This window comes from Morganella morganii H1r (assembly GCF_000633515.1).
In the GTDB taxonomy this organism is placed as follows: domain Bacteria; phylum Pseudomonadota; class Gammaproteobacteria; order Enterobacterales; family Enterobacteriaceae; genus Morganella; species Morganella morganii_B.
This window is the reverse complement of record NZ_AYMP01000006.1, coordinates 1-57,671: the sequence shown is the minus strand read 5'-3', so window position 1 is coordinate 57,671 and position 57,671 is coordinate 1. Positions and strand designations below refer to the sequence as shown.

Sequence of the window (57,671 nt, the reverse complement as noted above, 5' to 3'; positions counted from 1 at the left end):
GGCAATGTCATACTTTCATAAATTATGCCATCCTGATCCTGCCACAACCCAAGCTGAAACAAAGGCACTCTTCAGAAAATTAACTTTGTTAGCGCATCCCGGCTTTACAGGTTCTTTTTTAACTACTGAATATAATGGAATACTTAATTTACGCATTACGAATGCGGAAGGTGGCAACTTGCTGAAAATACGTATCTTAAATGACTATTATGTCCAGTGGAACGATAGTGTGGATCATTTTTATCCACTCGGTCAGTCAGACTGAATTTAATTATGGTTTCCATAGCGGACCGGCTTAAAACATGCCCGGTTTCGTATCATGTTCAGGATGCCGTACAATCGCTATCGCGTTACGCGCTACCGTCAGGAGATTCACATAAATACATCTGCTATTACACTGACAGACACGATGATCGGGGAATACCCTTTTATTTACATACGTTATTCTTTGTCAGCACGAGCGGGGGTAAAAATGACAAATCATGACAATAAATCAGTTTTCTTTCATTGAGTTAACGTCTTTATCCGGTAGAATCAGTCAATGAAAACACATTATGATTTATCACCTCTTCCGGAGAATATTTATCGGACCAGATTAAAGTTACGTTAAGGAGAATATATGTTTTTACTGACACTCGGATTTATTATCTTATCCTGTCTGTTTGCCACCGTCATGAGCCCGAAATGGGATGATTAAATGAACGCAGCATTATCTCTCTGAACGCCTTTCAGTATTATACCAACACTGAAAGGCGTTTTATTTACGATGTTGTACAATACCGTATTCTCCCTTACCTTCACGGCAAAACACACTTTTTGACCAATCATCTTTTGACTAATTCATATAACTTAACTATCTTAGACGTGTTACCAAGCTGAAAGTAACACCTGACGCCTCTGAACCGGTTTCGTTTGTTCAGAGGCTTTTTTATTTCCTGCGGGAAATTCTGACCGATACCCTGACAGTATATTGTATTTACTGAATAAATTACGCCATGACACATACACCCGGCCTGATACAAACCACTACGTGCAAATACTGAAAATAACTGCGGATACATTTTTATACTGTACATCTTCCATACAGTGATTATATTGATAAGTGGTTTTAATTAATTGATATTCACATTACTGACCTGCTCCTGACTGTGCAGGTACTCTTTCTGACATGATTTACCCGCATACTGACCTGTGCGGGTATTTTTTTATTCCCCTGATTTTGATGTGACGTCGTATAAAATAACATCTGCCCGCCGGCTTTCCGGTTACGGCCTTATGTTGTCCTTTTGTTTAGATTACTCCCTTTATTATACACATATGAACTTTCCATTCTGTTCATACCTATATCGTTTCCGCCCGGCCACGTTTTGTGTCTGGGCTTTTTTTTGTTCTTTTCTCTTGCCTCCGGGCACAAAAAAGGCCACCGAAGTGGCCTTAACTATTTTCCTTGTATCAGCGGGGAATTTTGATGATCCCGCCGATAAAGACACCGATGATAAACGGGAATACCCCAAAGCCGAGGCCGATTCCCCCGCCGATAATCAGCTTACCTCCGGATTTTTCCGGTGTTACCGGAGAGGAAACATTGCCGGTTCCCGGCCGGAGGAAATCAGCGATTCCGCTGCCGCTGACGGCTTCACATTCACGGACAGATAATTCTTTCATATGGATATCCTTATCAATAAAAAGTCACATGCGACATACCGGTTTGCAGGTAATGCGGTGATATGTGCATTTGTATACTCTATACCCTTTAAGTCTGAATCAGGAAATCCTTTTTTAATAACATAAAAAAACTGAAGACTGTCAGTATATCCCTGTATTCATGTTAATTAGTCTGCCGTCTTTTTTCTTAATTCCCGCTGACACCGTCTTTCTTATCTCGTTATAATATTTTGATACAGCCTGTCTGATTTTTATTATTGTTATATTAGATTTTATTAACAATGAGGGTTTTCACTATTTTAGCCTGTCTTTATTATCTTATATTCATAGAATCAGAACAATAAACTAAAATACCAAATGAACGGTTTTTGACTAAAATCAATAAAAAAATACCGAACACTATGAATACTAACACTTATTTACTATTTCACCAATATACTACTTATTTATTATACTTCAGCCATTTATATTGTACCCACATTACGACTATTGCATTAACAATTACCGTGCGTAGAATATACATCGTCGTCACACAGACAGATTAGTTATATTAGTCAGGCATGATACATTAATTAAATTACTTTTATTATCATTATTCCAGGATACCATTTTTATCTGCATATAAGGCTCTTATTTATGCCCGTTAATAACAAACGAAATTCCGCTGTCATTAATCAGGCAGCTGGTGCTGTTATTCGTTCATTACGGAAAGAAAAAAATTTATCAGGCTATGATTTAGGTTGTTTAACCGGATTAAGTCAGCAGCAGATCTCCCGCTATGAGCGTGGCAGCAACCATCTGACACTCAACCTGCTCATTACGATATTACTTGCTCTGGATACGACACCGGAGGATTTTTTATACCAGATGAACATTCATTGCGGCTTTACTGACAGTAAAAATATGCTGTCAGTATTCAGAAAGGATCGTTCATCATTTAATGATGATGAAACTGTATTCTACAGCTGATATTTACCACTTAGTACCGGAAATATTATATTTATTGTGTTAATCTTCAATATAATTAAACAAAAAACGGTGACAATAAACTATCTTATTCATTAAGAATAACTGATAACTATTCAGTCACAAATACACTTTTATTTTTTATTACTATTCGCAGGAATTCAATAACCGCTCAGTGGGTAACTCCGTGGCGCCGAAACAGAACACCCGCAGTGTCCCGTTCGGTACCATTGCCACCCTGCCCGGCAATAATGCCGGTGAGACGATCACCGGCATTATGACATCGTGTATTATTCACGCAGATGAAGGTGTGTGTTTCAATACATCCCTTTATTTTTTTGCTGAAGAACAAAAATAAATTCCGGATATAATTAATACACCGCTCAAAAAATGATAACTGTGTAATTTTTCACTGAGGAAAAGAACCCCGAAGAAACCGCCACTCAGCGGGATCAGATGAGAGAAAATCTCCCCTCTTGTTGCACCGATAGTCAGTATGCCTTTATTCCACAGCAGATATGAGAGCCATGACGGAAAAATAACCAGATAGGCAAGCCCGGAGATAAACAGCGGTGAGGCATAATTGCCTGTATTGCTGATCTGAACATCATGTAAAAACAGATAAATAATCAGTACCGGTAACATCATCAGACTGCCGGTTACCGAGCTGATAGCCACAAAGGCATTACCGTTTACCTTACGGGGTTTCAGTCTCAGAAAAGCACAATACAATGCCCAGCTGATAGCGGATCCCAGTGCCCACAAATCCCCTTGATTTAAATGACTGATGACTTTTGTAAAATTAAGGTCACCTTTAAATATCAGATAAATCACACCTAACGTACTCAGTAATACGCCGATATAATTTCTTTTTTGAATTTTTTCTTTAAATATCATCGCATTAATCAGCAAAACAATGGAGGGTGTTGCTGACATATAAATAGCGGCATTAAGCGCCGTGGTATATTGCAAACCGATATACAGCGTAACCGGGAATAAAACCTGTCCGCATAATGACAGAAACAGGATTATCCCTTTTGCCTTTTTCATAAACGCCCACTGCTGTTTAACCTGACTGAAATACAGTGTCATCAGCAAAACAGCCGTCACCAGCCAGCGCAGCTGCGATAAAATCACCGGGTCAGCTTCAGATACCAAAAGATGCCCGACAACATAGTTCCCGCCCCAGAAACACGCCGCCAGCGTTAAGAATAAATAAGGCATATCCCGCCCCCGCCTGGTCAATATTTATCCGACCGTAACATGATGCCCCCGGAGCAGGTTTGTTATTTATCAAAATAGTTATGGATTTTAAAATAATTTTTAAGATGTATAACTCAGAGTGCCGGGCTGGTTATCACTGCTGCTGTTACAGACATAATGCAGAGTCCGATCAGCCGGGGTAAAGCATCCATCTGCATCTCTCGGAATAATCCACTTGCGCATGAATTTTTGAAAAGGCAGGATGTTAATCCTAAACTAAATTGATAACGAATATCGATTCAGACTAAAAATTCATCAATAGCAGATCAGGCATTTAACAAAAAACCAGTCAAGAAGAAAAAATATCAGTAAAACAAGGCATTGCCGCTATTCTGCGTCACGATCCAAAAAATTAAAAAAGGTAACAGGATACTACCACCACTATCTGATTGATATTTATCAAAAAAATAACACCACCAGAGAAAACAATATATATAAAACGATAATATTCCGGTTTTATCGCAATGTTATTTTCTAATATCCGAAATATAATATCGCTTATCGCCCGATAACTTCATCCTCTTCTTCTTTACCCGCCAATACTGCCCTATTCTGTTTGCAGAATTTGTCTGAAAATCGTTTTTCATCATGAAAAATGTTTCCATTTATTAGTAAACCGAATTTACGCAATATACATAAGCACATGCCAAAATTTCTGCGGTTTTTTTTATAAATTAAAAAATACACATATAACTACTTATGATTTCATTAACAAATGTAAAATAATATTTCACTGTTTAAATAGATACTTTCGCTCACAGAGCTGGTTAAGTTTTACTCAGTGTGATTATCATACAGTTACTGCATTGATTATTTAATATGCTTCAATTGCCTTCTCTATATTTTTCTTTATTTTCAATCACCCCCTGACTGACTACTATTCACATGCGTAATCAATAAGACATTTCACTAATTAAAAACACAATTAATTTAACATTTTTATATCACCTGACTAACACACCCGGTTTATTAGTAAAATAATTTTATTGATTGACAGGGGCGTACCGCAGGCGATAACTTCTGCGCTAACGTATTTCACGACCCGAACTTAATCCAAATATTTTAATTAACACAAAATACAACTAATTACATAGATTACGTGTATTCATCCGGTGACACAGCCCGGTAACAGCAATCACTTATCTTATGTATCTGTACGGGACAGTTAATTCCCTCTCAAAAATTCATAAGGACAGTCAATGAGTAAAAATGACCTTGGCAGCGTTGCGCCGAAAGAACGTATTAATATTAAATACACACCTCATGACGGCGGAAGCCAGGCAGAAATTGAATTACCTCATCATTTGCTGGTCATTGGTGACTTCAAAAACAAAGAAGAAGATACACCGATTGAAGAACGTAAAACCGTTTCTGTCGATCAGAATAACTTTAATTCAGTGATGGAGAATTCAGGTATTAACCTGACATTTGCTGTTAAAAATCACCTTGAAGAAGAAAGTGATTCAGAAATTCCTGTCAATCTTGATATTAAATCTCTGCGTGATTTTTCCCCTGACAATATTGCGAAAAATGTTCCGGAATTAAATAAGTTACTTGAATTACGGGAAGCATTAGTTGCGCTGAAAGGGCCGATGGGAAATATCCCTGCATTCCGTAAACAGCTTCAGGCTCTGCTGGATAATGAATCCACCCGTGAGCAACTGTTAAAAGAACTGGATATCGTCAGTAATAAATAATTGATGGGAATTGTGTTATGTCTACAGCAACAGAAAGTGTAAAACAGGAAGCAGGCCAAATCCCTGCCGGGACATCCCTGCTTGATGAAATTATGTCGCAGTCGCGGATGACCCCGGAAACCGAAGCCTACGATATTGCAAAACAGGGTGTGGCCGCCTTTATCAGTAATATTCTGGCCAGTGATTCAAAAGAAGAGCCGGTCAATAAGTTACTGATTGATAAGATGCTGGTCGAACTGGACAAAAAACTCAGCACCCAGATGGATGAAATTCTGCATAACCCGCAGTTTCAGGAAGTGGAGTCCTCCTGGCGTTCCCTGAAGTTACTCGTGGATCGCACTGATTTCCGTGAAAATATTAAAATTAATATTATTCATGCCACCAAATCCGAACTGCTGGAAGATTTCGAATTTTCACCGGAAATCGTCCAGTCCGGTTTCTATAAGCATGTCTATTCCGCCGGTTATGGTCAGTTTGGTGGTGAGCCGGTTGCCGCGATCGTCGGGAACTATGCTTTCAGCAATACCACACCGGATATGAAACTGCTTCAGTACGTCAGTGCTGTCGGTGCCATGGCTCATGCCCCGTTCCTGTCATCCGTTTCACCTGAGTTTTTCGGTGTGAGCAGCTATACCGAATTACCGGCGATTAAAGATCTGAAATCTGTTTTTGAAGGTCCGGCACACACCAAATGGCGTTCTCTGCGTGAAGCGGAAGATTCCCGTTATCTCGGTCTGACCGCGCCGCGTTTCCTGCTGCGTCTTCCTTACGACATGGTTGAAAACCCGATTAAAAACTTCAACTACCGTGAAAGTGTCAAGCAAGACCACGACCACTATCTGTGGGGTAACACCGCATTTCTGCTGGCAGCCGGGATCAACAACAGTTTCGCCAAATACCGCTGGTGTCCGAACATCATCGGGCCGCAGAGCGGGGGTGCCGTCAGCGATCTGCCGGTTCACTGCTTTGAGGCGCTGGGCGAACTGCAGACCAAAATCCCGACAGAAGTGCTTATCACTGACCGCCGTGAATTCGAACTGGCAGAAGAAGGCTTCATTACCCTGACTATGCGTAAGGGCAGTGATAACGCCGCATTCTTCTCCGCCAACTCGGTACAGAAACCAAAACATTACCCGAACACCCGTGAAGGTAAGATGGCAGAAACCAACTACAAACTGGGTACCCAGCTGCCATACATGTTCATTATCAACCGCCTGGCACACTATATCAAAGTGTTACAGCGCGAGCAGATCGGTGCATGGAAAGAGCGCCAGGATCTGGAGCGTGAGCTGAATATCTGGCTGAAGCAGTATATTGCCGATCAGGAAAACCCGCCGTCAGATGTCCGCAGTAAGCGCCCTCTGCGTTCCGCACAGATTCAGGTACTGGATGTCGAAGGGGATCCGGGCTGGTATCAGGTGGCTATCCAGGTGCGTCCGCACTTCAAATACATGGGTGCCAGTTTCGAACTGTCACTGGTTGGCCGTCTCGATAAGGAATAACCGTCATGGGGGCGTATTATCATCGTCAGTCTTCACAACCGGTACGCCTTTTTGAACGGATAAGAGGGAAGCACGCCGGTGCTTCCCGTCAGTCCCGTGCTGCCGCTCTGATTAATTCGGTCAAATCGCACCTGACACTGGTGCTGAATACCCGGCCGGACACCTGTCAGAGCAGCAGTGAACTGGGTGTGACGGATCTCAATGATGCCACCGCAACAGCGGTGGACTTCCGTGCCAGTCTGGAAACGTCCATCAGAGACTGCATTCTGCGCTATGAGCCGCGGATCAGTGATGTCGCGGTGGAAGGTGTCATTGATGAACATAACCCGCTGCTTCTGGAGTTCCGGATCACCGCACTGGTGTTACTGGAAAATCAGTCTCAGCTGATTGAATTTAATATGCAGATGGACAGTCACCGGCATTACAGACTGAAGCAGGCCTGACAAAATGCCACGTAATCCCCGTTTTTCTGATGAACTTGAATATCTGCAACTGCTGGAAGATACCGTTGCGCGCCACAAGCCGCATCTGGTTAATTTTCTGGCGGAGAAGAGCACTGACCCGGATGTGCTGCGCCTGCTGGAAGGATTCGCTTATCTGTCCGCCTCTCTGCGCAGTCAGATTGAACGCCAGTTTCCGGAATTATCAAACAGCCTGGTCACCATGCTGTGGCCCAGTTATGCCCGGCCGTTTCCGTCAATGACAGTGATGCAGTTCGTGCCGTCCTCTTCCCTGAGCCGGCCTGTTTCGGTACCGGCGGGAACACGGTTTGAGAGTCAGCCCGTCACACTGGATGAAAGTGATGCGGAGGAAGATATTCTGCATCAGATGACCTGCCATTTCACACAGAGCCGTGATCTGCGGGTGATGCCGTTTACCGTCTCCTCTGTCACCGCTGACAGACAGTCAGTCACGGTTTCGTTTTCACTGCCGCAACCAATCCGGTTAGCGGATGCCGGTCTGGCGGAGTTACAGATTTATCTCGGCGGGGATGATTACACCTCGCAGGAACTCTATTTTTTGCTGAATCACGCGGTATCCGGCGCAACACTGGCCACCGGAAAGCATACGTATCAGCCGGAAAACATGACCGTATCACCGGTCGGGTTCAGCCGTGAGGATGCACTGCTGCCCTACCCCAAAAATAGTTATGAAGGGCATCGCCTGCTGCAGGAATACTTCAGTTTCCCGCGTGCTTTTCTGTTTCTGAATATTGAGGGGCTTAATGATATTCCGGCGGTGATGTCCGGTGATCATTTTTCCCTGACCATTCACTTTTCCCGTCCGCTGCCGCCGGCTGCGGATATTAACAATGACAGTATCCGGATTAACTGTGTACCGGCGGCTAACCTGTTCCCGATGGAAAGTGAAGCCATTGAGCTGGACGGCAGACAAAGTGAGTACCCGCTCAGTCCGGGCTTTGCTCATCCCGGCAGCTACGATATTTTTTCTGTCACCCGGGTGGACGGACTGCGCCGCTGTGCCGGACAACCGGCAAAAATGACACATTACACGCAGTTTGAAAGTTTCCACCATCAGGAGCCGGTCAATAAAGGTGATGACGAGCTGTATTACCGCCTGCACACGCTGCCGTCACCGGATGACGGCGGGTTCCGCCACCGGATGTCTTTTGTCCGCAGTAATGAACCGGCACTGGTCGGTTGTGATGAAACCATTTCCGTTTCCCTGCTCTGCACCAACCGGGATGTGGCCGGTTACCTGCGGGCCGGTTCCGTTACCCGCAGCACGGCACCACTGCCGGATATTGCCGCAGTCAGCAATATCATGAAACCGACACAAACATTGCGGCCGTTGCTCGACCACTCGCTGCACTGGTCTGTGCTGACGAATATGTCGCTGAATTATCAGTCACTGCTGAGTCTGGATGCATTACGGCAACTGTTACAGCTTTATGATCTGACCTCTGTTTTCCACCAGCAGACGGCCCGTCAGACACAGAAATGCCTTGATGCCCTGGTGAGCATGACCACGCAGCCCGCTGAATACCTGTACCGGGGATTGCCGGTGCGCGGGCTGAAATCCACCTTATCTGTTCATCAGAGTGCGTTCTCATCCGAGGGCGGGCTCTATTTGTTTTGTTCCGTTATTGCTCATTTTTTCGGGCTCTATACCAGCGTGAATACCTTTCATGAGCTGGAAGTGATCAATATGGATAACCGGGAAGTGTATGTATGGCCGGCGAAAGTCAATCACACCGTTCTGCGCTGACATCCTCCGCCGGCGATGGTACTGCCGCCATGACGGAGTATGACTTTTATCAGCTGGCAGAGTTACTGATTAAATCCGTGACAGCGGCCGGAAAGTCCGCACAGGAGAGTATCCGTTTCTCGGCAAGTGCCGGCATCGCCTTTCCGACACGGGATGTAACCGATGTCACCCGCCGTGAGGACGGCAGCTATGATGTCAAAGTGGCGTTTCTGGGCCTGCACGGCAGCCAGTCTCCGCTGCCGGGCTATTACCTCGACAGCCTGGCGTGGGAAGAAGCCCAGCAGACCGAAAGCGTCACAGATTTTCTCAATCTGTTTAATCACCGCTTTGTCACACTGCTGCACCGGATCTGGCGGAAATACCGCTATTACATTTCGTTTGAGCCGGACGGACGTGATCCGTTTTCCCGCTACATGTTCACGCTGCTCGGGCTGGGCAGCGAAAGTAACCGCAGCCGGATCCGGATCAATCACAACAAAATGCTGGCCTATGCCGGATTACTGGCAAGCCCCGGGCGCTCAGCGGATGTGATATGCAGCCTGATTTCCCACTGTTTTGATCTGGACCATGTGGAGCTGTCAGGCTGGGAAAGCCGCCGGGTGCCGATTGCGGACGATCAGCAGAACCGGCTGGGTGAAATTCTGTACAGCGCAAGCCGGACCGCGCAGCCGCGTTCCCTGCTGGGTGAAAATTTCAGTCTCGGCTCCCGTATTGAAGACTGTAACGGAAAATGCACTATTGAAATCAGTGAATTACCACTGAGCCGTTACATGCGTTTCTTACCGAACGGCCCGGATTATCTGCCGCTGGTCGCCTTTGTGTCTTACATCATGCACGAGCAGCTGGCCTGGGATCTGCGGCTGCGGATGGCGGAAAAACAGGTCGGCGGGATGGTTCTCGGCGAAAACGATAACAATCAACTGGGCTGGCGGAGTTTTATCGGGCAACCGGAACTGAAGCCTTGTGTGACGATTTCAGTATTGGAATAACATCATGGATAAACCACAACTTAATTTTCATTTGGTGAACAGTAACCGGCTGGAAAGCGGCCGGGCTGCAACTGCGCAGTTTTCCTCTCAGGGCGGCACTATCGGCAGCAACGCCGACTGTACCTGGTCACTCCAGGACAGCCTCGGCAAAGTCGCCGGGGTTCAGTGCCGCATTGTCTGGCAGGATCAGACATTCTGCCTGAAAACCCTGACCGAGCAGGTCCGCCTCAATCAGACGGCGATCCCCCGCCACGCGGGTGCTGTCCGTCTGTCACAGGGCGATATCGTTGAGATCGGCGAACTGCAGTTTAAAACCCATCTTGCCATGACCGATGAACCTTACCGCGACCCGATGGCTGTGGCGCCCCAGGATATCGTGTCCGCCGGCAGTAATCCGCTGGATAACCTGATGGATACCCGCACCACACAGGATAACATCCTGCATCTGGGCGATGATACCGCGCCGGTTGTTTTGGGTTCACGCACCCGTGACCCGTTACAGGCACTGGAAAATGAAAGCCTGACCGGCGGCGGTGCGCAGATAAAAAACGACATCTCCGGTCTGCTGGCCGATAACTATCCGGCCTCATCCGCCGCTATGCCGCTCTCCGATAACAGAGGGAACACCATTGTGCAGGAATATATGGATCTGCCGACACTGTCCGCCACCGATCGCACTGATGATCTGCTGCCGCTCACCGATGCAGATCATATTGCGGTAAATCCGCTGATGCGCGGGCTGGAAGCGCATTTACCGATGCACAATTCCCGTCAGGCCAATGATTTTCTGACCGAGATCGGCCGGACACTCAAAGCCGCTATTGAAGGGCTTCTCGCACTGCAGAAAACCCAGGATAACCTGCGCGACAAACAATTGCGCCCGATCGAGGATAACCCGCTGCGTCTGAATGTGGATTACCGGGAAGCTCTGCACCTGCTGTTCGGTGATGAACGCAGCCCGGTACACCTGTCCCCGACAGCCGCCGTCAGCGAGAGCCTGGCCAATATGCAGCTTCATTATCAGGCCAATCTCGAAGCGATTTCCGTGGCACTGGATACCATGCTCGATGCCTTCTCACCGGAGCGGCTGCTGGCGCGTTTTTCCCGGTATCAGCGGGCGGGCGAAGAGAGCAGCGCAGATCCGGCATGGGCATGGCAGATGTATGTCAGCTACTACCGTGAGCTGAAATCCTGCCGCCAGCAGGGGTTTGAAAAACTCTTTTATGAAGTTTACACCCATGCCTATGACCGGGCATTACGTAAAAGTTTATAAGGGACATCCATCATGAGTGTGAAACTGCGATACGGATTGTTGCTGCTGATCCTGATATTAAGCGGATGCAGCAAATCCTGGGAAGCGACCAAAAAAGTCGGCAAGGTGCTGTGGGATCCGGATACGCCTGTGGGCAAAGCGAGCCAGCAACCTTCTGAAATTGCTATCACACTTCTGGCGGAACCCGATATCAACCCGAATCCGGATGGTGAGCCGTCTCCGGTGGAGATGCAGCTTGTCTATCTCAGCGAGGACTCCCGCTTTGAATCGATGGATTTCGATCAGCTGGATGAAAAACCGCTGCCGGATGTGCTCGGTAAAAACTATATCGATCACCAGGATTACACACTGACACCGGATCAGTACAAACCGCTGGCATTACTGCGGACCACCGGTGAAAACCGCTATCTGGGTGTGATCGTCCGTTACTCGGATCCCAATGTTACCGAATGGAAAAAAATCATCAAATTAAACGGAATCGGACGGCAGTATTACCTGCTGGTTCATGTCAGGGCAAATGAAGTGGAATTGCGCAAAGAGGAAGAAGAATAATATGTCGATGAAAAACCGGGTTATCTGGCGCGAAGGTCTGTTTATCAAGCCCCAGCATTTCCAGCAGCAGCAGCGCCACCAGGATTATGTGACAGAGAGCCTGCTTTCTGCATTCTTCGGTCATCATGCCGGGTTTACCTCGCTGGTAATCAACGAAGATATTCTGCGGCTGGGCCGGATCGGCATTTCAGAGGCAACCGGTGTGATGCCGGACGGCACCCTGTTCTCCATGCCATCGCAGGATGAACTGCCGCCGCCGATTGATATCGCACCGATCAATGATACCGGCAACAACATTATCTATCTTGCCCTGCCGCTGCACAGTGCCACTGTCAATGAAATTGCGGCCGGGCATAACAACCACCTGACGGCGCGCTATAAAGAGTTCAGCCTGGATGTCCGTGATCTGCACACCGAAAGCGGTGATGTCAGTATGCTGAATGTGGCAAAACTCAGCCCGGTCCTGAAACAGGGTGCAACAGAGCTGAATGCCTATGTGTCTGTGCCTGTCTGCCGTATCAGTGAACAGACAGCAGACGGCGGGCTGATCCTCGACGATACCTTTATTCCGTCCTGCCTGAATATTCGTTTATCGCCATCACTGACAGGATTTCTCGATGAACTGAGCGGCACACTGGCCGAGCGCGCCCGGCAACTGGCCGGACGGATCGGTTCACCGGGGCAGCAGGGTATCGCCGATGTGGCGGAATTTATGATGTTACAGCTTCTCAACCGTGCATCCCCGCGTTTTGCGCACTTTGCTGCCCAGGATGTGCTGCATCCGGAGCCGTTATTCTGCGAACTGCGCTCATTGTGCGGTGAACTGCATACCTTTACCGATCAGTCACGGCTGGCAGGGCAACTGCCGAAATATAACCATCAGGCTCTGGCGGAGTGCTATCCGCCGCTGATGCGGGCACTGCGCCTGGCACTGAGTGTGGTACTGACACCACGTGCTATTGCGATTCACCTTCAGGAACAGGAACACGGCATCCGTGTGGCGACAATCCAGGATCCGCAACTGTTGCAGCAGGCCGAGTTTATCGTGGCGATCCGCGCTCAGATGCCGCAGGAACAGCTGCGCCGCCAGTTCACCCAGCAGACCAAAGTCACCTCCATCAACCGCATCCGCGATCTGGTCAGTGTCCAGCTGCCGGGGGTATCACTGATTTCCCTGTCTGCCGCTCCGCGCCAGCTGCCGTATCATGCGGGTTACACCTATTTCCGGCTGGATCGCCAGGGTACTGCCTGGCAGGAAATTCAGCAGAGCGGCTCTGTCGCCTTCCACGTTGCCGGTAATTTCCCGGAGCTGGATATTCAGTTCTGGGCCATCCGTAACGGGGGCGATTTATGACCGATGATTTACTGACCGGCAGCCTGTATGAGGATACCTCTGAGGATGCACAGTATCTGCGCCAGCGGAGGCATAAGCAGTACCGGATCCCGCTGCGCGGTGAAAATATTAACCCGATGATTGATGCGGCCACCCCGCTGCTCGGTATGGTTATGCGGATGCATACGATGTCCGGTTCGCCGCTGCCGGACAAGCTTTATCAGCAGGTGGTGACAGATATTCAGGCTATCGAGCAGCAGCTGCAGTCTCAGGGCTATGAACCGGGCGCGATTGTCTCGTTTCGCTACGTGCTTTGCACCTTTATTGATGAAACCGCGCTGGGCCTCGGCTGGAATGCGGATAACGGCTGGGTGAAAAAATCCCTGCTGGTGCATTTCCACAATGAATCCTGGGGCGGCGAAAAAGTGTTCATTCTGATCGAGCGCCTGCTCGGTGAGCCGAAACGCTATCTGGATCTGATTGAATTTATCTGGCTGTGTCTGTGCCTCGGTTACCGGGGCCGTTATAAAGTCACCCAGGGCCATAACGATGAATTCAACCGTCTGCTGCGCCGCCTGCAAAAACAGATCCGCCAGCTGCGTCCCGAACAGGGCGCTGTTGTGCTGTATGAAAATACCACCGCGGATCCCCACCGCTACCGGCTGGGAAAACGTCTGCGGCTCAAATATATCTTTATCGCCGGCGTACTGGTGGCCGCCGGTATTTACGGCCTGTATCTGTCACAGCTCAATAATCAGACACACCATATTTTGGAACAACTTACTCCGTTACTGAGTCAGGGTATACACTGATGATAAATATCGATCTTTCTACACTCGTTAACCGCCTCGATCCTGTGGCAAAACATGCACTGGAAAATGCTGCCGCCCGCAGCGTCAGTGAACAGCAGCCGGAAATCACTGCCGCGCTGTTTTTAGGCTGCCTGCTGGAAACTCCGTTAACCGATGTGCGGGTAATCTGCCAGCGCGCCGGTATTGATCACAGCGAGCTGGCGGACATGACCGCAGCGCTGATCCCGCCGCATCAGGCACTGACCCAGGGGTATCCGGGGTTTTCCCCGCTGCTGACTGAGCTGCTGAAAGACAGCTGGCTGGTCGCTTCCGCCGAATATCAGCATACCACGCTGCGCTCCGGTATTATCCTGCTGGTGCTGCTGCAGATGCCGCAGCGTTACCTGCCGCAGCAGGCCTGCACACTGCTCAGTAACATAAACCGTGAACAATTAAAGCAGCAGTTTGATGAGTGGACAGCGGGTTCGGCAGAAAGCCAGTCCGGTGATTTCAGCACTCAGCCTGCGGGCAGTAATACCCCGGCGGCTGACAGCCTGCTCGCCCGTTTCACTCAGAATATGTCAGAGCTGGCACGGCAGAATAAGCTGGATCCGGTTCTGTGCCGTGATAACGAAATCGACCTGATGATCGATATCCTCTGCCGCCGCCGCAAAAATAACCCGGTGGTTGTCGGTGGGCCCGGTGTCGGGAAAAGCGCACTGATTGAAGGCCTGGCACTGCGTATTGAGGCTGGTGAGGTACCGGAAAAACTGCGCCGCTGTCAGCTGCATGTGCTGGATCTGGGCGCTATCCAGGCCGGTGCCGCCGTCAAAGGGGAATTTGAAAAACGGTTCAAAGGGCTGATTCAGGAAGTCACCGGTTCCGCCACCCCGATCATTCTGTTTATTGATGAGGCGCATACCCTGATCGGTGCCGGTAACCAGCAGGGCGGCACCGATGTCGCCAACCTCCTCAAGCCGGCGCTGGCACGGGGGGAGCTCTGCACTATCGCGGCAACCACCTGGAGTGAATACAAAAAGTATTTTGAGAAAGATGCGGCACTGGCGCGGCGCTTCCAGTTAGTTCAGGTCAAAGAACCGACGGCGGCGGAAGCGGTGATTATCATGCGCGGCCTGCGCACAGCCTATGAGTCCGCCCATCAGGTCTTTATTGATGATGATGCGCTGCGTGCCTCAGCTGAGCTGAGTGACCGCTATCTGTCCGGTCGTCAGTTACCGGATAAAGCCATTGATGTGCTGGATACGGCCTGTGCGCGGACCGCGATTAATCTGACGTCTCCGCCGAAACAGATTTCCGCCCTGAAAACACAGTTACACCAGATCAGTACGGAGCGGGATGTGCTGGCGCGCGAAGCCCTGCTCGGACTGGTGGATCACACTGACCGTCTGGCCGCGCTGCAACAGCAGTCTGAACAATTACAGCAGTCACTGGATCAGTTACAGACTGACTGGCAGGCACAGCAGGCATTAGTCCGCGATATCATCCGCCTGCGGGCGAAACTGCTTGGCAGCGCAGAACAACACGCAGAGACAAATGATACAGCGGCAGAGACCGGTGAAACCGCTGAACCGGAAACCACAGAAAGCATCCGCGAACAGTTACAGACACTGAATGCAGAACTGGAAACCCGCCAGAAGCTCTCCTCCCTGGTGTCCCCGCATGTCGGCAAAAAACAGATTGCTGAAGTGATCGCCGAATGGACCGGTGTTCCGCTCAACCGTCTGTCACAGGATGCCCTTGCCGTGGTCACCGGATTACCGGCTTATCTTGGGGAATCCATCAAAGGTCAGGATCTGGCGATTGCACATCTGCATAAACACCTGCTGACCGCCCGTGCCGACCTGCGGCGTCCCGGCCGTCCGCTGGGGGCTTTCCTGCTGGCCGGGCCGAGCGGTGTGGGAAAAACCGAAACGGTATTGCAGATAGCGCAGCTGATGTTCGGCGGCACACAATATCTCACTACCATCAACATGTCCGAGTTCCAGGAAAAACACACAATTTCCCGCCTGATCGGTTCCCCGCCGGGGTATGTCGGTTACGGCGAAGGCGGTGTGCTGACGGAAGCCATCCGCCGCAAGCCTTACTCCGTTGTGTTGCTGGATGAAGTGGAAAAAGCCCATCCGGATGTGCTGAATCTCTTTTATCAGGCTTTTGACAAAGGGGAAGTGGCTGACGGCGAAGGCCGGGTGATTGACTGCAAAAATATCGCCTTTTTCCTGACCTCAAACCTGGGTGACAGCACGATTGTCGCTTATGAAAACCGCCCTGATGAACTGCTGGATGCGCTGTATCCGGAACTGACCACGTTCTTCAGACCGGCACTGCTTGCCAGGATGGAAGTGATCCCGTATCTGCCGCTCAATGACGAAACGCTGACACGGATCATCCGCTCCAAACTCAGCCAGCTGGAAGCGCGTCTGGTACAGCGTTTCGGCGCACAGGTCACTATCAGTGATGCCGTTTATAACGCCATTATTCAGCGCGCAAACCGGGCTGAAAACGGTGCCCGTATTCTGGAATCTGTCATCGACGGTCACTTACTGCCACCGCTTTCCCTGCTGCTGCTCAAACACACGGCAGCCGGAAAAACCATCCGCCATATCACGCTGTCAGCCACTGATGACAAATTCACCGCTGAGGTGGATGCGGAATAATGAAGAACCGACTGAAAAATGCGCTGTCACTGATGGACTGCCCGACAACCGAATCACTGATAACGCAGTTTCTGCCGCACTGTTTTTTCCGCAGCTCCCTGAGCGCACTGGCTGTGGTGGTACTCAGCCCGCGGGATAACCGGCTGCTCAGTTACTCGGTCGATTATTCACAACCACAGGTCACCGCCGGTCTGCTGGACACCGATGCGTCTGATATCAGTCAGCCGCTGGTACAGGTAACCTTTAACCGGACACCGCTCTGCTGGACAAACCTGTCACAGGGCAGCCATCTCGAGGAAAGCAGTCTGAAAACGTTTATCCGAGGATTACCGGCAAACAGCGGTATCCACGGATTTCCGTTCTGCGATCACGAAGGCAAACCCGCCGGGGCTATCTGCCGTCTCGGTACCGGTCTGACCCGCAAAGAACACGAACGGGGCATGACGGCGATCTACTACCGGATTTTTTGTCATCACTTCAGCTCGCTGACCCGCCGGATGCAGATCCGGACACAGAATCAGCAACTGCGCGGGCTGCTTCAGCTGGCTCAGGAGAAGGAGCGCAGGCTGGAAACGATGATGACACAAACCATGGTGACCCCCGCACTGCCACCGTCATCCGATCCGGATATGTCCGGTATCAGAGACCTTACCTCCGCTCTCGACCGGTATGAATCCGGCATTCTGAACTACCGGATGCAGGCGGATAACCACGACCTGAATGAAACCGCAGTGAACCTGAATATCTCCAAACGTGCCCTGGTGTACAAATTAAAAAAATACGGATACATGTCATGACCAAAAGGATGCTTCAGAGCGTGACCGCCCTGCTGATACTGACACCGCTGTGGAGCCCGGCACAACCGGTTCCCGTACTTTCCGGTGATATATCAGCACGGCTGGACACCTGCCGTAAAGAGTCGTCACCGCTGGTACGGCTGGACTGCTATGACAACATCGGCAGGGACAACGCCGTGCCGCAGACGGCCCCGGCGGCGAAAGGCGAGATCCGGCGCCGGGCGGCAGACAATGAAGAGAAACGGACAGAACATACCGTGACCTTCATCACCACCCAGCCCCGTGAAGGTACCTGGCCTGTGGTCATGACCGCACCGGCGATCGGCACACAACCGCCCCGCCCGATCCTGATGCTCAGCTGCATCGATAACATTACACGGATGCAGCTGGTCATGAACGCCCCGGTGACAGTACATGCTGTCCGTTTATCCACCCCGGAAACCTCATTCAGCAGTGACTGGTTTATCCGCGAGAGCGGTTATGTGCTGGAATCCAGCCGGGGTCTGGCCGGGATCGGTGAAATCAAACGCATTATGACCGGCGGCTCACTGACCATCACGCCGGAAAACGGGGAACCGGTGACTTTTGATCTGTCTCAGCTGACAGAAAGTATCAAACCTTTACGCGCGGCCTGCCGCTGGTGAATAGCATGATAGCAACACGTTTTAACTGGTCTGAACAACTGCTCGCCCCGCTTGATCCCGGGCAGATAAGCAGTATGGTCAGTGACAGCAACCCGGACTGGGAATATATCGACGGTGAAATGATTAAATTCGGCTCCCTGACGCATGCCTCTCTGGATATTGAGGCCATTCAGTCACGGATCCTCACTCTGCTGTCTGCCACCACAAAAGATCTCCGCCTGGTGGTACACCTGCTGCGCACCCTGCAGCATGCCGGAAATGCAGAGGAAATCACGCTGGGCGCGCAACTGTTTTCCCTGTTCTGCCGTCAGTTCTGGCACGACTGTTATCCTGACAATATCAGACTGAAAGTCCGTCTGACACAACAGGTTTTACAGCGTTTTGAGCTGGCACAGGATAATTTTACCCGTCAGGCCACCGCTGCACAGCGGGATAATGTCCTCGGGGATTTTGCCGGGCTGGCGCAGTTCTGGAGTGAAAGCCACCAGGTCCTGTCACAAAAACTGGATGATCTGAGCCGGGGTTACCGCCGCATTGAGAACAGCGCACCGGAAACTGTCACGCCCTCCGTCCGTCCGGCGGCAGACACCGCCGCAACCACAGCGCCTGCAGATCCTGCACCGCGTAGTCTGCCTGCCGCCGAAACCGGAACGGATGCCGGTTTTCCGGTCGCTGACCTTGACAGCGGAAATGACCGTACCCGCAAATCGGCTCTGCTGAATGCCGCAGATGCCCTTTGCCGCAGCGCCCCGGAAAATGCCATCGGCTATCAGCTGCGCCGTTATGCTGTCTGGCACACTATTCAGTCAGTACCGTCCGCCGATGCCACCGGAAAAACCCCGCTGGCAGCCGTTGCTGCCGATCGGGTTACCGCCTACCGCAAACAGCTGACACAGGCTGATCCGGTATTACTGGCTGATATTGAACAAAGTCTCAGCCTCGCGCCTTACTGGCTGGACGGTCATTATCTGGCCGCACAGGCCGCGCAGCAGCTGGGACTGGATACCGTTGCACAAGCCATTCGCCGCTGTGTATCGGAGTTTGTCGCCCGTCTGCCGCAGCTGACCACCCTGAGTTTCTCCGATAAAACCCCGTACGCCGGTGCAGACACACTGGCCTGGCTGACCGCAGCGGATTCCGCCGGGACAACCGGGGCCAGCAGCGCCGGGGCAGACACGGATGAGATCACCCGCTGCTATCAGGAAAACGGTCTGGATGCGGCGCTGCAAAAGATTGACGCCGCCATAAACCGAGCTGAACAGCTGCGTGACCGCGTCTGCCTGCAACTTCTGGCAGCATCACTGTTTGAGCAGTCAGGCATGACAGGACTTGCTCAGGCTCAGTATCAGCAACTGCATGACATCGTATCACGCAGCACAGTAACGCAGTGGGAGCCCGCTTTACTGCAACAGCTTACCGGAAAACTTCCGGAGTCCGATTTCAGAAGGAATAACGTTTAATGAAAAAACCATCCTTATCATCCGCGGATGCACAGGGTCTGATCAGAAAATGGTTTAAAGCCGATAAACCCAGACTTAAATCGGCATGGGCTGTTTTTCTGGCCATCATTCCGGCGCTGATCCTTATCTGGATTTGGATCTGGGGAGCGGATTTCAGCTTCCGTGATGACTATCCGCTGCGCCCGGTCAGCGCCCGCTGGCTGGCAACATTCGGGCTGTTCCTGATTGTTATCGGCTGGGTGGGATACACCGCCCGGCGGCGTGTCCGCGAACTGGAAAAACTGAAGCTGGATGTTGAACTGACCGTTTCAGACCCGGTCCGCAAAGATCTTGAATTTCAGAACCGCTATCTCAGCCGCTGGCTCAGCGAACTGCGCCGCCACCTCGGCGACAGTCGTCATTCGCTCTATCAGCGCCCGTGGTATCTGGTGCTCGGCGCGGAAAACAGCGGCAAACATACCCTGTTTTCCGCTAATCTCGGCCTGCTGGATCTGGTCCCGCAGGACAGAATCGTCTCAGAAGACGGTATCGCCCTGCATGTCCGCTGCTCACTGACAGATAAAGCTGTGCTGCTGATGCCGCGCGGGCATCTGATCACGCAACCGCATGATGACAGTGAAAAACCGCAGCTGTATCACCGCCTGTGGAACAGCCTGCTCGGGCGCATGGCACAGGAGCGTACCCGCCAGCCGCTGAACGGTATCATTCTGACCATCGACACCGCCCGGCTGATGACCGAAGACAAAGAAGCCGGCAGCCGTTATTTTGCCGATATTCATATGCGGTTGCAGGATATCCGCCTTGCCTTTAACACCCGTCCCCCGGTGTATATCGTGCTGACCAAACTGGATCTGTTACAGGGTTTCAGTGCCATGTTCCAGTCACTGGATGTGGCAGAACAGGAATCCGTTCTCGGCGTCACATTTACCCGGGACGATCAGCACAACTGGATCAGTGAACTCACCACCTTCTGGGAGAAATGGATCAGTCAGCTCAACGCCGCTCTGCCGGAAATGATGCTGAACCGGGTCGATGACAGCCAGCGCAGCGAGCTGTTCAGCTTTATCCGCCAGATGGTCGGGCTGCAGAACCGGGTGACAGAACTGACAGAACAACTTATCGGCAGCAATGATGACGATATCCCGCTGATCCGCGGTATTTATCTGACATCTTCCGCCCAGCGCGGTCAGATCGACGATATCTTCACTCAGAGCGCCGCCATGCAGTACAACCTGCCGCCCGCGCCGACACATACCTGGCCGGTCAGTGAAAGCCAGCCCTGGTTTACCGGTCAGCTGTTCCGTGATGTGCTGTTCTCAGAACCGAATCTGGCGGCAGAAAACCGTTTCTGGTTACGCCGCCATCACCACAACGTCTTTTTTGCCTCGCTGGCAACGGCGGCAGGGATTATTGCCCTCTGGGTCGGCTGGCATCATTATTATGACCAGAACTACCTGGCAGGTAAAAACGTGCTCTCCGAAGTCAGCGCATTCAGCAGTGTGACGGCGGATAACCAGCAGGACACCACCGGCGTGCGTCAGTTGCCTATCCTCAATCCGCTGTCGGAAGCAACGCTGGCTTACGGCAATTACCGCGAGAAAAACGGTATCCTGACCGATCTTGGTCTGTATCAGGGGAAAAAAGTCGGCCCGTATGTGGAAAAAAGTTATCTGCAACTGCTGATCGAACGTTTTCTGCCGGCCATCATGGCCGGATTACAGCAGGATCTGGCCCGTGCGCCGGAAAACAGCGAGGAAAAACTCACTATTCTGCGTGTCATGCGCATGCTGGAAGACAAAAGCGGCCGTAATAATGCGATTGTCAAAGATTACCTGCGCAAACGCTGGAGCCGTGAATTCACCGGGCAAAACGAAATTCAGTCACAGCTGATGGCGCACCTGGATTATGCCCTTGAGCATACCGACTGGGCAGCAGACCGCGAGCGCGGAGATACGTTAGCCGGTCAGGCCTTCCTGCCGTTTGCCCCGGCTATCCGTAACGCCCAGAAAGAGCTGAGCCGCCTTTCGCTCTATCAGCGGGTGTATCAGACACTGCGCCTGAAGGGCCTCAATGAGCTGTCGTCACCACTGGATCTGCGCCATATGATCGGGCCGAGTTTCAGCCATGTTTTCGTCTCACTGGATGATGAAAAACTGGAAGTGCCGCAGTTCCTGACCCGCAACGGACTGATCAATTACTTTATCCGGCAGAATGAGGCACTGGTGGATCTGACCGCACTGGATGCCTGGGTACTGAATCTGTCACAGGATGTCCGTTACAGCGAAAGCGACCGCCAGGAAATTCAGCATCAGATCAGCGAACAGTACCTCGGTGATTATGCCGCAAACTGGCGGGCAGCGATGAGCAACCTGGAAGTCCGTGAGTTTGAAACCATTCAGGATGAAATCAGTGCACTGGAGCAAATTATCAGCGGTGAACAGCCGTTACGCCGTGCCCTGCAAATCCTGCGGGATAACACCAGTCTGCCTGCCGTGGACAACAACCTGACAGAAAAAGAAAAACAGGCCCTTATGACCCGGGGTGAGTACCGGTTACTCGGACGGATCAGCCGCGAATTTTCGCCGCAGACAGAAATACTGGTCAGTAACAACGGCGAAAACCTGCAAAACGTCAACCAGAAACTGAATGATCTGCACCGTTACCTGCTCAGTATCGCAAATGCGCCGGTGCCGGGCAAAGCCGCACTGAAAGCCGTTTTTCTGCGTCTGGAAGAAAATAACCGCGATGCCATTTTTGAAGTCAGCCAGATGGCGAAAACCATGCCGGAACCTCTCGGCCGCTGGATTGGTGAACTGGCTGATCAGGCGTGGATTGTGGTGCAGAAAGAGGCGATCCGTTATCTCGAAGTGGAATGGAATGAATCCGTGGTCAAACAGTACAACAGCTACATTGCCGGCCGTTATCCGTTTGATCCGCAATCAAACCGCGATGTGCCGCTGAGTGAATTTGAGCGCTTCTTCAAACCGGGCGGGACACTGGATGCTTTCTGGCAGCAGAATCTGCGGCCGTTTGCTGAGAACAACCTGCTGGTGAATGAGGACGGGCAGTCACTGATCCGCCCGGATGTGCTGGAACAGATTGAAACAGCCAACCGCATCCGTAATACCTTCTTTACCCCGCAGGGTAACCTTGAAACTCAGTTTGCCATTGAACCGGTTCAGTTGTCCGGAAACAAACGGCGCAGTGTGCTGAATCTTGACGGACAAATTCTCGATTATGCGCACGGACGCAGCAACACCGTTCATATGATCTGGCCTAACTCCATGCGTTCCGGCGGAGAAAGTAAGCTGACCCTGGTTTCCGGCTCCACCGGCAAATCACCACGTGCGATTGTCCGTAATGGCCCGTGGGCACTCATCCGGCTGATTCAGTCCGGTAAACTGACCAATGTGAACGCCGACAGTTTCGATGTCCGCTTTACGGTAGATGACGGGGAAATGACCTACCGCATCTCTGTTGATGAGTCGGATAATCCATTCTCCGGCAATCTGTTTTCCCGTTTCAGCCTGCCTGAAACCCTGTATTAATGACGGAGAAAAATATGGACGGCATTGTTATCCGGACAGGCACTTCCCCGCTGGATTTACCGGCATTCGCGGAAATCCGGGAAGAAATAAATAAACTCAGTCACCCGTCCCAGCCGGAAGTCAGCTGGTCGCGGGTGGAGGCCAAATCCCTGGAACTGTTCAGACAAAACGGCGTGGATTTGCAGACGGCGGTTTACTACACCCTTGCCCGTCTGCACCGCGGCGGTCTGGCGGGGCTGACGGAAGGCTGTGAGCTGATTGCCATGATGATGGTTCATGACTGGGATGCGGTATGGCCGCCGCAAATCAATCACCGTATTGAGATTCTTAACTGGTTTATCACACGGGCCATGGCAACCGTACGCCGTCTCGCCTTCCGCCGTGATGACCTGCGCCTGCTCTACCGGGCAGAGCGGGCGTTACAGCTGATCACCGGACGGCTGTCGCAGGCACCGTCCGGCAAAATGCCGATCACGGATAATCTGCAGTTTTACTTCCGTAATGCCGCCAAAGAACTTGAGCAACTCTCACCGGCGGCAGGCGGTGAAGTGCCGCCGGTAACCGTCGCTCCGCTGATCTATATCGCGGAAGAGAGCCCGGCAGGCTCCGGAAGCCATGCGGCGTCTGACGGCAATTCCGGTCACAGCACCGTCCGTTTTGTGCAGATGGTGCCGGAACCGCCGCCACCCCGCAAAACCTTTCCGTTTGCCGGATTTGCGGCGGGTCTGGTCACCGGACTGATTCTGATCGCCGTGTTGTTCTTCACTGTCTACAAACCGGTGAAAGATGAACTGGACAGCTTCGCCGCACAGCCCGGCAGTGCGCCGGTTCTGTGGTTTGCCAACCCGCAGCTGGCGACTTACGGACAGTTTCTGGCCGATGCGGAACAACAATCTCCGGTTGCCCCGCTGCTGCTGACCGAAAAGATGACCGACATTGCCCGTCAGCGCTGGCCGAACGACCCGGATCAGGCGTATGCCACCCGCCGCTGGCAGGACATTCTGCAGATGCGGATTGCTGATGCGGAACCCACGGACAGCTGGTATCTCACCAATGAACGGTTACAGGCACTGTCCGACACCATTGTTGAACGGGAAAAAAAACGCGGCAGTTTTACCCTGTCGTATCTGAAAACGGAAATCTACAACATCCGGCAGGCTCATTCAAAAACAGTCCCGGCAGAAGAATATCTGCGGGCCTTGTCTGACGACATCCGCAACGGCCGTCCGGTTTCAGCCGCACAGCTGCACCGGATTAACCAGCAGCTTAACGGCCTGATTGCGCTTTATGCGGATTTACAAAAACAGGCGGAACAGGCGGGTCTGAAACCCGGCAGCGGCAAACAGGAATAAGGAAAACCATTATGGCGAATATGATCTATTTACATCTCAGCGGAAACCAGCAGGGCAATATTTCACAGGGTTGCGGCAGTCCTGATTCTATCGGTAATAAATATCAGCTGGGCCATGAAAATGAAATATTTGTACTCCATCTGAATAATATGTTCAGTCGTACCCAGAACCTGACATTCAGCCCGGTGAATTTTGTTAAGCTGCTGGATAAATCCACCCCGCTGCTGGCAAATGCGATTGCCAATAATGAAGTGATGGAAATGGTATTCAGTTTTTACCGGACGTCACAAAACGGCTCACAGGAAAAGTATTTCACCGTCACATTACGTCAGGCATCCATTGTCAATATTAACAGTAATTATCCGCACTCTGCGGATAATAATGACGCGCAGCCGGAGGAAACCGTCAGTGTGAAATACAAAGATATTATTTTCCAGCATGTTATGGCAGGAACATCCGGCTATTGCTGCCAGGAAGAGATCACACGTTAATTCTCCGTACACTAAATACTGATTACCGGCAGCGGCAGAGTCACTCATGAGCGAAATTAAATTTTTACAGGAACAACATTATTTACAGCAACTCAGCCGCAGGTTTATCCGCGACTATCCGCATCTTGCTGATGTGCTCGACCCGGATGATGAACAAAGCGGCAGCCTGCTGGAAGGATTTGCATTTCTCAGCGCCCGGCTGCAGGAAAAAGTGGATGATGCCTTTCCTGAAATTACCCTGCCGCTGTTACAGCGCCTGCAATCCCGTGCGATAAAGGGTATCCCGGCCACTTCGGTTGTCCGTTTTGATGGTCAGGAGCAGATTGATTTTCCGCTGCCTATCCCCGCCGGTACCGAGGTAAAAGGCGCGTCTGAGGAAATCTTCACAACCTGTAACCCGGTACTGATGCAGCCTTACACCTTATTACGCCGCTATGTGACGCACCATCCGTCCAAAAGCTGTCTGTCACTGGAATTCAGATACCGCGGCAGCCGCAAAAAGCCGGAAACCGCACAGCTCAGCTGTTTTCTTGATCCCGCAGTTTCTTCCGCCGGTATTTTATTATTGTGGCTGAGTCAGTATTTTGACCATATTGAACTGGCTCACAACAATACGCTGTATCACGGTGATGAAACCCGGTTCAGCTTTATTCCGCAGATCGGAAAACATAACACCGTATTATCCGGCGCGGATGAAAAACCGAACTGGCCGCAAAAATTGCTGGAAGGACTATATATCGATCATGTCCATCACTTTATCAGCATTGATATTCCGGCAATTGTTCCGGTGCTGGACTGGGTATCCGCAGACACCTTCACACTGAATATCTATTTCAGTAAACAGTTGCCATTGCGTAATGATCAGCTGACAAACAGCTTTCTGCTTAATTGTGCCGCTGTTGTAAACCAGGAAAAAGAAAACGAAGTCATCCTGGATTTCCGTGAAAATGAAGCGGTTTATCGCCTGCCGGTGGATGACGGATATTATATTACGGAGCTTAAGCATATTCAGCTGTCTTTTGAGCCGCATGAGGAATCCCGGGGCATTGTCGCCGATTTCCATCCGGTGATTCACCTCGCTCCCGCTTCCCGGCTGCTGCCGCAATATCAGGATGCCTGGTTCTATGCACTCAGTATCGATAAAACCATCACCGGTCAGAATCATTATTATATCCATTTTTATGATAATCACGGTAAAGCGCTCACCATCCCGCCGGGGCCGCATTTCCGCTGTACTTACCGGTGTATTATCAGTGCACCGCAAAGCCGGGCTGCGGATATCTGCCATCTCAGCCCGCAGCTGCCGGATTTGCTGACTGCCTCCGGTGTCACACAATGTACACCGTGCTATCCGCCGATAACGGATAACCACGCTTACTGGAATCTGCTGTCACATTACAGTGCCAACAGCTTTATGCTGTCATCTGTTGATTCAGTAAAACAGCTGATCAGCGACTATGTGTTATACCGGGAAACAGACCGGCAGCGCTGCAAACAGATAAACCAGCTGCTGAGTGGCATTCATGCGGTTGATTCGGTACTGGAAGACCGTCTTGTCCGCGGAAAACCATACCGCTGTCTGGATCTGACAATGACACTCGATGCACACAAATATGATAATCCCGGCGATGCCTTTATGTTTGTTATGCATTTATATCATTTCTTTCCGTTCTGCCTGTCAGAAAATATGCTGCTGAAAATGAATGTACAATTCACCGATAATGATACGGTCTGGCATTTATCACCTTATTTACTGAACGGATATAAATCGCTGATTTAAATCAGCACCCGGAAGGTTGTCACTGAAATAAACAGGCAGTTATCAGAGATAAACTGCCCGTTTTCAAAGAAGGGGTTAACCGCGTATTTATTCGTCAACAGGACAGCGATACATTAAATTTTATCGTCATCATTATCTGTACTGTGATTGACGTGATTATTCCGGACATCTGTCAGCATTTTTCCCCGGGCAAAATCTTCTTCTAATGCATTCATGCAATAGTTAATATAGAAGTATTGAAAGAGAAATGTCAGGAGTCCGTTAAGATGTAATGATATACCGAACTCTCTTTCTGCATAATTCTCCAAAGCACGCTTCATTTTGAATGACCAGATAATCCAGAAAACAGTTACCGAAATTGTAAATCCATCGCCTAGTATGTCATATATGTTTTTTGAATCGACAATATAGCCGTAATGATATACATCACTCATTGTACTGAACATTTCCATATATAAAGATAAACCCATTGCAATTGCAAGATAAATAAATATCGTACCATCAAATGGCTTTACTTCCAGTTCTGAATTAAATGCATCAGTATTCTTCCAGGCCCACATTACCGGATAAATACCCGCTGTTAACATACTGATCAATACAAACCGACCTGTACCCTGATTTGTGATTGACTTTAATGTATTAATATCTTTCATTATATATCCGCTGCATTGATTAAATAATACACAGGAATTTCCTGTTCTGTTGATTAATATATCTGTAAATTACATTCTTCATTTTCTGCTGCTATCGCATAATGTAAACACGATCACCAAAAAATTTAATGTTGATATATTACAGTTTTACAGATAAATCATAAATTCTTTAACATTAATTTGGCGTTAAAATTCAAAAAATAAGATAAATAAGAAATTTTTGACCAAAGTAATCCAGTGATGATGATTATCTTATCAAAATACACTGCGGCAGAATTCATATTTAATCTGAACATAACAGTTTCAATAAAATAGTCACTCAAATACGCATACTGAGTGTTTATACGAGCGGTGCCACAAATAGTGAGCGATGATAATTCGCCTGTCTGTGACCATTATTAATCAGACAAAAAACACACGACTGCTCCGGAGACCTTAACGCAGCACAATAAATATTTTTATTTTTCACTATGATTATATTAAAATTACTTTTTTCAGGTAAATGAACAGGTTAATAAATGACATCGATAGACAGAGTACAACACAGTTTAGTCTGTGCTGTTTTTTTTGCAGGTTGGTTCTTAATTCAGTTTGCGATACTGGCGTTCCCCGGAGTGACCACCAGCAACGGCGTCTTTGCGGCCTGGCCGGTATTTATGATCTTATTTGTTCTGCCTTATTCTCTGTTTTCCCGGGCATTTTACCAGAAACGAACCGGGCTGATGCCTTTCGGTACAATACGATTATCAAATCTCCGGTTACCGATAATCGCGATGTTGATATTATCTGTTGCAACCCAGTTTTTCGGCGAAGATGAAACGTGGATACTGCGGATATTTACCCTGTCCCCTTTGCACCAGTTTATGATGGTCGCAGCTATTATTTTCGCTGCACCGGTGATTGAAGAGATTATTTTCAGAGGCTTTCTGCTGAATGCAGGAATAGGATATGGCCCGAAGGGTAAACACATAGCCATTCTTATCACCTCACTCTTATTTGCATTAGTACACTCTCAGTATCATTCCCCCGTCACATTCATTATGATTTTTGTGATATCCGTTATTTTTTGTCTGGTCAGAATTAAGACGAACTCCCTTATAGCACCGATTGTTTTACATGCTCTGTATAATGGCATACAAATGCTGCTGTTTTTTCTTCTGACAGATGTCAGCTAAATGAGAGTCAGGATCTGCTTTTGTAAACCAAAGAATCGACAAATGAAAAAACTATTAATTTCCATGCTGTTCACAGTATCAATTCAATCCGGGTTCGCCACTGAAAACACTCCCGGTAACAAAAACACAAATAACCGGCACGCGGATATTTCAGAAAAATCATCTCCGCTGAATAGTCATGTTTTAAAAATCCGCTCAGCGGTTCAATCCAAATTTTATAATTACGATAAATTTTCAGGCAGGAAGTGCAGCATAAAAATCCGTATTGCAAAAGATGGCAGGCTTGAATCCATATCAGATATCACCGGAGACCCCGATTATGTGATGCGGTGAAAAAGGTCATGGACAACGTTACACTGCCACGCCCTGACTCTGACGATATATGGTTACAAACAAATAATGTCATTTTACGTTTCGAACCCTGATGGTTTTGTATTTACCGGCAACGTAATCATCACGTTGTTGTTTTATTGCTGTTCTGTTTCTTGATATAGATCTCATTTTATTTTCCACTGACATAATTAACTTAACCAGGTTTTTATATTAAAAATCACTATCAGTATAGATTATAACTCATAAAAACACTCATTACAGAGGTGAATATGAAAAAGATACTTTGTTCCCTTTTTACTGCTGTGATTGTTTTTTCTTCTGCACCTGCGTTTTCCTGTGTCATGTGGGGTCAGCATACATGCAATCAGGATTATAAAGATATGCCCGCATGGCTGTATCCGATATGTATATATGGCGGCACTTATACACATTAATAAAGATGCATTAAAAAAGCCTGCTCAGTGAGCAGGCTTTTTGAGGGATTTTCGGTTAACCGCCATTAACCTGCGAACGTATTTTCTTCACCTTTTTTCAGATATTTAATATAGTTTCGGGAAAACATACGTAAATATAATCGCTTATCCATAACAGGACTTTCCAGTAACATTACTGCGCTGGCTCCCGCATTGTCACTGAGACTCGCTGCGATTTCAAAACGGGTTTCATCAAAGTTATAACGGTTCGCAAGTTCAATCGCCGTATTAAGATCCGCAGAATCAGAATTCATCACTTTTCCGAACGTTAGTGTGTAAATTTCCACACCATGATCAAAATACATATCGATACGGGGTTCCCCCGTAAACGGGTCGAGGTCATTATAGATATCCGCTTTCCATGCTTCTTCATCCGCAAACGTTTTAATCCTGAATCCCATCAGGTCAATAATGGTATGCCTGTCATACACCTTATCGCCTAATTCAAAGTCAGATTCAAAAACATTACGGGCGCGGTTTATATACGCCACAATCTTCTTACCATTGATCTCACGGATGGGCTCAACAAGATAATCTTCCGGTTTTGTACCATCATACATTGCCGCCAGGCGTTCTGCTGTTTCAATATCACCCGCTTCCTGAGCCGCCGCTTTACGCTCAGCCACACGATCCATAATAGACAGAAACACAGGGGTAAATTTAGGGGCAGTACCAAGATTGACTGACATAATACATCCTTATGTGTTAATAAAGTCGCTCAACATTAAGCTGTATTAATATACAGTGCATGAGTACTTATCCTATAATCACCTCCGGAAGCCGGAGACCACCTGATACATTGCACTTAGTGACGTATCGTTTAGGATGCATTTAACTTAAGTATGTATAATTACCTAATAGTATCCTTCGTAATTGTGTGTTTATGGTTTACTTCCCGGCTTGCCCCGTTCCTTGGTTACGGGGCTTTTTTTTGCCCTCCGTTTCAGTCTCCCGTATTGTCTGCTTACCTTGTTTGTCGTCAGCTGTCCTGCACAGCCGGGGCGATTTATATCTCTTTTTATTAAAATCTGCATTAAGTAACATATGCTACTACCCTTTTCAGATGATTTAAAAACGTATCATTTATCCGAAAATCACAGAGTAATAAGTGTACGCTTTACATTTTACAGAACCAGCCAAAGCACGCAGCCGGAAAAATTTTTTCTTTCGTACTTTGCTCAGCGCGATTTTTTGAGATAATTAAGACAGTGACGGCAGGAGTAAAGGCTTGTGTTGCTGATTTGTGTTCCTGAAACAGGAAAACCAAGGTTATAATACTGGTTATATTTACAGAAACCGGTCAGAGAGTAACGTATAAGTGCAAGATATAAGTTACTGAATTTTAAATAATTTATATGGTGATAGCGACTATGGCGTTACTGATTACCGAACGTTGCATAAATTGTGATATGTGCGAACCCGAGTGCCCTAATGAAGCAATTTCAATGGGGGATTCTATCTATGAAATTAATCCTGATTTATGTACTGAGTGTGTCGGGCATTATGATAAACCGACCTGCCAGTCAGTCTGTCCGATTACCAACACGATTATTATCGATCCTGAGCATACCGAGACACAGGAAATGTTGTGGGATAAATTTGTGCTGATGTACCACGCCGATAAGATTTAAGCGCAATGATGCGCCCGCAGCCGGGCGCATCTGTCAGGTGTTTGTTTCGAGAATAACCGTTGCACAAGCGTAATGACGCTCGTCAGCGATAGAGACATGGTAGTGTGTGACTTCACGGGCGGCAGCCAGTTCCCCGGCATAGCCGAGAAAGGTCAGGTTAGGTTTGCCGAGTAAATCATTACTGACTTCAAACTGGTTAAATGCCAGCCCCCGGCGGATCCCGGTGCCCAGTGCTTTGGATGCTGCTTCTTTAACCGCAAACCGCTTGGCCAGAAAACGCACCGGCTGTTTATGCTGCCGGTAAACGTCCCACTCCGCCTCACTGAGTATCCGTTTTGCAAAGCGGTCACCGGAACGCCCGATAACCGCTTCAATACGACTTATTTCAACAATATCCGTACCGATACCGACAATAGCCATTAACGACGGGCTTCCCGCAGCAGGGTTTTCATATCCGCAACGGCTGCAGCCAGTCCGCTGAAGACCGCCCGGCCAATAATAGCGTGGCCGATATTCAGCTCATAAATAGCAGGCAGTGCTGCCACGCGCTGAACATTGTGATAGTTCAGGCCGTGTCCGGCATTCACTTTCAGGCCCTTACCAGCCGCATAGGCAACCGCATCTTTGATACGGATAAATTCTTTGTCTTCTTCCTGAGATGTTTCCGCATCCGCATAAGCACCGGTGTGGATCTCAATAAACGGCGCACCGACATCATCCGCCGCGTCAATCTGGGTATGGTCAGGGTCAATAAACAGGGAAACTTTGATCCCGGCTTCAGTCAGACGTTTCACCGCTCGGGCGATTTTTTCTTTCTGACCGGCGACATCCAGCCCGCCTTCCGTGGTAACTTCCTGACGTTTTTCCGGCACCAGACAGCAGAACGCCGGTTTGATACGGCAGGCGATATCTACCATCTCATCGGTGACCGCCATTTCCAGATTCATTCGGGTCTGAATGGTTTGTCTCAGCAGTTCCGCATCACGATCGGTGATATGACGGCGATCTTCGCGCAGATGCACAGTGATACCTTCCGCACCCGCCTGCTCTGCGACAAATGCCGCCTGAACCGGATCCGGATAGCTGGTGCCGCGTGCATTACGGACAGTGGCAATGTGGTCAATGTTTACACCCAATAAAACTTCACTCATTTTTTATCATCCTCCGGGTAACTTTTGTTATTCAGTTTAACCTTTTTCAGACGAAGAGGAACCACTGCGGTCATTTTCTTTTGAAACCAACGGCGGGCGCACAAATTGACGAAATAATTCGCGGCTTTTCAATGGCTTTCCACCGAGATAGGGTTTTAAGGCGATGCGGGTGAAGCGTTTGGCGGCACGTAAAGTTTCCGCATCCGGGAATTCCCGGGCGGCAAGGGCTTTCAGTTCGCGACCGGTGAAACTGCTGTTATCCACCACCAGGCTGGCGATAAAGCCTTTTTCCTCGCGGTAGCGGTAGGTCATGGTGTCAGAGACTTCCTGCCCGCTGCCCGCGCAGTGGAGAAAGTCCACGCCGTAACCGATATGATGCAGCAGTGCCAGTTCAAACTGACGCAGTGCCTGCTCCGGCGTGGTATCACTGGCCGCGAGATACTGAAGGCAGCGCAGGTAATCAAAAAACAGTGCGGAATAGGTGACGCCGTTAGCCAGCACACGGGAGAGCAGCTCATTAATATACAGGCCGCTGTAAAGGACGGTACCACTCAGGGGTAATGCGAGGGAGATAGGATCCGCATCACGCAGGGTTTTCAGTTCCCCGCGCCCGCCCCAGCGGATCAGAAGCGGCGTAAAGGGCTGTAATGCCCCTTTGAGACCGGAACGGCGGCGGCGTGCCCCTTTCGCCAGCAGGCGCTGCCGCCCTTCCTGTTCAGTGAACACATCCAGCATCAGACTGGTTTCACTGTAAGGGCGACTATGGAGTACAAATGCGCGCTGCCAGCCGTCCATTATTACGTTACTTCAGGTCGTCAACATAACCCAGGCTGCGCAGTGCACGTTCATCATCTGCCCAGCCGGCTTTGACTTTCACCCACAGTTCGAGGTGAACACGGGCATCAAACAGGCGTTCCATATCAATACGGGATTCAGTCCCGATGGTTTTGATACGGCTGCCTTTGTTGCCGATAACCATTTTTTTCTGACCTTCGCGCTCAACGAGGATCAGACCGTTGATCTGAAATACGCCGTTGTCCTGCACAACAAACTGTTCGATTTCCACAGTCACCGAGTACGGCAGTTCATCGCCGAGGAAACGCATCAGTTTTTCACGGATGATTTCAGAGGCCATAAAACGCTGTGAGCGGTCAGTGATGTAATCTTCCGGGAAGTGGAACGGCGCCTGCGGAATGTGCTGACGCACGATGTTCGCAATGGTATCGACATTCATTTTTTTCTCGGCACTGAGCGGCACCACGTCAAGAAAATCCATCTGCTGGCTGAGGAACGCAATATGCGGCAGCAGTTTGGTTTTGTCTTCCACGTTGTCCACTTTGTTGATGGCCAGCAGCACCGGGCAGCGCAGAGAACGGACTTTATTCAGTACCATCTCATCATCCGGTGTCCAGTTAGTGCCTTCAACCATAAAAATCACCAGTTCAACGTCACCGATAGAACTGCTGGCCGCACGGTTCATCAGGCGGTTGATTGCCCGTTTCTCCTCAATATGCAGCCCCGGGGTATCCACATAAATAATCTGATAATTATCCTGTGTATCGATCCCCATAATACGGTGCCGCGTGGTCTGCGGTTTCCGCGAGGTAATAGAGACTTTCTGCCCCAGTAACTGGTTCAGTAAGGTGGATTTGCCCACATTGGGACGTCCGACTATCGCGACAAAGCCGCAATAGGTGTTTTCTTCGCTCATTCAAGCTCCAACAAAATTAATGCTTGTTCCGCTGCGGCCTGTTCGGCTTTCCGGCGGCTGGAACCGGTTCCTTTTACCGGCTGTTCAACACCGCTGATTTGGCAGTGAATGGTGAACTCCTGATCGTGAGCTTCACCTTTTACCTGAACAACCAGGTAGTTCGGCAGAGGCAGATGCCGCCCCTGAAGGTATTCCTGTAACCGGGTTTTCGGGTCTTTTTGTTTATCCCCGGGCGAGATTTCGTTCAGTCTGGATTCATACCAGCTGAGGATAATCCGCTCAATTGTCTGAATATCACTGTCGAGAAAAATCCCGCCAATCAGGGCTTCAACAGTATCCGCGAGGATCGATTCACGGCGGCTGCCGCCGCTTTTCAGCTCTCCGGGTCCCAGGCGCAGACATTCGCCGAGGTTAAATTCACGGGCCAGTTCCGCCAGGGTATTTCCGCGCACCAGTGTGGCGCGCATCCGGCTCATATCCCCTTCATCCACTTTCGGGAAGCGGTGATATAAATCATTGGCAATAACAAAACTTAAAATAGAATCGCCGAGAAATTCCAGGCGTTCATTATGTTTGCTGCTGGCACTGCGGTGAGTGAGTGCCTGCATTAATAAGTCCTGACGGGTAAAAGTATAGCCGAGTTTTCGCTGCAGCTGGTTTATCACTATCGGGTTCATGTGCGACCAAAAATTAGGATGTTTATAAAACGCACACGCAACAGACCTGTAGCCGCAAAAAACCGCGATACAAAACTGTTGCGTTTGCACTGGCTCCCCGGAAACCGGGGAGCCAATCATTTTGCGGGGCATATTCTACACTGTGATGACAGGTAATGCTCAGCAAATTCTGTTTTTTCTATTCTATCCGCCCGAAACGGCTCAGGCGCAGACCGGTAGGCCATTCACCTTCCTGTTTTTCAAGGCTTAACCAGATAAAGCTGGCACGACCGACCAGGTTTTGTTCAGGTACAAATCCCCAGACACGGCTGTCCGCACTGTTATCACGGTTATCACCCATCATAAAGTAATGCCCTTCCGGCACCACCCAGGTGTACTCCGGTAATCCCGGCTGACGGAACAGGCGCTGCCCGCTGATGCTGTCCGGGGTGATTTCCGGGACGGTCAGAATATGGTGAGCCACCGGTCCCAGATTTTCAATCCGTTCCGCCTGACGGCGATAACCGACTTCCATATCATCTTCGATCGGGAACTGACGGGCGCCGCCGCTCATAAAGGAGCCGCCCAGCGGAGATTTTTCCCAGCGGATAGCCCATTCGCTTTCATATTCCTGACCATAAGTGACCGGCAGGGTTTCACAGCTGCTCTGGTCTTTGGTACAGCCCGGATAGACCTGTAACTCTTTGGCATACGGGTCATAAACGACTTTATCGCCCGGCAGGCCAATCACACGCTTGACATAATCGACACGCGGATCTTCCGGATATTTAAACACGGCAATATCACCGCGCTTCGGCTCCCCGGTTTTAATCAGGGTGGTCTGCGTGATCGGGTCTTTTAACCCGTAAGCGTATTTTTCCACCAGCATAAAATCGCCGATGAGCAGTGTCGGCATCATGGATCCGGACGGGATCTGGAACGGCTCATAAATAAATGAGCGCACGATCAAAACAATCGCCAGCACCGGGAACAGGGATGCCGTACCTTCCACCCAGCCCGGTTTGGCTACTGTTTCAGCCAGATGTGCCTGATCCATGGTTCCTTCTGTCAGTTCGGCCATGCGCGCCAGTTTTTTCTTACGGGCCGGCTGAATTTTAAATTTATTCACCACCCAGATGATCCCGGTAACCAACGTTGCCAGGGTCAGGATCAGCGCAAAAGTGTTCGCCATTATGTCTCCTTACAACCTGCTGAATAATTAATCTTTGCCGACATGGAGAATGGCTAAAAACGCTTCCTGTGGTAACTCAACGTTACCGACCTGTTTCATGCGTTTCTTACCGTCTTTCTGTTTCTGCAACAGTTTTTTCTTACGGCTGACGTCACCGCCGTAGCATTTCGCCAGGACGTTTTTACGCAGCTGTTTCACTGTTGAACGCGCAATAATATGGGTGCCGATAGCCGCCTGAATCGCGATATCAAACTGCTGACGCGGGATCAGATCTTTCATCTTCTCTACCAGCTCACGACCGCGGTACATGGAATTATCACGGTGAGTGATAAGTGCCAGCGCATCCACACGATCGCCGTTGATAAGCACATCCACGCGCACCATATCAGACGCCTGGAAGCGTTTGAAGTTGTAATCCAGTGACGCATACCCGCGTGAGGTGGATTTCAGGCGATCGAAGAAATCGAGCACCACTTCCGCCATCGGGATTTCATAGGTCAGTGCGACCTGGTTGCCGTGATAAACCATATTGGTCTGCACACCGCGTTTTTCGATACACAGGGTGATCACGTTACCGAGGTACTGCTGCGGCAGCAGCATATGACATTCCGCGATCGGTTCGCGCAGCTCTTCAATATTATTGAGCGGCGGGAGTTTGGACGGGCTGTCAACATAGACGATTTCACCGCCGGTGGTTTCCACTTCATAGACAACCGTTGGTGCGGTGGTGATCAGATCGAGATCATATTCACGCTCCAGACGCTCCTGGATAATCTCCATATGCAGAAGACCCAGGAAACCGCAGCGGAAACCGAAGCCCAGCGCGGTAGAGCTTTCCGGCTCATAGAACAGGGACGCATCGTTAAGGCTCAGTTTACCGAGCGCGTCACGGAAGCCTTCATAGTCATCAGAGCTGACCGGGAACAGACCTGCGTAGACCTGAGGTTTGACTTTCTTAAAGCCCGGCAGCGGTTTATCCGCCGGTGCGCGTGCACCGGTTAAGGTATCCCCGACCGGTGCCCCGAGAATGTCTTTAATCGCACAGACCAGCCAGCCCACTTCACCGCATCGGAGGATATCTTTATCCACCTGTTTTGGTGTGAAGATCCCCAGACGGTCAGCGTTATACACCTGGCCGGTACTCATGACTTTGATTTTATCGCCTTTGCGCAGTGTGCCGTTTTTGATACGGATCAGTGACACAACCCCTAAATAGTTATCAAACCAGGAGTCAATAATCAGTGCCTGTAACGGTGCATCCGGGTCACCTTCCGGCGGCGGGATATCGCGCACCAGGCGTTCGATCACATCAGTCACGCCCACGCCGGTTTTCGCCGAGCAGCGCACAGCATCTGCCGCCTCAATCCCGACGATATCTTCAATTTCTTCCGCCACCCGCTCCGGGTCGGCGGCAGGCAGGTCAATTTTGTTCAGAACCGGCACCACTTCCAGGTTCATTTCCAGTGCGGTATAGCAGTTTGCCAGCGTCTGCGCCTCAACACCCTGCCCCGCATCTACCACCAGCAGCGCCCCTTCACAGGCTGCCAGTGAACGGGAGACTTCATAGGAGAAGTCAACGTGCCCCGGGGTGTCGATAAAGTTGAGCTGGTACGTGTCCCCGCTCTGCGTGGTGTAATCCAGTGTCACACTCTGGGCTTTGATGGTAATGCCGCGTTCGCGTTCCAGATCCATTGAGTCCAGAACCTGCGCCGCCATTTCACGGTCGGATAAGCCGCCGCAAATCTGAATAATGCGATCCGATAAGGTGGATTTACCATGATCGATATGAGCAATAATGGAAAAATTTCGGATATGGTTAATTTTCAAGATAAAATTCTTCTTTGTAATGCCCTATAAAACTAGCTTTGGACACCTGTAAGGACTCAAAGCCAACACTCTATATTGCTGGTTAATAGACTTATTGCCAGCATTCTACATGCTACAGACACTCAACTCAAAGAAACGTTCATTTTACCGCAGAAAAAACACCGCTCTGCAAGAACGGTACAGACCATTATTTTTTATTCATACTGCAGGCGGGTAACCTTCCCGGGCGTGCAGTCAAAATGGATCGCACAGGCGATAGCCCGTCCCTGCACCTCAGAAAATACCCGGTTATAACAGTATGCAATCTGAGCAGTATAAAAAATACAGGGATCACTGACATTCCCGCGGTAAAAAAAATGCCGGTCAAATCATGACCGGCATACTTTATAACGGGGGAGCAGGATAAATCAGGACTCACACATATCAATACTGAGTTCTGACGGCGGCAGGCCGATTTGCAGGATGACCGGTTCATAATCCTCAGAGCCGCTCCAGTGACGGGCAATTTTACGCGCCAGCAGGAACCCTGCAGCGCCGCCCAGCAGGCCACCCGCGAGAACCGCAGACTGGCTTTCCGCCAGTGCCTGCACCAGCCCCGCACCGGTAAATAAACCCAGCAGCGGCGTGAGATACACCAGCATTGCCGAGCGCAGCAGGCTTCCTTCGGGGATCCCGACTTCCACTTTCTGGCCGGTCACCAGCGGCTCACTGACCGGAATTTCAAGCTGATGCTCTGCTTCCGGCCCCAGTTTATTCAGCAGATAAGAGCCGCATGCCGCCCGGGCTTTGCAACTGCCGCATCCGGCAGATGACCCGTAACGCAGCACCGCGCGCCCGTTCTGCCAGCGCACCACGGTTGCCCACTCTCTGACCATATTAACCTCCGCTGAATGTCACACCGTCAGCTATCTGCCGGGCTGTCGCCGGAGGCAGTTCGCCAAAGACAGTGATCTCATTATCACCTTTACGTATGGTGTAGAGCGTACGCGAACCCTGGCGCATTGTCTGTTGATTTTCTGCTGTCTTAACCGCTTTGGCGACGTTCACGGAGAATGAGAACAGGCCGTCACTGAACATCACGGTTTCAACCCATTCCTGCTCACCCACCTGACGGCGGTTGCGGGTCATTTCTTTGAACCCGTTAGGCAGACGCATCACATCCCAGTCAAATTTGACCTTTTCCGGCTGCGGAATAGCCAGTACCGGCGGCATAGTGACAGACTGCACCGCTTTCAGGGCTTCTGTCACATTACTGTTATTCACGGAAGCAGAAACCACGCGGAACTGTTCGAGTGAGACATTATTCTGATCCAGCAGATCCACCTGTAACGGCAAGCCGGTTTCTTCATCCGCGACAACAATATAATTGTAACGTGAATTATCTTTTGAAGTGATGCGTACGACCCGGCCCGGATGATCACCGATGTGGATCCGCCCGACATCAATAAAATTGTAATAGGCTTTCAGTGCATTGAAGTCCGCGAAAATAATCGACGGCAGATAATCAACAATGTGATTACCGCTCAGGCTGAATGAGTCCAGCCCCGGCTCATAGTAGCTGATCTCCTGACCACGCTGGACAATTTCCCGGCGGGAGCTGTCCATCTGCATAATCTGCGCGACAGGCTGACCATCCATAACCGCATAGCGGTAACGAACCGGTGTGATACCTTTCGGGGAGATGGTGATAAAAGAGAGTTCATAACTGAGTGTGCGGGAAGCGTTACCCATATTCTGCAGCAGTGCCTCAGCACTTTGTTGTGCTGAGGCCGGTGCTGCGAGTAACAGGCTGCCCGTCAGAAAAGCAACGGATAACCAGATTCGTTTCATTACTACTGCTGTGGTTGTGAAGACGTGCGACCCTGTTCCGGGGTGGCTGTCTGTTTAACTTCAGGCTGACCATCCGTGTGTACACGGCGATCCAGTTCATACTGCTGGAAAATCGCATTCAGACGCGCACCGCGCTCCTGATCAAAACGGGTCTGCGGAGCAAGACCGGCGCCGTTTTTCAGATCCAGGCTGACAGGTGAGGCACTGCCCATAAACGGAACGGTATTGAATGCAGATGCATCACCGCTGACCACGCTCTCTGTGCCGTCAGTATTATAGTGCTGAACACCGATAATCACGGCCAGTGACACACAGGCTGCCATACCGATTTGTGTTAGCTGACTGGCCCACGGGCGCAGTTTTGTCACAAATCCGTAATCACGCCATGTTTTCGGTTCAGGCTGAGACTCAGGGATCGCCTGAGGTGCGATATAAACCGGCTCCTGCGCCAGTGCTTCAGCTACCCGTGACGCAATATCAAAATGCATAACATCCGGCAGATCGCCGCGCATGGTATCACGGATAAGGTGATAACCGGCCCATTCTGCCTGCAGATCTGCATCCTGTGTCAGTGCGGTAACCACTTCACTGTCAAGAGTTTCTCCGTCCATCAGTGCGGAAAGTGTCTCTTTTTGCATGCCTACGTTCCCTTCAGTGTGATTTAAGTGCTCACTGATTTTGTATCAGTGGCTGAACTTTATTATCGATGGCTTCGCGTGCGCGGAAGATACGGGAACGAACCGTACCGACCGGACAATCCATAATCTCAGCTATTTCTTCATAGCTCAGACCATCGAGCTCACGCAATGTAATCGCCGTTTTCAGATCCTCGGGTAAGGAATCGATCGTGCGGAAAACCACCGCTCTTAATTCTTCAGACAACATTAAGTTCTCAGGGTTCGAAATTTCTTTTAACGCCCCTGAGGATTCAAAATTCTCAGCATCACCGGCATCCACATCACTGGACGGCGGACGGCGCCCCTGAGCAACCAGGTAATTCTTTGCTGTGTTGACCGCAATACGGTACAGCCAGGTATAAAATGCACTGTCACCGCGAAATGACCCTACTGCGCGGTACGCCTTAATAAAGGACTCCTGCGCCACATCCGGAACATCACTCTGCGGAACATAGCGGGATACCAGACTTGCCACCTTGTGCTGATAACGTACCACCAGCATATTAAAGGCTTTCTGATCCCCTTTCTGTACCCGATCAACCAGCATTTGATCCGTTAACTGCTCGCTCATTCGCAGTGTTATCTCCCGAAGCTCAGCTTCACCATTCTCTTTCCTGTTTCGCTTCACTTCATCATGAGCAAGCGATACTTTGAGTCAGCTAAAATAGCGAAGTTCATTTTTCTTTTAAAAAAATTACAAAAAAGGATCCTTTTTGTGATCCTTGCTGCATATTTTTCGGATAAGTCCTGTGTATTTACCCTCACACTCTCTTTCCGGTAATTAACGTTACAGATTACCACGTTTTTGCCGGTAATCCCTCTGATAATCGCAGAAAATTGCCTCATGGCAGTACAAATATCCTGTTTAATGTATTTTTCTCTGAAAAAAGCACCGTTACTGTCATCACAACGGCGTAATTCAGTATTTCAGATAAAACCCGGTAATAAATGATTTAAAATCAGCGCTATAACTGCCTTCTTCCGTTTTAATACTCATCGTCCGGTGCAGCGCACTGACCGGGCGGCGTGATAAGGCGATCAATGTCCGGTGAAAAGGGGTATCCGGTTTATCTGATACAGCAATCTGCGTGTGCAGAAACCAGTTCTGCTCACCGGCGGCGGTGATAAAATCCTGTCCGGTGGTGTACGGCAGCACCACACAGAACAAACCGTCCGGCGTGATAAGTTTTGCCGCATGCCGCAAAAGCTGCGGATGTTCCAGTGATGTGGTGTAACGGGCGGTTTCCCGCGCACTGTCACGGCAGGCAACAGCCGGGGCGAAATACGGCGGATTACTGACGATAAGATCATAACGAAATTCCGGACAGGTACGGATAAACTCACCGATATCCTGATGAAACACCCGCAACCGGTCTCCCCACGGTGACGTCAGAAAATTTTCCGCAGCCTGGGCCGCTGCGCCGGCATCAATATCCACCGCGTCAATCTGCGTATCCGGCAATGAACGCTGCGCCAGCATCAGTGCCACCAGCCCGCTGCCGGTGCCGATATCCAGAATATGGCGGGCATTTTCGCACGGTGCCCAGCCGCCGAGCAGCACCCCGTCGGTACCGACTTTCATGGCACAGCGGTCATGGGCCACAAAAAATTGTTTGCAGGCAAAACCACGGCGGCGCGGAGGTTGTTTTTCATTTGTCATCATCACGGAACTGTTTGTCTGTTAAAATAAAGAAATCCCGGCGACAGGATACGGACTTCTGCCCGCAGAAGAAAGTCCCGCACGCTGACAACTATTTTTGATGAAGATCCTGTCCAAGCCGTTTATAATCAGCGGTCCAAACAGAGGTATATAATGACTGCAACTACTTTTTCTGAACTCGAACTGAACGATGAACTGATCCGCGCACTGGATGCCAAGGGCTATGAGCGCCCGACCGCCATTCAGGAAGCCACTATTCCGGCTGCGCTGGATAATCGTGATATTCTGGGTTCAGCCCCGACCGGCACCGGCAAAACTGCCGCTTATCTGCTGCCGGCCATTCAGCACCTGTCTGATTTCCCGCGTAAAAAATCCGGGCCGCCGCGCGTGCTTATCCTGACCCCGACCCGCGAACTGGCTATGCAGGTGGCGGATCAGGCCAGAGAATTCTGTCAGTTCACCCATCACGATGTCGCCACGATCACCGGCGGTGTGGCTTATATGAACCACGCCGAAGTGTTCAGTGAGAACCAGGATATTGTTGTCGCGACCACCGGGCGTCTGCTGCAGTATATAAAAGAAGAAAACTTTGACTGCCGTGCGGTTGAGATCCTGATCCTCGATGAAGCCGACCGCATGCTGGACATGGGCTTTGCCAACGACATCGAAACTATCGCCGGTGAAACCCGCTGGCGCACACAAACCATGCTGTTCTCTGCCACCCTCGAAGGTCAGGCTATCCGCGATTTCGCCAAACGGATCCTGAACGAACCGGTTGAGATCGAAGCAGATCCGTCACGCCGTGAGCGCAAAAAGATCCAGCAGTTCTATCTTCGTGCCGATGACCTCGATCACAAGAAAGCCCTGCTCGCACATTTGCTGAAACAGCCGGATGTCACCAAAACGGTGGTGTTTGTCCGTAAACGTGAGCGCGTGCGTGAACTGTCTGACTGGCTGCGCACACAGGATATTGTTTCCTGTTATCTTGAAGGTGAGATGGTTCAGGCGAAACGCAACGAAGCCATCAGCCGTATGACTGACGGGCGCGCCACGGTGCTGATCGCCACCGATGTGGCCTCCCGCGGGATCGATATCGAAGATATCAGCCACGTGTTTAACTTTGACCTGCCGCGCACCGCAGATGTCTATCTGCACCGTATCGGGCGCACCGCCCGTGCCGGACGCAAAGGTGTGGCCATTTCGCTGGTGGAATCTCACGATCAACCACTGCTCGGCAAAATCATCCGTTATGTTGAGGAACCGGTTAAAATGCGGGTGATTGATGAATTACGGCCGAAAACCCGTGCGCCATCGGAGAAAGCGACGTACAAGCCGTCGAAAAAAGTGCTCGCCAAGCGCAAAGAGCAGAAAGCCGCTGAAACTGAGAAGAAGAAAAAAACCAAAATCCGTCACCGCGTCAGTAAAAATATCGGAAAACGACGCAAGCCAGGCGCAGATCATACGGAGCAAACTCCTGCGGCCGCTGAACCACAGGAATAAGCGGAATTCCTTCTCTCTGATAAAAGAAAACGGACTGTCACAGTCCGTTTTTTTATGCTTACTCCCGGGTTTCATCCATCTGTTCCATCGCGGTAACCACCTGCGACAGGGTATGCGCTTTCACACCGAGAACCAGTTTCTGCAAAACGGAATGCGCATGCTGCGGCGGATAATAATCCAGCGCTATCCGCTGCCCCAGCGCTTTCGGGATATCCAGTCCGTCCTGAATATGCGTAAGCCAGTCATGTTCCAGCACATAATGGCGGATAAGTTCGGCCCCGCGCGCGTGCGCCGTCACCAGAGACACCCCCTCTTCCGCCAGCGTATTTTCCGCTAACCCTGCGGCATTAAATATCACCGCCGGCTGCTGAAGTACCACCGCACAGAATGAAGCCAGACCGCCGCCGAGAGAATGCCCGACAAACAGCCACGGACACACGGATTGCGACAACAGATGTGCTGCCAGTGACACGGCCTCCTGATACTGCCGGGCCGGTAATCCGCGCCCCTGGCGGATATTGGTCATCATATCCGGCATATCATTACTGCCCGCAAATGCCAGAATACCGGTATCGCGATAATGATAAATCATGCTTTGCAGGCCGGACGGGCTGCTCAGCTGATCTTCTGTCAGTGAGAGTGAGGCCAGTGTCTGCGCATCAGAACGGCTGACACCGCCGATATCACGGCAGCCGGGCTGATAACTGTCAGAACACAACCGGGCCAGGGTAATATCATCGGGAAAACCATCCTGCCGGATCACGGCAGGTACCGGCAGCAGTAAATTCGCTGCGGTCAGATACTGCCGCTGTAAAAGTGCCTGACAATGCGGCGTGGATGAGAAAGCCAGTAACTGCGAAAAATAGTGTTCGATCAACATAAGTACGCCTCCTTGGACACTGAAGGCTTCACTTAACGCTATTCATCAGTCTGTAACAATATCATTTTTTATCAGTGAGTTACCGGCATCTCTATCTGTCAGACATAAAAAAACCACGCCGGAGCGTGGTTTTCGGAACACGAATTGTTGCCGGAACAATTACAGGCTGGCAGTAAAAGTACGGGCAATAACGTCGCGCTGCTGTTCAGGTGTCAGTGAGTTGAAACGCACTGCATAACCGGAAACACGGATAGTTAACTGCGGGTATTTTTCCGGATGGTTAACAGCGTCTTCCAGAGTTTCACGACGCAGAACGTTCACGTTCAGGTGCTGGCCACCCTCAACACGGACGGTAGGCTGAACCTGTAAATTCACTTCACGGTACTCGAAAGGACCTAATGCGGCACGGGAAACAACATCACCGTCTGCATATTGTTCTTTTGCACAGATGCAGCGTACTTCGTCTTTGCTGTCATCCAGCAGCCAGAAAGAGTTAACCAGTGCAGCGTTTTCGGATTTAGTAATTTGAATACCAGTAACCATGATGACCTCCGGGTGATTCGTTATCAATTTATTGATTGTCATTTAACTTGGAATATTGGTCTAACCAATGTCTCTGTATCTTATATACCAATAATACAGGGCTGATTCTTTGACATATATCAATAAAAATCATATCAATTTTTAACCATCATGATAAAAGCCTGTTTTAAATCAAAATTTCATTTTGACTATTTTCAGATTTTTTTGCAAAAAATCAGCCATTTTCGCCCTGCCGTTGTGGATATCAGAACCGGACCCGCAAAAAAATCCCTTCTTATTTCCTAACAACGGATAAGTCAGGTAAGCTGAATGCAACTCTTGTAATAAATGAAGGATAACGACACGATGTCTGCATCACTGACCTGGCATGATGTCATCGGCCATGAGAAAACCCAGCCCTATTTCATTGAAACACTCCGTGTTGTCGCCCATGAGCGAGAAATTGGTAAGACCATTTACCCACCACAGAAAGATGTCTTCAACGCATTCCGTTATACGGCGCTGTCTGATGTGCGGGTGGTGATTCTGGGACAGGATCCGTACCACGGACCAAATCAGGCACACGGCCTCTCTTTCTCTGTGCTGCCGGGTATTCAGCCGCCGCCGTCACTCGTGAATATGTATAAGGAACTGGAAGCGGATATCCCCGGATTTACCCGGCCAAATCACGGCTGCCTCGTCAGCTGGGCACAACAGGGGGTGCTGCTGCTTAATACCGTGCTGACCGTTGAACGCGGGCAGGCACACTCTCACGCCAAACTGGGCTGGGAAACCTTTACTGATAATGTGATTGCGGCAGTCAATGCCCATTGCGAAGGTGTGATTTTCCTTCTCTGGGGCGCACATGCCCAGCGGAAAGGCCAGTATATTGATCAGCAAAAGCATGTGATACTGAAAGCACCGCACCCGTCACCGCTGTCCGCACACCGGGGTTTTCTGGGCTGCGGTCACTTCTCAAAAACCAACGCCATACTGACAGAGCGTGGTCAGGCACCTGTCGACTGGCAGCCGGTCATCCCGGCAGAGCTTCAGTCCGGCGCATAGTACAAAAACAAAAATGCCGCCTCTGCGGCGGCATTCCGTTGCGGATCAAAAATCCTTATTTGGAGACCATCACCATCGCCGGACGCAGCAGGCGGCCGTTTAAGGTGTAGCCTTTCTGCATCACGTTCACCACATGGTTGGACTCGTGATCTGCAGCATCCACCATACTGATGGCCTGATGCACATCCGGATTGAACGGCACTTTTGTCTCTTCAACCACTTCGATGCCGAATTTTTTCACGGCATCCAGGAAGGATTTCAGTGTCAGTTCCAGCCCTTCCAGCATACTTTTCTGTGCTTCATCTTCCGGATTCACCGCACTCAGTGCGCGCTCCAGGTTATCAATCACAGGTAATAATTCATTAGAAAAACGTTCTAATGCAAACTTATGGGCTTTTTCAACATCCTGTTCCATACGGCGGCGGTTGTTTTCAATCTCCGCTTTGGCGCGCAGCATAGCTTCGCGTTCCGTTTTGCGGGACTCTTCCAGTTCATGCTCCAGCTCCGCAATACGGGCCTGCGCCGCTGCGGCAGCATCCGCCTGCGCCGTTTCCGGCTGCTCTGCTGCCGTGTTCAGGGTCTCCGCTGCATCTGCAACAGGTTCTTCGTGCGTTTTTTGTTCGTGACTACTCATAAAATCTCCGCGTATTTCGCAATAATCCTGATTCTTGTTTATTATGGGGATCAAACTCAGAGATTCAAGGGAATGGCGATTAAGTGAGGCTAAAACGCACATGCTGACGGACAATACCGCAAAAAACAAATCATTCCGCTGTATCGGAATTGTCGGCCATCCGCGCCATCCTGAAGCGCTGGCAACCCACGAGCTGCTTTATCGCTGGCTGCTGAAAAAAGGTCTGCGTGTGATTGTGGAAAGTGATGTTGCCGCTGAAATGCGGCTGACCGATGCCGTCACCGGCACGCTGCCGGATATCGGACAACAGGCCGACCTGGTGATTGTGATCGGCGGGGACGGCAATATGCTCGGTGCCGCCCGGGTGCTCTCCCGCTATGGTGCGGATGTGATCGGCGTGAACCGGGGAAACCTCGGCTTTCTGACTGACCTCGCGCCGGACAATGCACTTCAGCAGCTCGACCGCGTACTGACCGGGGAATATCACGTCGAAAAACGGTTTCTGCTGGATGCCGGCGTACTCAGCCCAAACGGTAAACTGCGCCGCAGCACCGCGCTCAACGAAGTGGTGCTGCACCCGGGAAAAGTCGCACATATGATTGATTTTGAGGTCTATATCGATGAACGCTTTGCTTTTTCCCAGCGTTCCGACGGCCTGATCATCACCACCCCGACCGGCTCCACCGCCTATTCGCTTTCTGCGGGCGGGCCGATCCTGACACCGAATCTTGATGCTATCGCCCTGGTGCCGATGTTCCCGCACACCCTCTCCTCGCGGCCGCTGGTCATCAGCAGTCACAGCACCATTACCCTGAAATTCCCGCAGACCAACATTGATTATGAAGTCAGCTGCGACAGCCAGATAGCGCTGCCGATACAGGAAGGGGATGTGGTCAGGATAAAACGCAGCAGCAAAACACTCGATCTCATACACCCGATTGATTATAACTATTTCAATACGTTAAGCACGAAACTCGGCTGGTCTAAAAAAATGTTCTGATTTTTTTCATTCCGCCTCTTTACCGGATACAAATCCTGATTATACTGTATGAAAAAACAGGCATGTGTATATCCACAGGAGAGGCGGCATGTTAACCCAGCTCACCATCAGTCAGTTTGCTATTGTCCGCGAGTTAGAAATAGACTTCCGCGCCGGTATGTCTGCCATCACAGGTGAAACCGGTGCCGGTAAATCCATTGCCATTGATGCACTGGGGTTGTGCCTCGGCAACCGCGCGGATGCCAATATGGTGCGCCCCGGCGCTAACCGTGCTGATATCTGCGCCCGCTTCTCCCTGAAAGATACCCCTGCCGCCCGTCTCTGGCTGGAAGAACATCAGCTGGATGATAACCAGGAATGCCTGCTGCGCCGCACTATCAACAGCGACGGACGTTCCCGTGGTTTTATCAACGGCACGGCTGTACCGCTGTCACAACTGCGCGAGCTCGGCACACTGCTGATCCAAATCCACGGCCAGCATGCCCATCAGCATCTGCTGGAAAGCAGCCACCAGAAAATCCTGCTTGATACCTACGCTAACCAGGGCTTACTGCTCGGTGAAATGAAAAAAGCCTGGCAACAATGGCACAACGCCTGTCAGGCACTGGCGCTCTATCAGCAGCAGGCACTGGAACGGGAAGCCCGTCAGCAGCTGGTTGATTATCACCTGAAAGAACTCGGTGAATTTGAACCCCGTGAAGGGGAATTTCCGGATATTGATGCGGAATATAAACGCCTCGCCAACGCCGGTCAGTTTCTGAGCCTGAGTCAGGGCACCTTAAACATTCTCAGTGAACATGATGAAAACAACATCATCAGCATGCTCAATCATGCCCGTCATGAACTCAGCGAACTGATCTCCCTGGATGAAAGCCTGTCTCCGCTACTGACCATGCTGGAAGAAGCCGCCATTCAGGTGGATGAAGTCAGCAATGAACTGCGCCACTACAGTAACCGGGTGGATTTGGATCCGAACCGGCTGTATGAACTTGAGCAACGAATCTCCCGTTACATCAGCCTGAGCCGTAAACACCACACCACACCGGAAGAGTTATATGTCCTGTATGCACAGTTGCAGGAAGAGCAGCAGATACAGCATGAAAGTGAACAGCACAGCGAAGAACTGAGCCGCGAAGCGGAACAGTATTATCAGCAGGCGCTGACAATAGCACAGCAGTTACATATGGTCAGAGAACACTACGCCGCTGAGCTGAGTGAGCTCATCACACAAAGCATGCACCATTTATCGATGCCGCACGGCCGCTTTACCGCCGATGTGATTTTCACCCCGGAACAACTGAGTATTGATGGTGCGAGCAAAGTTGAATTTAATGTCACCACCAACCCGGGACAGCCTCATCAGGCACTGGCGAAAGTGGCATCCGGCGGGGAGTTATCCCGTATTGCGCTGGCCATTCAGGTGATCACCGCGAAGAAAATGGACACGCCGGCACTGATTTTCGATGAAGTGGATGTGGGGATCAGCGGTCCGACAGCCGCTATCGTCGGGAAACTGCTGCGCGAGCTGGGTGAATCCACGCAGGTTATGTGTGTGACTCACCTGCCGCAGGTTGCGGGTTGCGGACATCAGCACTACTTTGTCAGCAAGCACACCAACGGCACGGAAACCGAAACCGCCATGCAGCTGCTGGATAAAAAAGCGCGGGTACAGGAACTGGCCCGGTTACTTGCCGGTGCCGCCGTCACCAAAAATACCCTTGCCAGCGCAAAAGAATTGCTGGCGGCATAACAAACAAGCTGATTTCATCTAACTTTTATGCGATCCTGCGGTCATAGAAAAATGTAAAGGTTTTCAATTTGATTATTGTCGATTATCATCGTCACAAAGAATCCTAAAGGAATGAAATCACCATGCGTTGTAAATTGCTGATTGCCGCAACGACATCTTTGTTGCTGTTAACTGCCGGTTGTTCCACTCTGGAGCGTGTTGTTTACCGCCCGGATATCAACCAGGGTAACTACCTGACACCGGCAGACGTGGCGAAGATCCAGAAAGGAATGACCCAACAGCAAGTCGCCTACACACTCGGTACCCCGATGTTACGTGACCCGTTCGGAACACAGACCTGGTACTATGTCTTCCGCCGTGAACCGGGCCATGAGCCGGTGAAACAGGAAACACTGACACTGGTCTTTGACTCAGCCGGTACACTGAGCCAAATCACGAACACCGATTACAAACCGGATGGCGGTGACGAAACAGCAAGTGAAATCGCCAGTCAGACTGTCACTGACTGATTCTCTGTTGTCACGCTGAAACAACGTGTGGTTAGTAACAAAAACCCGCTGATACATTATGGATTAGCGGGTTTTGTTCATTTATCTGTTCCGGTTTGGTGCCACAAGCTTATTGTTATATCTCGTGCCCGCAACCCCCAACCCATTCGTTAAATTTATAACGAATAATTATTCATCACCATGATTTATCACTCTCTGCTATTTTCGCTGTTCCGCCCTGGTAATAATCATGATACTCAAACATTACTTTGCTTATATTTCCGTAAATTAGCCCGAGATATATTACTTTTCAGGGTAGTCACATTAAAAAAGGGATATAAATCATTAATATAATTAACTTTTCAGAAATATCTCACTGACCGATAGTATCGTGCTAGTATTCACGATTATTTCATTTTCACGCATGTTTATAAGTAAGGTTAATGACATGTCTAATCGCTTAAAGCTACAGGACGGAAAAACGCTGACTCTTGCGTCTTTGGGTGGTGCGCTGGAATTTTACGACTTTATCGTCTTCCTCACCTTCGCGCCCTTTTTGCAGACACTCTTCTTCCCGAGTGACTCACCGCTGCTTTCGAGCATCATGACCTATCTGACCTACGCGGTCGCTTATTTTGTCCGCCCGCTCAGCGGCGTAATAATGGCACATTTCGGCGACCTGATTGGCCGCAAAAAAATGTTTATGCTCTCCCTGTTCCTGATGGCGATCCCGACTCTGCTGATAGGCCTGTTGCCGACCTATGAGCAGATTGGCTATGCCGCACCGGTACTGCTGCTGCTGATGCGTCTGTTGCAGGGTATCGCATTAGGCGGGGAAGTACCGAGTGCCCACGTCTTTGTCACCGAACATGTCCCGCAGAACCGTATCGGTCTGGCGAACAGTATGATTGCCAGCGGCCTGACATTCGGTGTGGTTATCGGTCACTTTGCGGCTTACCTGATTTACACCAATTTCAGCAATGACCAGATCTTAAGTTTCGCATGGCGTTATCCGTTTATCTGCGGCGGGGTTTTAGGTCTGATTGCCGTGTATTTACGCCGGTATCTGCGTGAAACACCGGTATTCCTGGAAATGAAAAAGCGCAAAGAACTGATTGATATGCCAATCAAAGAGGTATTAAAGAGCTATAAACCGGCCACTATGATCTCTATTCTTGCCACCTGGCTGCTGACCACCGGTGTGGTTCTGGTTGTCCTGGCACCAAACCTGATGAAATCCGATATCTTTAAAATCGACCCGGAATTTGTCAGTAAAATTGCGATCCTCGCCACCGTCATGAATATGGCCGGCAGTATTATCGCGGGGATTGTGTCCGACAAACTCGGCATCCGTAAAACCGTTGTGATATACAGCATCCTGCTGGCTGCAACCAGCTACGCCTTCTTTAATTCCCTGGGCAGCGGTGACCACACCACTATCGGCTTCCTGTATTCCCTGGCCGCCCTGTTCTTAGGTCTGGTAGCCTGTGTACCGATTATTATCATCAAACTGTTCCCGGCCAATATCCGCTTAAGCGGCATCGGGTTCTCTTATAACATCGGTAATGCCCTGTTCGCCGGGCTGACCACCTTCACCGTACCGGTCATTGCCGAACACGTTAACCCGATGTTTATCGCCTATTATATTCTGTTCCTCTGTGCTCTCGGCCTGTTTATCAGTTTCTGCCTCGGCAAAAAATCCATGAAGTTTTATATCTGATAACCATATCTGATAACAACGCACAGCAATAAAAAAACGGGGAATATTCCCCGTTTTTTTATTTACCTGTATGGCAATACGCTTTTTATAAATCCAGTGACCGCTTCCACAACAGAAAATCAAACTGCTCCAGACGGTCTGCTTTCACCTTATATTCCCCGCCCGCCGTTTCAATCACCCGCTCAAACAGCCCTTTGCTGATTTCCGGTAATGGCACACCGTCTATTACCGGCCCGCAGTCGTAATCGATCATGTCTGACAGGCGCTGCGCGATGGCACTGTTGGTGGAAATCTTGACTACCGGCACGATAGGGTTTCCCGTTGGCGTCCCCAATCCCGTCGAAAAAATAACGATGTTGCACCCGGCAGCCACCAGACCGGTCACGGCATCCACATCGTTTCCCGGTGTACAGACCAGAGACAAACCGTGATCCGGCATCGGTTCCGCATAATCACATACCGCAGTGATTGGTGATTTTCCGCCTTTTTTCGCGGCACCGGTTGATTTAATTGCATCGGTAATTAATCCGTCGGCAATATTTCCGGGACTCGGATTATCCGCGATAGTGGTATTAAAGAAGTTCGCGGTTTTCTCATATTGCCCCATCAGATCGAGGAATTTCTTCTTATCCTCAAAGCGGATGCAGCGCTTTACCATATCCCCTTCCGCACCACACAATTCCGGGAATTCCGCCAGACCGGATGCGCCGCCGAGCGTCACCAGCCAGTCCGACACCAGCCCCATCGCCGGATTGCCGGAAATACCCGAGAACCCGTCAGATGCCCCGCACTTCACTCCGAGCTTAAGATAAGACAGCGGTACATCCGTGCGGCTCTGAGGTTTCACCGCCTTCATGCACTCATAGGTTTGCTTCAGCGCCGTCTGCATCATCTCCTCTTCGCTGTTCCATTCCTGCTGCCGGAAATAAAGCGCCGGTTTATCAAACGCCGGATTACGTGCCGCCAGTGACTCTTTAAACATCCTGCGCTGCGCTTTTTCACACCCCAGACTAAACACGGTAATACCGATCACATTCGGGTGATCCGCATACGCCGCCAGCACATCACACATGGTTTTACTGTCAGAAGTGGCACCACCGCAGCCGCTGGTCACCGTAATACAGCGCACACCTTCAATATGCGGAAACAACTTAGGTTTTGTGGTCTGTACCTGCTCACCGGCGGTCAGATCCAGGGCGAAACTTTTCAGGCTGTTATTGGTATAGCCCAGAGCCTCATTCAGGGCATCTGTCAGTTTGGTGACATTGCGGTTTTCACAGAACACCAGCGGGAAAATCAGCCAGTAGTTAGCTGTTCCGACCCGGCCGTCATCACGGACATAACCTTTAAATGTCCGCTCCTTCCAGGCCGATACATCCGGGATCTGCCATTCATAATTTCCGTTCTCCTCCAGTGACACCGGGGCGGCATAATGGCGGATATTATCCACGGTAATCACTTCCCCGCAGGCAATCGGTTTTGTTGCTTTTCCGACAGCGGTTCCGTACATGGAAACAATACCGCCTTCCGGTACCGCTTCCAGAGCAAACTTGTGTTTGGCTTTCACATCTGTGACCAGGGTGATTGATTCATCACCCCACTGACAGACCTCACCGGCATATAAATCCTTCAGTGCCACGATTAAATTATCAGTTTCATCAATACGTAATATCTTTTGCATAACTCACCTTCCGGTTATTACCGCCAAAATAACGGCAATGAATCAGGGTTATCTTTGTGTGTTCTTTTTCAGTAAGGCAATCAGGAGCGCACAGCCGACCGTGATCACCGCAAGTGTGATAATCCCCGCCGTATTACTGTTCATCAGTTTATCCATTTCCACACGGATAATCGGTGCAAGGAAAGAACAGAATGCTCCCATGGTGGTACAGAACCCGATACCGGCAGCCAGCGCCGGGCCGCTCAGTAACTGCGGCGGGAATGTCCAGAATACCGGCTGCACCGACAGGAAACCGACGGCGCTGAGACACAGCGCGGCAATCGCAAAAACCGGACTGGCAAAGGCGGATAATGCCAGGCCAACTGCCGCCGCCAGCATACACATCACGGAGATAGCCACACGGCGGGACGGATTTTTATCCGCCAGGCGCGGGATGTAATACACACCGAACGCCGAGCATGCCCACGGAATAGCCGCCACCAGAGACGCTTTAAACCCGAGACTCTGTCCCATCAGGGAAGCGACCTGTGACGGCAGGAAAAACATCAGCCCGTAGACCGAAATCTGGATGGCGCCGTAGATAAGTGCCAGATGCCAGACCCTGATATTTTTCAGCGCGGACAACACTGACGTGGTTTCTGTTTTCGCATTCTCACTGGCCAGTTGCTCTGTCAGCGCTTTCTTCTCTTCCGCTGTCAGGAAGCGGGCTTTCTCCGGGCTGTCATCCAGCCAGAAAAAGGCGAAGATCCCGATAACAACCGCCGGTAAACCTTCAATCACAAACATCCAGAACCAGCCCGGACGCCCCATCCAGCCGTGCAATTCCAGCAATGCGCCGGATAACGGCGAACCAAGTGTCAGCGCCAGCGGTACGCCGAGGACAAAAATACCAATTACGGAGCCACGCACCTTATTCGGGAAATAGATAGAGGCCAGCAATAAAATCCCCGGATAAAAACCCGCCTCACCCAGTCCCAGCAGGAAACGCAGCACAATAAATTGCGTCTCATTAGTCACGAACCCGGTCATTGCGGATAACACACCCCAGATAACCGTTGTCATACTCAGCCACTTTTGTGCGCCGATTTTATTGAGGATCAGGTTCGCCGGGATCCCGAACAGTGCATAAGCAGCGAAGAAAATCCCCGCCCCCAGTGCAAAGGCGGAATCGGACAGCCCGATATCCAGTTGCATGGCATCTTTTGCAAAGCCCACATTCACACGGTCAATAAATGCCACAAAGTACAAAATAAACATCAGGGGTACTAAACGCTTCCACGATTTTTTAATCGCGGAATTTAAAGCAGGATTGTCATAAGCTGTGATAGTCGCCATGATAATATTCCCTGTCGGTAAGATGTTCTGTCGTTATAATCAGGAAAAATCAGCGTGCTGTATCCGCATCCGCCAGTATCTGCATCAGCTGTTCAGTCTGCTCCGCATTCAGGCTGCTGAATGGCGCTGTGCAGTAATCTGACTGAATAATGCCCCGCATCTGTAATGCTTTTTTAAAGGTCGGGATAAACGGTGAGTGCACGCCGTAAACGGCCATCAGCTGATCCACTTTGCGCTGATGTGCCGCTGCAGCAGCCATATCACCCTGTGCGAATGCCTCCATCCAGGAAGCGAAAAACTCAGGCACAATATTGGATAACCCGCCGATACAGCCATTTCCCCCCGCCAGCACAATATGGGCGAAGTTATTGTCATAACCGGCATAAACCTCAAAATGCGGGATCTCTTTTTTTACCGTCTGAATAATCTGCGACGTATGTAATGTATCGGGGATCGTATCTTTCAGCCCGATAATATTCGGATAGCGATCCGCCAGACGCAGACACACCTCCGGTGACACCGAGTAACCGGTACGTTCCGGGAAGTTATAGATAAAAATATTGGCTGATGTTTTTTCCGCAACCGCACTGTAAAACCGGTAAACACCCTCATCATCCAGCGGGAAATAGTACGGGCTGATAATCATGACCCCGTCCACGCCCTGCTCATGGGCATAGTTCGCCAGCGCGGCGGACTCATTCACATCCGGACGGCTGGTCCCGGCATACACTTTCATATCCCCTTTGTCATAACTGCCGCATAACCTGATCAGTGTTTTTGAGCTGTCCATATCCAGTGAAAAAAACTCGCCGGTACTGCCCATGACCACAAATCCGGAAACATGTCCCTTCAGCGAGTCATACACCTGCTGGTTTTGTTCCGTATCAATCCGGCCTTTATCATCAAAGATTGTTACCGCCGGTGTGATGTAACGGCTTTCCATACCCACATTGTTCATATATAAAAACCTCGTTAATAAATAAAAACACAAGTAAGTAACCATGAAACTCTGAGTGAGTCAAATTTTGTACACTTGCTGAAAAAACAGACTAACAGCCTGTTTTTGTTGCCGTTGAAAACACCATTTGCGGAAAAACCCGGACCGGATTGCGGTTATTTATTATTTATCTGTGAGGAGCAGCACATTGCGGGGACAATAAACCGGATTGCTGTGACACCGGCGGGCAATGTCACAAACGGACACCCGGACATGATTTACTTAGCGGAGCTTTGTACCTAGAATAGCGGCATAAACTGTCAGGGAGGTGAATTGATGTCAACGGAGCATATGCCGACAATAAGGGTGTTAGAAGTACTCAGTGTTCTGGCGGCAGAAAACACCGGGATTTCCCTCACGCAACTATCCGGGAAAACCGGTATATTAAAAGGCACGCTCTATCCGATTCTGAAAACCCTGGCAGAACGCCGTTATATTAATTATGACGAAAATACTCAGCTTTATTTTCTGGGTATCGCCTGTTCAATTCTTTCCCGTTCCTTCTTTGAAAAATCCTACTGGCTGAAAATGGTTCACCGCGAGATGAATAATATTGTCAATGAGTGCAACGAAGTGTGCCAGATGGGAATATTAGACGGTCCGGATGTACTGTATATTGATAAAGTACAGTCTGTACAGAAAGTTCAGTTAGTCTCCAATATCGGTACCCGCTTACCGGCGGTTTATTCAGCATTAGGTAAAGCGATGATATGCCATTACAGCGATGACGATATTCTCCGCCTATATCCTGACGGTTTTACCCCGCTGACAAAATACAGTATCACCACCATTGCAGAATTACGTCAGCAACTGGAAGATGTCAAAGTACACCATTACGCCACTGACAACCGGGAAATAAATGAAGAAACCCGCTGCTATGCCGTTTCATTACGTCAGCGCAATAAAATCATCGCCGCCATCAGTGTCTCCGTCCCGGTATTCCGCAGTAATAATGAAAAAAATAACCAAATTATCAATGTATTACTCGGCAGCCGTGAACGCATTGAACAGGAATTGAATACATTGCAGGATGTTGAGTTTTATCAGTAAAGAAGAATAAAAGTAAATTATCCTGCAGGCAGAAATAACATTCGTTACCAACAAACTCATTGATGGTTATCACCATACCTTCCGCATGCTCCCGAAAAACGCCCGGAATTTATTTATTCATTGATATTAAACAAAAAAACATACAAACAGTAAGGAATTTATCAAACGAGCCCCATATAAACGGGCTGGTTTTCTGCTGCCCGTGCCGTTTTCCAATAGCCGGGAAAATGAAATACCAGTGAATAACAGCATAATCCATTTACTTATCAACAGATGAGGGTTATATAAATAATACTTATTGTATTATAAAATAACACATCCGGGTTTAAAATGAAACATTGATGCAAAGAGAGAAACAAATGTTCAGCCGTTTGAAAATCACAACAATTTTGATTACAACATTACTTATATTTTGTGCACTGCAGCTATTAACGAGTGGTTTATTTCTTAATACCATGCAAAATAATACAACATCCTTTAAACAATTACACAACCTGAGCTCACGCGATAATCTGCAATCTAATGTCTGGTCAGAGTTATTAAATACCAGGGTATCACTCAATCGGGCACTGATTGATATCGTTACCAATGATAATAAATTAAACGAATCGTCAACGCAGTTATTAAATGACGCTATTAAAAATCTGAAACAAGCTGAACATTACTGGGCACTCTTCGATTCACTGCCAAGTCACTCAGGTACAAAAATACAAGAACTGGAAGATGCCTATAATCAATATCACACAACGCTGACTCAACTTATACAATTGATACGCAATGGTGATTTCGCCGCTGCAATATCACAGGATACACAAGCCAGTCAGGATATTTATCAAAAACAGTACACTATTTATAACCAGTCAAATAACCATTTTATTGAAGGCGTGGTAAAAGAAGATAGCGAATCCGATACACGGTCAAAATGGATACTGGCCATCATGCTCTGCATAATACTGCTTATTGTGATTGGTATCTGGGCAAGTATTAAGCGCACACTGATTACACCGCTGAATAACGTACTCGATAATATCCGGCATATTGCCGGGGGAGACCTGGTAATCCCCCCATTTTTA

Annotated in this window: 54 protein-coding genes (1 of these 54 running past the window's edge); 31 read left to right on the top strand and 23 right to left on the bottom strand. The window is 49.8% G+C overall.

Going from position 1 to position 57,671, the window contains the following annotated elements; translation table 11 throughout:
- Window positions 1–265, top strand: partial view of a hypothetical protein gene (locus U868_RS0103500; protein WP_025152078.1) — the 3' portion only. The gene continues 143 nt to the left of window position 1, outside the view; the window shows 265 of its 408 coding nt (coding positions 144–408); its start codon lies off the left edge, out of view; the stop codon is at window positions 263–265.
- A 1,187-nt stretch (window positions 266–1,452) separates the two neighbouring features.
- On the opposite strand, the gene U868_RS0103495 is transcribed toward U868_RS0103500, so the two are convergent.
- The gene (locus U868_RS0103495) at window positions 1,453–1,665 is read right to left on the bottom strand and encodes a hypothetical protein (protein ID WP_025152077.1); all 213 of its coding nucleotides are present in this window, start codon (window positions 1,663–1,665) and stop codon (window positions 1,453–1,455) included.
- Window positions 1,666–2,301: 636 nt separating this feature from the next.
- Between U868_RS0103495 and U868_RS0103490 the strand changes: the two genes are divergently transcribed.
- Window positions 2,302–2,634 (top strand): helix-turn-helix domain-containing protein, encoded by a 333-nt coding sequence (locus U868_RS0103490; protein WP_025152076.1) that lies wholly within the window; start codon window positions 2,302–2,304, stop codon window positions 2,632–2,634.
- A 184-nt stretch (window positions 2,635–2,818) separates the two neighbouring features.
- Window positions 2,819–2,989: a hypothetical protein gene (locus tag U868_RS0103485; RefSeq protein WP_162817204.1), complete on the top strand. Its 171-nt coding sequence runs from the start codon at window positions 2,819–2,821 to the stop codon at window positions 2,987–2,989.
- Here the strand turns inward: U868_RS0103485 and U868_RS0103480 are convergent.
- Window positions 2,962–3,855, bottom strand: coding sequence for a DMT family transporter (locus U868_RS0103480; protein WP_029990582.1), 894 nt, complete (start codon window positions 3,853–3,855; stop codon window positions 2,962–2,964). The two genes, U868_RS0103485 and U868_RS0103480, sit on opposite strands and share 28 nt — an antisense overlap.
- 1,238 nt (window positions 3,856–5,093) lie before the next feature.
- Between U868_RS0103480 and tssB the strand changes: the two genes are divergently transcribed.
- Genes tssB through U868_RS0103395 form a run of 17 tightly spaced genes read left to right on the top strand, consistent with a single transcriptional unit; the run spans window position 5,094 to window position 27,007 of the window.
- A complete protein-coding gene (gene tssB, locus U868_RS0103475) occupies window positions 5,094–5,591 on the top strand; it encodes a type VI secretion system contractile sheath small subunit (RefSeq protein WP_025152075.1) in 498 nt (165 codons plus the stop codon).
- Between the two features lie 17 nt (window positions 5,592–5,608).
- Complete coding sequence (tssC, locus tag U868_RS0103470) at window positions 5,609–7,093, top strand: type VI secretion system contractile sheath large subunit (protein WP_025152074.1); 1,485 nt, start codon at window positions 5,609–5,611, stop codon at window positions 7,091–7,093.
- A 5-nt stretch (window positions 7,094–7,098) separates the two neighbouring features.
- Window positions 7,099–7,536 carry a type VI secretion system baseplate subunit TssE gene (tssE, locus tag U868_RS0103465; protein ID WP_025152073.1) on the top strand — a complete coding sequence of 146 codons (438 nt, stop codon included), beginning with the start codon at window positions 7,099–7,101 and terminating at the stop codon, window positions 7,534–7,536.
- Window positions 7,537–7,540: 4 nt separating this feature from the next.
- Complete coding sequence (tssF, locus tag U868_RS0103460; protein ID WP_025152072.1) at window positions 7,541–9,322, top strand: type VI secretion system baseplate subunit TssF; 1,782 nt, start codon at window positions 7,541–7,543, stop codon at window positions 9,320–9,322.
- Window positions 9,286–10,311, top strand: coding sequence for a type VI secretion system baseplate subunit TssG (tssG, locus tag U868_RS0103455; protein WP_025152071.1), 1,026 nt, complete (start codon window positions 9,286–9,288; stop codon window positions 10,309–10,311). Before tssF ends, tssG begins: the two co-directional genes overlap by 37 nt.
- Window positions 10,312–10,315: 4 nt before the next feature.
- Window positions 10,316–11,584: a type VI secretion system-associated FHA domain protein TagH gene (tagH, locus tag U868_RS0103450; RefSeq protein WP_025152070.1), complete on the top strand. Its 1,269-nt coding sequence runs from the start codon at window positions 10,316–10,318 to the stop codon at window positions 11,582–11,584.
- A gap of 12 nt (window positions 11,585–11,596) precedes the next feature.
- On the top strand, window positions 11,597–12,136 hold the full coding sequence (gene tssJ, locus U868_RS0103445; protein WP_025152069.1) for a type VI secretion system lipoprotein TssJ: 540 nt from the start codon (window positions 11,597–11,599) through the stop codon (window positions 12,134–12,136).
- Window position 12,137: 1 nt separating this feature from the next.
- The gene (tssK, locus tag U868_RS0103440) at window positions 12,138–13,490 is read left to right on the top strand and encodes a type VI secretion system baseplate subunit TssK (protein ID WP_025152068.1); all 1,353 of its coding nucleotides are present in this window, start codon (window positions 12,138–12,140) and stop codon (window positions 13,488–13,490) included.
- Entirely contained in the window at window positions 13,487–14,281 is a 795-nt protein-coding gene (gene icmH, locus U868_RS0103435) for a type IVB secretion system protein IcmH/DotU (RefSeq protein ID WP_025152067.1), read from the top strand. The genes tssK and icmH overlap by 4 nt, the downstream gene beginning before the upstream one ends.
- The gene (tssH, locus tag U868_RS0103430; RefSeq protein ID WP_025152066.1) at window positions 14,281–16,935 is read left to right on the top strand and encodes a type VI secretion system ATPase TssH; all 2,655 of its coding nucleotides are present in this window, start codon (window positions 14,281–14,283) and stop codon (window positions 16,933–16,935) included. Before icmH ends, tssH begins: the two co-directional genes overlap by 1 nt.
- The gene (locus tag U868_RS0103425) at window positions 16,935–17,732 is read left to right on the top strand and encodes a hypothetical protein (RefSeq protein WP_025152065.1); all 798 of its coding nucleotides are present in this window, start codon (window positions 16,935–16,937) and stop codon (window positions 17,730–17,732) included. The genes tssH and U868_RS0103425 overlap by 1 nt, the downstream gene beginning before the upstream one ends.
- Window positions 17,729–18,376, top strand: a complete 648-nt coding sequence (gene vasI, locus U868_RS0103420) for a type VI secretion system-associated protein VasI (protein ID WP_025152064.1) — start codon at window positions 17,729–17,731, stop codon at window positions 18,374–18,376. Before U868_RS0103425 ends, vasI begins: the two co-directional genes overlap by 4 nt.
- 5 nt (window positions 18,377–18,381) lie before the next feature.
- Window positions 18,382–19,836, top strand: a complete 1,455-nt coding sequence (gene tssA, locus U868_RS0103415) for a type VI secretion system protein TssA (RefSeq protein ID WP_029990579.1) — start codon at window positions 18,382–18,384, stop codon at window positions 19,834–19,836.
- Window positions 19,836–23,384 carry a type VI secretion system membrane subunit TssM gene (gene tssM / locus U868_RS0103410; protein ID WP_025152062.1) on the top strand — a complete coding sequence of 1,183 codons (3,549 nt, stop codon included), beginning with the start codon at window positions 19,836–19,838 and terminating at the stop codon, window positions 23,382–23,384. Before tssA ends, tssM begins: the two co-directional genes overlap by 1 nt.
- A gap of 14 nt (window positions 23,385–23,398) precedes the next feature.
- Window positions 23,399–24,736 (top strand): VasL domain-containing protein, encoded by a 1,338-nt coding sequence (locus U868_RS0103405; RefSeq protein ID WP_025152061.1) that lies wholly within the window; start codon window positions 23,399–23,401, stop codon window positions 24,734–24,736.
- Window positions 24,737–24,747: 11 nt separating this feature from the next.
- Entirely contained in the window at window positions 24,748–25,227 is a 480-nt protein-coding gene (locus U868_RS0103400) for an Hcp family type VI secretion system effector (protein WP_025152060.1), read from the top strand.
- A 46-nt stretch (window positions 25,228–25,273) separates the two neighbouring features.
- Complete coding sequence (locus U868_RS0103395; RefSeq protein ID WP_025152059.1) at window positions 25,274–27,007, top strand: type VI secretion system baseplate subunit TssF; 1,734 nt, start codon at window positions 25,274–25,276, stop codon at window positions 27,005–27,007.
- A gap of 113 nt (window positions 27,008–27,120) precedes the next feature.
- On the opposite strand, the gene U868_RS25235 is transcribed toward U868_RS0103395, so the two are convergent.
- Window positions 27,121–27,660: a DUF4234 domain-containing protein gene (locus U868_RS25235; protein WP_025152058.1), complete on the bottom strand. Its 540-nt coding sequence runs from the start codon at window positions 27,658–27,660 to the stop codon at window positions 27,121–27,123.
- 700 nt (window positions 27,661–28,360) lie between these two features.
- Window positions 28,361–28,636, bottom strand: coding sequence for a hypothetical protein (locus U868_RS25845; RefSeq protein WP_240182653.1), 276 nt, complete (start codon window positions 28,634–28,636; stop codon window positions 28,361–28,363).
- Here U868_RS25845 and U868_RS26295 point away from each other — a divergent pair.
- Together U868_RS26295 and U868_RS0103375 are read left to right on the top strand one after the other, a co-directional pair.
- Window positions 28,524–28,835, top strand: a complete 312-nt coding sequence (locus tag U868_RS26295; protein WP_430623531.1) for a CPBP family intramembrane glutamic endopeptidase — start codon at window positions 28,524–28,526, stop codon at window positions 28,833–28,835. The genes U868_RS25845 and U868_RS26295 overlap by 113 nt on opposite strands.
- 42 nt (window positions 28,836–28,877) lie before the next feature.
- A complete protein-coding gene (locus U868_RS0103375; protein WP_025152056.1) occupies window positions 28,878–29,168 on the top strand; it encodes a cell envelope integrity TolA C-terminal domain-containing protein in 291 nt (96 codons plus the stop codon).
- A 499-nt stretch (window positions 29,169–29,667) separates the two neighbouring features.
- Here the strand turns inward: U868_RS0103375 and U868_RS0103370 are convergent, their stop codons facing one another.
- On the bottom strand, window positions 29,668–30,330 hold the full coding sequence (locus U868_RS0103370; RefSeq protein ID WP_025152055.1) for a hypothetical protein: 663 nt from the start codon (window positions 30,328–30,330) through the stop codon (window positions 29,668–29,670).
- 681 nt (window positions 30,331–31,011) lie between these two features.
- Here U868_RS0103370 and U868_RS0103360 point away from each other — a divergent pair.
- The gene (locus U868_RS0103360; RefSeq protein WP_015422607.1) at window positions 31,012–31,272 is read left to right on the top strand and encodes a YfhL family 4Fe-4S dicluster ferredoxin; all 261 of its coding nucleotides are present in this window, start codon (window positions 31,012–31,014) and stop codon (window positions 31,270–31,272) included.
- A 33-nt stretch (window positions 31,273–31,305) separates the two neighbouring features.
- Here U868_RS0103360 and acpS read toward each other — a convergent pair whose 3' ends face one another.
- From acpS to U868_RS0103295, 12 genes are all read right to left on the bottom strand, one after another.
- Window positions 31,306–31,692: a holo-ACP synthase gene (acpS, locus tag U868_RS0103355; protein WP_025152054.1), complete on the bottom strand. Its 387-nt coding sequence runs from the start codon at window positions 31,690–31,692 to the stop codon at window positions 31,306–31,308.
- Entirely contained in the window at window positions 31,692–32,423 is a 732-nt protein-coding gene (gene pdxJ / locus U868_RS0103350) for a pyridoxine 5'-phosphate synthase (protein ID WP_025152053.1), read from the bottom strand. The genes acpS and pdxJ overlap by 1 nt, the downstream gene beginning before the upstream one ends.
- 36 nt (window positions 32,424–32,459) lie before the next feature.
- The gene (gene recO, locus U868_RS0103345; RefSeq protein WP_025152052.1) at window positions 32,460–33,218 is read right to left on the bottom strand and encodes a DNA repair protein RecO; all 759 of its coding nucleotides are present in this window, start codon (window positions 33,216–33,218) and stop codon (window positions 32,460–32,462) included.
- Between the two features lie 7 nt (window positions 33,219–33,225).
- On the bottom strand, window positions 33,226–34,134 hold the full coding sequence (gene era / locus U868_RS0103340; protein ID WP_004236984.1) for a GTPase Era: 909 nt from the start codon (window positions 34,132–34,134) through the stop codon (window positions 33,226–33,228).
- Complete coding sequence (gene rnc / locus U868_RS0103335; protein WP_004236985.1) at window positions 34,131–34,811, bottom strand: ribonuclease III; 681 nt, start codon at window positions 34,809–34,811, stop codon at window positions 34,131–34,133. The genes era and rnc overlap by 4 nt, the downstream gene beginning before the upstream one ends.
- A 178-nt stretch (window positions 34,812–34,989) precedes the next feature.
- Window positions 34,990–35,982: a signal peptidase I gene (lepB, locus tag U868_RS0103330; protein WP_025152051.1), complete on the bottom strand. Its 993-nt coding sequence runs from the start codon at window positions 35,980–35,982 to the stop codon at window positions 34,990–34,992.
- A gap of 27 nt (window positions 35,983–36,009) precedes the next feature.
- Window positions 36,010–37,803, bottom strand: a complete 1,794-nt coding sequence (gene lepA / locus U868_RS0103325; RefSeq protein ID WP_025152050.1) for a translation elongation factor 4 — start codon at window positions 37,801–37,803, stop codon at window positions 36,010–36,012.
- Between the two features lie 413 nt (window positions 37,804–38,216).
- Complete coding sequence (gene rseC / locus U868_RS0103320) at window positions 38,217–38,684, bottom strand: SoxR-reducing system protein RseC (protein ID WP_025152049.1); 468 nt, start codon at window positions 38,682–38,684, stop codon at window positions 38,217–38,219.
- A 1-nt stretch (window position 38,685) separates the two neighbouring features.
- Window positions 38,686–39,639, bottom strand: coding sequence for a sigma-E factor regulatory protein RseB (rseB, locus tag U868_RS0103315; protein ID WP_025152048.1), 954 nt, complete (start codon window positions 39,637–39,639; stop codon window positions 38,686–38,688).
- A 2-nt stretch (window positions 39,640–39,641) separates the two neighbouring features.
- Window positions 39,642–40,277, bottom strand: coding sequence for an anti-sigma-E factor RseA (gene rseA / locus U868_RS0103310; RefSeq protein ID WP_025152047.1), 636 nt, complete (start codon window positions 40,275–40,277; stop codon window positions 39,642–39,644).
- Between the two features lie 31 nt (window positions 40,278–40,308).
- On the bottom strand, window positions 40,309–40,887 hold the full coding sequence (gene rpoE, locus U868_RS0103305) for an RNA polymerase sigma factor RpoE (RefSeq protein WP_004236997.1): 579 nt from the start codon (window positions 40,885–40,887) through the stop codon (window positions 40,309–40,311).
- 348 nt (window positions 40,888–41,235) lie between these two features.
- Window positions 41,236–41,979, bottom strand: a complete 744-nt coding sequence (locus U868_RS0103295) for a tRNA1(Val) (adenine(37)-N6)-methyltransferase (RefSeq protein ID WP_025152045.1) — start codon at window positions 41,977–41,979, stop codon at window positions 41,236–41,238.
- 150 nt (window positions 41,980–42,129) lie between these two features.
- Here U868_RS0103295 and srmB point away from each other — a divergent pair, with 150 nt between their 5' ends.
- Window positions 42,130–43,476 (top strand): ATP-dependent RNA helicase SrmB, encoded by a 1,347-nt coding sequence (gene srmB / locus U868_RS0103290; protein ID WP_025152044.1) that lies wholly within the window; start codon window positions 42,130–42,132, stop codon window positions 43,474–43,476.
- A 58-nt stretch (window positions 43,477–43,534) separates the two neighbouring features.
- On the opposite strand, the gene U868_RS23990 is transcribed toward srmB, so the two are convergent.
- Together U868_RS23990 and grcA are read right to left on the bottom strand one after the other, a co-directional pair.
- Window positions 43,535–44,356 (bottom strand): XLPA, encoded by an 822-nt coding sequence (locus U868_RS23990; RefSeq protein ID WP_025152043.1) that lies wholly within the window; start codon window positions 44,354–44,356, stop codon window positions 43,535–43,537.
- Window positions 44,357–44,515: 159 nt separating this feature from the next.
- Complete coding sequence (gene grcA / locus U868_RS0103280) at window positions 44,516–44,899, bottom strand: autonomous glycyl radical cofactor GrcA (protein ID WP_004237002.1); 384 nt, start codon at window positions 44,897–44,899, stop codon at window positions 44,516–44,518.
- Window positions 44,900–45,244: 345 nt separating this feature from the next.
- Between grcA and ung the strand changes: the two genes are divergently transcribed.
- Window positions 45,245–45,943, top strand: a complete 699-nt coding sequence (gene ung, locus U868_RS0103275; protein ID WP_025152042.1) for a uracil-DNA glycosylase — start codon at window positions 45,245–45,247, stop codon at window positions 45,941–45,943.
- A 55-nt stretch (window positions 45,944–45,998) separates the two neighbouring features.
- On the opposite strand, the gene grpE is transcribed toward ung, so the two are convergent.
- Window positions 45,999–46,577 (bottom strand): nucleotide exchange factor GrpE, encoded by a 579-nt coding sequence (gene grpE / locus U868_RS0103270; RefSeq protein ID WP_025152041.1) that lies wholly within the window; start codon window positions 46,575–46,577, stop codon window positions 45,999–46,001.
- A gap of 100 nt (window positions 46,578–46,677) precedes the next feature.
- Here grpE and nadK point away from each other — a divergent pair, with 100 nt between their 5' ends.
- The 4 genes from nadK to U868_RS0103250 all read left to right on the top strand — a co-directional run bounded on the left by nadK (window position 46,678) and on the right by U868_RS0103250 (window position 51,535).
- Entirely contained in the window at window positions 46,678–47,577 is a 900-nt protein-coding gene (gene nadK, locus U868_RS0103265; RefSeq protein ID WP_025152040.1) for an NAD(+) kinase, read from the top strand.
- Window positions 47,578–47,665: 88 nt separating this feature from the next.
- Window positions 47,666–49,327, top strand: coding sequence for a DNA repair protein RecN (recN, locus tag U868_RS0103260; protein WP_025152039.1), 1,662 nt, complete (start codon window positions 47,666–47,668; stop codon window positions 49,325–49,327).
- Window positions 49,328–49,449: 122 nt separating this feature from the next.
- Window positions 49,450–49,836, top strand: coding sequence for an outer membrane protein assembly factor BamE (gene bamE, locus U868_RS0103255; RefSeq protein ID WP_025152038.1), 387 nt, complete (start codon window positions 49,450–49,452; stop codon window positions 49,834–49,836).
- A 427-nt stretch (window positions 49,837–50,263) separates the two neighbouring features.
- Window positions 50,264–51,535 (top strand): MFS transporter, encoded by a 1,272-nt coding sequence (locus U868_RS0103250; protein ID WP_029990569.1) that lies wholly within the window; start codon window positions 50,264–50,266, stop codon window positions 51,533–51,535.
- An 85-nt stretch (window positions 51,536–51,620) separates the two neighbouring features.
- On the opposite strand, the gene U868_RS0103245 is transcribed toward U868_RS0103250, so the two are convergent.
- Genes U868_RS0103245 through U868_RS0103235 form a run of 3 tightly spaced genes read right to left on the bottom strand, consistent with a single transcriptional unit; the run spans window position 51,621 to window position 55,494 of the window.
- The gene (locus U868_RS0103245; protein ID WP_025152036.1) at window positions 51,621–53,216 is read right to left on the bottom strand and encodes a UxaA family hydrolase; all 1,596 of its coding nucleotides are present in this window, start codon (window positions 53,214–53,216) and stop codon (window positions 51,621–51,623) included.
- Window positions 53,217–53,264: 48 nt separating this feature from the next.
- On the bottom strand, window positions 53,265–54,551 hold the full coding sequence (locus U868_RS0103240; protein WP_025152035.1) for an MFS transporter: 1,287 nt from the start codon (window positions 54,549–54,551) through the stop codon (window positions 53,265–53,267).
- Between the two features lie 49 nt (window positions 54,552–54,600).
- On the bottom strand, window positions 54,601–55,494 hold the full coding sequence (locus U868_RS0103235; protein WP_025152034.1) for a dihydrodipicolinate synthase family protein: 894 nt from the start codon (window positions 55,492–55,494) through the stop codon (window positions 54,601–54,603).
- A 330-nt stretch (window positions 55,495–55,824) separates the two neighbouring features.
- Between U868_RS0103235 and U868_RS0103225 the strand changes: the two genes are divergently transcribed.
- Together U868_RS0103225 and U868_RS0103220 are read left to right on the top strand one after the other, a co-directional pair.
- Window positions 55,825–56,598 carry an IclR family transcriptional regulator gene (locus U868_RS0103225; RefSeq protein WP_025152032.1) on the top strand — a complete coding sequence of 258 codons (774 nt, stop codon included), beginning with the start codon at window positions 55,825–55,827 and terminating at the stop codon, window positions 56,596–56,598.
- Window positions 56,599–56,939: 341 nt separating this feature from the next.
- On the top strand, window positions 56,940–57,671 hold a 732-nt coding region (locus U868_RS0103220; protein WP_205275476.1), incomplete at its 3' end, for a Tar ligand binding domain-containing protein.

What these genes read in the sequence shown, in the direction of transcription:
- U868_RS0103495 (WP_025152077.1), bottom strand. Translation starts at nt 1,665, where the DNA reads ATGAAAGAATTATCTGTCCGTGAATGTGAAGCCGTCAGCGGCAGCGGA.
- U868_RS0103490 (WP_025152076.1), top strand. Translation starts at nt 2,302, where the DNA reads ATGCCCGTTAATAACAAACGAAATTCCGCTGTCATTAATCAGGCAGCT.
- U868_RS0103480 (WP_029990582.1), bottom strand. Translation starts at nt 3,855, where the DNA reads ATGCCTTATTTATTCTTAACGCTGGCGGCGTGTTTCTGGGGCGGGAAC.
- tssB (WP_025152075.1), top strand. Translation starts at nt 5,094, where the DNA reads ATGAGTAAAAATGACCTTGGCAGCGTTGCGCCGAAAGAACGTATTAAT.
- tssC (WP_025152074.1), top strand. Translation starts at nt 5,609, where the DNA reads ATGTCTACAGCAACAGAAAGTGTAAAACAGGAAGCAGGCCAAATCCCT.
- tssE (WP_025152073.1), top strand. Translation starts at nt 7,099, where the DNA reads ATGGGGGCGTATTATCATCGTCAGTCTTCACAACCGGTACGCCTTTTT.
- tssF (WP_025152072.1), top strand. Translation starts at nt 7,541, where the DNA reads ATGCCACGTAATCCCCGTTTTTCTGATGAACTTGAATATCTGCAACTG.
- tssG (WP_025152071.1), top strand. Translation starts at nt 9,286, where the DNA reads ATGGCCGGCGAAAGTCAATCACACCGTTCTGCGCTGACATCCTCCGCC.
- tagH (WP_025152070.1), top strand. Translation starts at nt 10,316, where the DNA reads ATGGATAAACCACAACTTAATTTTCATTTGGTGAACAGTAACCGGCTG.
- tssJ (WP_025152069.1), top strand. Translation starts at nt 11,597, where the DNA reads ATGAGTGTGAAACTGCGATACGGATTGTTGCTGCTGATCCTGATATTA.
- tssK (WP_025152068.1), top strand. Translation starts at nt 12,138, where the DNA reads ATGTCGATGAAAAACCGGGTTATCTGGCGCGAAGGTCTGTTTATCAAG.
- icmH (WP_025152067.1), top strand. Translation starts at nt 13,487, where the DNA reads ATGACCGATGATTTACTGACCGGCAGCCTGTATGAGGATACCTCTGAG.
- tssH (WP_025152066.1), top strand. Translation starts at nt 14,281, where the DNA reads ATGATAAATATCGATCTTTCTACACTCGTTAACCGCCTCGATCCTGTG.
- U868_RS0103425 (WP_025152065.1), top strand. Translation starts at nt 16,935, where the DNA reads ATGAAGAACCGACTGAAAAATGCGCTGTCACTGATGGACTGCCCGACA.
- vasI (WP_025152064.1), top strand. Translation starts at nt 17,729, where the DNA reads ATGACCAAAAGGATGCTTCAGAGCGTGACCGCCCTGCTGATACTGACA.
- tssA (WP_029990579.1), top strand. Translation starts at nt 18,382, where the DNA reads ATGATAGCAACACGTTTTAACTGGTCTGAACAACTGCTCGCCCCGCTT.
- tssM (WP_025152062.1), top strand. Translation starts at nt 19,836, where the DNA reads ATGAAAAAACCATCCTTATCATCCGCGGATGCACAGGGTCTGATCAGA.
- U868_RS0103405 (WP_025152061.1), top strand. Translation starts at nt 23,399, where the DNA reads ATGGACGGCATTGTTATCCGGACAGGCACTTCCCCGCTGGATTTACCG.
- U868_RS0103400 (WP_025152060.1), top strand. Translation starts at nt 24,748, where the DNA reads ATGGCGAATATGATCTATTTACATCTCAGCGGAAACCAGCAGGGCAAT.
- U868_RS0103395 (WP_025152059.1), top strand. Translation starts at nt 25,274, where the DNA reads ATGAGCGAAATTAAATTTTTACAGGAACAACATTATTTACAGCAACTC.
- U868_RS25235 (WP_025152058.1), bottom strand. Translation starts at nt 27,660, where the DNA reads ATGAAAGATATTAATACATTAAAGTCAATCACAAATCAGGGTACAGGT.
- U868_RS26295 (WP_430623531.1), top strand. Translation starts at nt 28,524, where the DNA reads ATGATGGTCGCAGCTATTATTTTCGCTGCACCGGTGATTGAAGAGATT.
- U868_RS25845 (WP_240182653.1), bottom strand. Translation starts at nt 28,636, where the DNA reads ATGGCTATGTGTTTACCCTTCGGGCCATATCCTATTCCTGCATTCAGC.
- U868_RS0103375 (WP_025152056.1), top strand. Translation starts at nt 28,878, where the DNA reads ATGAAAAAACTATTAATTTCCATGCTGTTCACAGTATCAATTCAATCC.
- U868_RS0103370 (WP_025152055.1), bottom strand. Translation starts at nt 30,330, where the DNA reads ATGTCAGTCAATCTTGGTACTGCCCCTAAATTTACCCCTGTGTTTCTG.
- U868_RS0103360 (WP_015422607.1), top strand. Translation starts at nt 31,012, where the DNA reads ATGGCGTTACTGATTACCGAACGTTGCATAAATTGTGATATGTGCGAA.
- acpS (WP_025152054.1), bottom strand. Translation starts at nt 31,692, where the DNA reads ATGGCTATTGTCGGTATCGGTACGGATATTGTTGAAATAAGTCGTATT.
- pdxJ (WP_025152053.1), bottom strand. Translation starts at nt 32,423, where the DNA reads ATGAGTGAAGTTTTATTGGGTGTAAACATTGACCACATTGCCACTGTC.
- recO (WP_025152052.1), bottom strand. Translation starts at nt 33,218, where the DNA reads ATGGACGGCTGGCAGCGCGCATTTGTACTCCATAGTCGCCCTTACAGT.
- era (WP_004236984.1), bottom strand. Translation starts at nt 34,134, where the DNA reads ATGAGCGAAGAAAACACCTATTGCGGCTTTGTCGCGATAGTCGGACGT.
- rnc (WP_004236985.1), bottom strand. Translation starts at nt 34,811, where the DNA reads ATGAACCCGATAGTGATAAACCAGCTGCAGCGAAAACTCGGCTATACT.
- lepB (WP_025152051.1), bottom strand. Translation starts at nt 35,982, where the DNA reads ATGGCGAACACTTTTGCGCTGATCCTGACCCTGGCAACGTTGGTTACC.
- rseC (WP_025152049.1), bottom strand. Translation starts at nt 38,684, where the DNA reads ATGGTCAGAGAGTGGGCAACCGTGGTGCGCTGGCAGAACGGGCGCGCG.
- rseB (WP_025152048.1), bottom strand. Translation starts at nt 39,639, where the DNA reads ATGAAACGAATCTGGTTATCCGTTGCTTTTCTGACGGGCAGCCTGTTA.
- rseA (WP_025152047.1), bottom strand. Translation starts at nt 40,277, where the DNA reads ATGCAAAAAGAGACACTTTCCGCACTGATGGACGGAGAAACTCTTGAC.
- rpoE (WP_004236997.1), bottom strand. Translation starts at nt 40,887, where the DNA reads ATGAGCGAGCAGTTAACGGATCAAATGCTGGTTGATCGGGTACAGAAA.
- U868_RS0103295 (WP_025152045.1), bottom strand. Translation starts at nt 41,979, where the DNA reads ATGATGACAAATGAAAAACAACCTCCGCGCCGCCGTGGTTTTGCCTGC.
- srmB (WP_025152044.1), top strand. Translation starts at nt 42,130, where the DNA reads ATGACTGCAACTACTTTTTCTGAACTCGAACTGAACGATGAACTGATC.
- U868_RS23990 (WP_025152043.1), bottom strand. Translation starts at nt 44,356, where the DNA reads ATGTTGATCGAACACTATTTTTCGCAGTTACTGGCTTTCTCATCCACG.
- grcA (WP_004237002.1), bottom strand. Translation starts at nt 44,899, where the DNA reads ATGGTTACTGGTATTCAAATTACTAAATCCGAAAACGCTGCACTGGTT.
- ung (WP_025152042.1), top strand. Translation starts at nt 45,245, where the DNA reads ATGTCTGCATCACTGACCTGGCATGATGTCATCGGCCATGAGAAAACC.
- grpE (WP_025152041.1), bottom strand. Translation starts at nt 46,577, where the DNA reads ATGAGTAGTCACGAACAAAAAACGCACGAAGAACCTGTTGCAGATGCA.
- nadK (WP_025152040.1), top strand. Translation starts at nt 46,678, where the DNA reads ATGCTGACGGACAATACCGCAAAAAACAAATCATTCCGCTGTATCGGA.
- recN (WP_025152039.1), top strand. Translation starts at nt 47,666, where the DNA reads ATGTTAACCCAGCTCACCATCAGTCAGTTTGCTATTGTCCGCGAGTTA.
- bamE (WP_025152038.1), top strand. Translation starts at nt 49,450, where the DNA reads ATGCGTTGTAAATTGCTGATTGCCGCAACGACATCTTTGTTGCTGTTA.
- U868_RS0103250 (WP_029990569.1), top strand. Translation starts at nt 50,264, where the DNA reads ATGTCTAATCGCTTAAAGCTACAGGACGGAAAAACGCTGACTCTTGCG.
- U868_RS0103245 (WP_025152036.1), bottom strand. Translation starts at nt 53,216, where the DNA reads ATGCAAAAGATATTACGTATTGATGAAACTGATAATTTAATCGTGGCA.
- U868_RS0103240 (WP_025152035.1), bottom strand. Translation starts at nt 54,551, where the DNA reads ATGGCGACTATCACAGCTTATGACAATCCTGCTTTAAATTCCGCGATT.
- U868_RS0103235 (WP_025152034.1), bottom strand. Translation starts at nt 55,494, where the DNA reads ATGGAAAGCCGTTACATCACACCGGCGGTAACAATCTTTGATGATAAA.
- U868_RS0103225 (WP_025152032.1), top strand. Translation starts at nt 55,825, where the DNA reads ATGTCAACGGAGCATATGCCGACAATAAGGGTGTTAGAAGTACTCAGT.